This is a genomic window from Peribacillus sp. Aquil_B1 (genome assembly GCF_022603275.1).
GTDB lineage: Bacteria > Bacillota > Bacilli > Bacillales > DSM-1321 > Peribacillus.
Genome location: NZ_JAKXEE010000007.1, coordinates 57,672 through 115,342, shown reverse-complemented (window position 1 = coordinate 115,342; position 57,671 = coordinate 57,672). Strand labels below are relative to the sequence as shown.

Annotated in this window: 35 protein-coding genes (1 of these 35 only partly in view); 13 read left to right on the top strand and 22 right to left on the bottom strand. The window is 43.9% G+C overall.

Annotation, left to right across the window (positions count from 1 at the left end; translation table 11 throughout):
* Positions 1-3: 3 nt before the first annotated feature.
* Both MPH60_RS25960 and MPH60_RS25955 read right to left on the bottom strand, forming a co-directional pair.
* The gene (locus tag MPH60_RS25960; RefSeq protein ID WP_241594352.1) at positions 4-1,302 is read right to left on the bottom strand and encodes a hemolysin family protein; all 1,299 of its coding nucleotides are present in this window, start codon (positions 1,300-1,302) and stop codon (positions 4-6) included.
* Positions 1,303-1,490: 188 nt separating this feature from the next.
* Positions 1,491-1,922 (bottom strand): MerR family transcriptional regulator, encoded by a 432-nt coding sequence (locus MPH60_RS25955; protein WP_336275427.1) that lies wholly within the window; start codon positions 1,920-1,922, stop codon positions 1,491-1,493.
* Between the two features lie 478 nt (positions 1,923-2,400).
* On the opposite strand from MPH60_RS25955, the gene MPH60_RS25950 reads away from it, so the two are divergent.
* The gene (locus MPH60_RS25950) at positions 2,401-2,826 is read left to right on the top strand and encodes a DUF4395 domain-containing protein (protein WP_241594343.1); all 426 of its coding nucleotides are present in this window, start codon (positions 2,401-2,403) and stop codon (positions 2,824-2,826) included.
* Positions 2,827-2,868: 42 nt separating this feature from the next.
* Here the strand turns inward: MPH60_RS25950 and MPH60_RS25945 are convergent, their stop codons facing one another.
* The 4 genes from MPH60_RS25945 to MPH60_RS25930 all read right to left on the bottom strand — a co-directional run bounded on the left by MPH60_RS25945 (position 2,869) and on the right by MPH60_RS25930 (position 7,515).
* Positions 2,869-4,623: an FTR1 family iron permease gene (locus tag MPH60_RS25945; protein ID WP_241594342.1), complete on the bottom strand. Its 1,755-nt coding sequence runs from the start codon at positions 4,621-4,623 to the stop codon at positions 2,869-2,871.
* 86 nt (positions 4,624-4,709) lie between these two features.
* Positions 4,710-5,996 carry an iron uptake transporter deferrochelatase/peroxidase subunit gene (gene efeB, locus MPH60_RS25940; protein WP_241594341.1) on the bottom strand — a complete coding sequence of 429 codons (1,287 nt, stop codon included), beginning with the start codon at positions 5,994-5,996 and terminating at the stop codon, positions 4,710-4,712.
* A complete protein-coding gene (gene efeO, locus MPH60_RS25935) occupies positions 5,997-6,842 on the bottom strand; it encodes an iron uptake system protein EfeO (RefSeq protein ID WP_241594340.1) in 846 nt (281 codons plus the stop codon).
* 193 nt (positions 6,843-7,035) lie between these two features.
* Entirely contained in the window at positions 7,036-7,515 is a 480-nt protein-coding gene (locus tag MPH60_RS25930; RefSeq protein WP_241594339.1) for a MarR family transcriptional regulator, read from the bottom strand.
* Between the two features lie 129 nt (positions 7,516-7,644).
* On the opposite strand from MPH60_RS25930, the gene MPH60_RS25925 reads away from it, so the two are divergent.
* Complete coding sequence (locus MPH60_RS25925; RefSeq protein WP_241594338.1) at positions 7,645-9,159, top strand: MDR family MFS transporter; 1,515 nt, start codon at positions 7,645-7,647, stop codon at positions 9,157-9,159.
* 248 nt (positions 9,160-9,407) lie between these two features.
* Here MPH60_RS25925 and def read toward each other — a convergent pair whose 3' ends face one another.
* Positions 9,408-9,986, bottom strand: a complete 579-nt coding sequence (gene def, locus MPH60_RS25920) for a peptide deformylase (protein ID WP_101225705.1) — start codon at positions 9,984-9,986, stop codon at positions 9,408-9,410.
* A gap of 249 nt (positions 9,987-10,235) precedes the next feature.
* Here def and MPH60_RS25915 point away from each other — a divergent pair, with 249 nt between their 5' ends.
* Positions 10,236-11,969 (top strand): AAA family ATPase, encoded by a 1,734-nt coding sequence (locus tag MPH60_RS25915; protein WP_241594337.1) that lies wholly within the window; start codon positions 10,236-10,238, stop codon positions 11,967-11,969.
* Positions 11,970-11,995: 26 nt separating this feature from the next.
* Here the strand turns inward: MPH60_RS25915 and MPH60_RS25910 are convergent, their stop codons facing one another.
* From MPH60_RS25910 to MPH60_RS25860, 11 genes are all read right to left on the bottom strand, one after another.
* Positions 11,996-12,205 (bottom strand): hypothetical protein, encoded by a 210-nt coding sequence (locus tag MPH60_RS25910; protein ID WP_241594336.1) that lies wholly within the window; start codon positions 12,203-12,205, stop codon positions 11,996-11,998.
* Positions 12,206-12,349: 144 nt separating this feature from the next.
* Positions 12,350-13,702, bottom strand: coding sequence for an MFS transporter (locus MPH60_RS25905; RefSeq protein ID WP_241594335.1), 1,353 nt, complete (start codon positions 13,700-13,702; stop codon positions 12,350-12,352).
* Positions 13,703-13,811: 109 nt separating this feature from the next.
* Positions 13,812-14,579: a 4'-phosphopantetheinyl transferase family protein gene (locus MPH60_RS25900; RefSeq protein WP_241594334.1), complete on the bottom strand. Its 768-nt coding sequence runs from the start codon at positions 14,577-14,579 to the stop codon at positions 13,812-13,814.
* 35 nt (positions 14,580-14,614) lie between these two features.
* Positions 14,615-16,069, bottom strand: a complete 1,455-nt coding sequence (locus tag MPH60_RS25895; protein WP_336275425.1) for a DHA2 family efflux MFS transporter permease subunit — start codon at positions 16,067-16,069, stop codon at positions 14,615-14,617.
* The gene (locus MPH60_RS25890) at positions 16,066-16,287 is read right to left on the bottom strand and encodes an MbtH family protein (protein WP_241594333.1); all 222 of its coding nucleotides are present in this window, start codon (positions 16,285-16,287) and stop codon (positions 16,066-16,068) included. The genes MPH60_RS25895 and MPH60_RS25890 overlap by 4 nt, the downstream gene beginning before the upstream one ends.
* Positions 16,284-23,486, bottom strand: a complete 7,203-nt coding sequence (locus MPH60_RS25885; RefSeq protein WP_405390392.1) for an amino acid adenylation domain-containing protein — start codon at positions 23,484-23,486, stop codon at positions 16,284-16,286. The genes MPH60_RS25890 and MPH60_RS25885 overlap by 4 nt, the downstream gene beginning before the upstream one ends.
* A 30-nt stretch (positions 23,487-23,516) precedes the next feature.
* Positions 23,517-24,431 carry an isochorismatase gene (locus MPH60_RS25880; RefSeq protein WP_241594332.1) on the bottom strand — a complete coding sequence of 305 codons (915 nt, stop codon included), beginning with the start codon at positions 24,429-24,431 and terminating at the stop codon, positions 23,517-23,519.
* 27 nt (positions 24,432-24,458) lie between these two features.
* Positions 24,459-26,084, bottom strand: coding sequence for a (2,3-dihydroxybenzoyl)adenylate synthase (locus tag MPH60_RS25875; protein WP_241594331.1), 1,626 nt, complete (start codon positions 26,082-26,084; stop codon positions 24,459-24,461).
* A 20-nt stretch (positions 26,085-26,104) separates the two neighbouring features.
* Positions 26,105-27,328, bottom strand: coding sequence for an isochorismate synthase DhbC (gene dhbC / locus MPH60_RS25870; protein ID WP_241594330.1), 1,224 nt, complete (start codon positions 27,326-27,328; stop codon positions 26,105-26,107).
* Between the two features lie 52 nt (positions 27,329-27,380).
* Complete coding sequence (locus MPH60_RS25865) at positions 27,381-28,166, bottom strand: 2,3-dihydro-2,3-dihydroxybenzoate dehydrogenase (protein ID WP_241594329.1); 786 nt, start codon at positions 28,164-28,166, stop codon at positions 27,381-27,383.
* A 211-nt stretch (positions 28,167-28,377) separates the two neighbouring features.
* Positions 28,378-29,232 (bottom strand): alpha/beta hydrolase, encoded by an 855-nt coding sequence (locus tag MPH60_RS25860; RefSeq protein ID WP_241594349.1) that lies wholly within the window; start codon positions 29,230-29,232, stop codon positions 28,378-28,380.
* Positions 29,233-29,720: 488 nt separating this feature from the next.
* Here MPH60_RS25860 and MPH60_RS25855 point away from each other — a divergent pair, with 488 nt between their 5' ends.
* Genes MPH60_RS25855 through MPH60_RS25840 form a run of 4 tightly spaced genes read left to right on the top strand, consistent with a single transcriptional unit; the run spans position 29,721 to position 33,577 of the window.
* Entirely contained in the window at positions 29,721-30,695 is a 975-nt protein-coding gene (locus MPH60_RS25855) for an iron-hydroxamate ABC transporter substrate-binding protein (protein WP_241594328.1), read from the top strand.
* Between the two features lie 22 nt (positions 30,696-30,717).
* A complete protein-coding gene (locus MPH60_RS25850; protein ID WP_241594327.1) occupies positions 30,718-31,725 on the top strand; it encodes a FecCD family ABC transporter permease in 1,008 nt (335 codons plus the stop codon).
* Positions 31,718-32,740, top strand: coding sequence for a FecCD family ABC transporter permease (locus MPH60_RS25845; protein WP_241594326.1), 1,023 nt, complete (start codon positions 31,718-31,720; stop codon positions 32,738-32,740). The genes MPH60_RS25850 and MPH60_RS25845 overlap by 8 nt, the downstream gene beginning before the upstream one ends.
* A gap of 15 nt (positions 32,741-32,755) precedes the next feature.
* Positions 32,756-33,577, top strand: coding sequence for an ABC transporter ATP-binding protein (locus MPH60_RS25840; protein WP_241594325.1), 822 nt, complete (start codon positions 32,756-32,758; stop codon positions 33,575-33,577).
* A 289-nt stretch (positions 33,578-33,866) separates the two neighbouring features.
* Here MPH60_RS25840 and nagE read toward each other — a convergent pair whose 3' ends face one another.
* Positions 33,867-35,777 carry an N-acetylglucosamine-specific PTS transporter subunit IIBC gene (nagE, locus tag MPH60_RS25835; RefSeq protein ID WP_241594324.1) on the bottom strand — a complete coding sequence of 637 codons (1,911 nt, stop codon included), beginning with the start codon at positions 35,775-35,777 and terminating at the stop codon, positions 33,867-33,869.
* A 312-nt stretch (positions 35,778-36,089) separates the two neighbouring features.
* On the opposite strand from nagE, the gene nagA reads away from it, so the two are divergent.
* From nagA to MPH60_RS25815, 4 genes are read left to right on the top strand one after another with little or no spacing between them, the layout of a single operon-like run.
* Positions 36,090-37,268 (top strand): N-acetylglucosamine-6-phosphate deacetylase, encoded by a 1,179-nt coding sequence (gene nagA / locus MPH60_RS25830; RefSeq protein WP_241594323.1) that lies wholly within the window; start codon positions 36,090-36,092, stop codon positions 37,266-37,268.
* A complete protein-coding gene (gene nagB, locus MPH60_RS25825; RefSeq protein ID WP_241615880.1) occupies positions 37,268-38,002 on the top strand; it encodes a glucosamine-6-phosphate deaminase in 735 nt (244 codons plus the stop codon). Before nagA ends, nagB begins: the two co-directional genes overlap by 1 nt.
* Positions 38,003-38,017: 15 nt before the next feature.
* Positions 38,018-38,740 carry a GntR family transcriptional regulator gene (locus MPH60_RS25820; RefSeq protein ID WP_241594731.1) on the top strand — a complete coding sequence of 241 codons (723 nt, stop codon included), beginning with the start codon at positions 38,018-38,020 and terminating at the stop codon, positions 38,738-38,740.
* 34 nt (positions 38,741-38,774) lie between these two features.
* Positions 38,775-39,497 (top strand): SIS domain-containing protein, encoded by a 723-nt coding sequence (locus MPH60_RS25815; protein WP_241594730.1) that lies wholly within the window; start codon positions 38,775-38,777, stop codon positions 39,495-39,497.
* Between the two features lie 440 nt (positions 39,498-39,937).
* Here the strand turns inward: MPH60_RS25815 and MPH60_RS25810 are convergent, their stop codons facing one another.
* Both MPH60_RS25810 and MPH60_RS25805 read right to left on the bottom strand, forming a co-directional pair.
* Positions 39,938-43,054: an MMPL family transporter gene (locus MPH60_RS25810; RefSeq protein ID WP_241594729.1), complete on the bottom strand. Its 3,117-nt coding sequence runs from the start codon at positions 43,052-43,054 to the stop codon at positions 39,938-39,940.
* Positions 43,054-43,518: a MarR family winged helix-turn-helix transcriptional regulator gene (locus MPH60_RS25805; protein ID WP_241594728.1), complete on the bottom strand. Its 465-nt coding sequence runs from the start codon at positions 43,516-43,518 to the stop codon at positions 43,054-43,056. Before MPH60_RS25805 ends, MPH60_RS25810 begins: the two co-directional genes overlap by 1 nt.
* A 169-nt stretch (positions 43,519-43,687) precedes the next feature.
* Here MPH60_RS25805 and MPH60_RS25800 point away from each other — a divergent pair, with 169 nt between their 5' ends.
* Entirely contained in the window at positions 43,688-44,230 is a 543-nt protein-coding gene (locus MPH60_RS25800; RefSeq protein ID WP_241594727.1) for a YtxH domain-containing protein, read from the top strand.
* Between the two features lie 326 nt (positions 44,231-44,556).
* On the opposite strand, the gene MPH60_RS25795 is transcribed toward MPH60_RS25800, so the two are convergent.
* Positions 44,557-45,447, bottom strand: coding sequence for a peptidylprolyl isomerase (locus tag MPH60_RS25795; RefSeq protein ID WP_241594726.1), 891 nt, complete (start codon positions 45,445-45,447; stop codon positions 44,557-44,559).
* 398 nt (positions 45,448-45,845) lie between these two features.
* Between MPH60_RS25795 and MPH60_RS25790 the strand changes: the two genes are divergently transcribed.
* Positions 45,846-57,671, top strand: the 5' portion of a protein-coding gene (locus tag MPH60_RS25790; RefSeq protein ID WP_241615879.1) for a carboxypeptidase regulatory-like domain-containing protein. 9,510 nt of this gene lie beyond the right edge of the window; the window shows 11,826 of its 21,336 coding nt (coding positions 1-11,826); the start codon lies at positions 45,846-45,848; the stop codon falls past the right edge of the window.

The following is a 57,671-nucleotide window of genomic DNA, read 5'->3' as shown; positions in this document are numbered from 1 at the left end:
GTTTTATTTAATCTTCTTCACTTCAACATATAAAACATGGTGGCCGTCCATTTCCTTTACAGTAAATTCATATCCGGCGTATTCGATTTTGTCCCCGACCGCAATCTCGAATCTGCCTGTCAGGAACCAACCTCCCAAAGTATCGATATCTTCTTCCGGCAAATCGATCGCAAGGGTATCATTGACATCTTCAACCAATGTTTTTGCGTCGAATACATAATGCCCTTCATCGATCTTTTGAATGAGCGGACGTTCATCCTGGTCAAATTCATCACGGATTTCCCCGACGATTTCTTCAAGTATGTCTTCAACCGTAACAAGGCCGGCAGTTCCGCCATATTCATCAGTCAAAACAGCCATATGGATCCGTTCCTTCTGCATTTTCAGCAGCAAATCATGAATGGCGATCGTTTCAAGTACACGGATGATGGGTGTTACAAAGGAATCCACCGTCAAAGCTGTTACATTATCTTCGGTAATCGTCGCTGTATAAAGTCGCTTGATATTGACCATTCCCACGACATTATCTTTATCACCGTCTATGACCGGATACCTTGTGTATTGTTCTTCTTGAATCAGTTCAACAACTTCCAATAATGGCATGCCCTTTTCGATAACGGTCATTTCCGTACGCGGAACCATGATTTCATTGGCAATACGCTCATCAAATTCAAATATCTGATTGACATATTTGTATTCCGATTGGTTAATTTCACCGCTTTTATAGCTTTCCGATAAAATGATGCGCAGCTCTTCTTCCGAATGGGCCATTTCGGACTCGGATGCAGGCTTTAATCCGAACATGCCCGTCAGGAGACGTGCAGAACCATTCAGTAACCAAATGAATGGGTACAAAATTCGGTAAAAGAGAATTAACGGCTTTGCAAATAGCAAGGTTACCTCTTCTGCCTTTTGAATCGCAACCGTTTTCGGTGCCAGTTCGCCGACAACAACGTGAAGGAATGTTACAGAACCGAACGCGATCAGGAACGAGATGATGTGACTTACGGACTCCTCTAATCCCCATTTAGTGAACACTGGTTTTAAGATCGCCTCGACCGTCGGTTCACCCAACACCCCTAGACCTAAGGCGGTCACTGTAATCCCCAATTGACAGGCAGATAAGTACTCATCGATATGTGATGTCACTTTCTTGGCTGCGAGGGCATTTCTATGCCCTTCTTCAATTAATTGATTGATTCGGGAACTTCGGACTTTCACGATTGCAAATTCCGATGCAACGAAAAATGCGGTTAATGCTATTAATACAGCTACTGCTAATAATTTTATAAATATCTCCAATATGTGCGGGTTCGCCATATTGTGCCCATCCTTCTGACCTTTGGATTAGACAGTACGGCTAAATCCCAAGCACCTCCTGTATAAATGGTTATTTTCGTTTCAAAAAGCGAATTTTGCCTTATCAAAACCCTTTAGCCTATCTCGTTAATATGCACCTTTGAGCATAAAACTATAGGGATAAATTTTAATCATACCAGCAACACTAACAATGATTGGATCAAGGCCATACTTTCGCGGGATATCTGTTTTTTTAGAAGAAACTCACTTTTTCCGTCCTTTTCGATCAAGCTGATGAATTCCTGAAGTTCCTCGTTCAGGCCATCCATTTTATTCTTGAGTTGAAGACCTTTTTCCTCAATCGCTGATGCGGTTTCTTTATCCTTCTTAAGTAAGTCTTTAATATCTTCCAATGAAAGGTTTTCTCTTTTGTATCCCTCGATACGGCGAAGCCTTTCAAGTTCACCGACTGAATAATAACGGTAATTGGAGGCAGAACGTTCTGCTTTAAGCAAGCCAAGGTTCGTATAATAATCTACAGTTCGTTTCGTAACATTCGCCATTTCCGCCAACTCGCCAATTTTTAAAGTCTCGTTCCCAACATAACCCCTCCTAACCGTCACGTGATGGTTTGACAAACCGAAAGTATGCCTTTTCCTCCATGACGTTTTATTCTGTTCCCTAATCGTACATTATTTTAATTGAAATGAAAAATATTTATTACCCCTCTTTACCCTTCAAATGGAAAAACAAAAACCGATTAATTGAATAATCGGCTTAATTTATAATTTAATCCACGAATTTATTTTTTTGTTTTAACTGAGAATTGATTGCTCAATATCTTAGGACCGCATTGGCAAAGGGCAGAATGCTTTAGCTTTTTTATTGGTGTTCCGCATGTTCCACAAACTTTTGCTACCATTTATACTGTCCTCCTCACTTTATTTGCTTGTTATATATATTATACTACTTTCGTAATGATAATCAATACTAAATTAAAATTATTATAAATAAGGTTGTGGCATAATTTTGTCAGACTTCACAAGTGATTAAAATAAAGATAAACTATAAATAAAACACATCAGGAAGGTTGGTATTGGTATGACGAGTGAAATTCGTTCCATTCCCCGCCCTTTAGTACGAACGAATCAATGGGTCATTTTGTTAAGCGTAGCCACCGCCTTATTATCGGGACAAATGTGGATATTAGTGATTCCTTTAACTGCCGGACTTTTAGGTCTTCTCTTTAACTTCAATCCAGTGATGCGTCTCGCCAAGCTTTTTCTTAAAAAGAAACCCTCCGAATATATTCCTGAAGATCATTCACAGCAACAATTCAACCAGGCCATAGCTGTCGTTTGCTTAGGACTTGGATTCATATCTTCTTTACTAGGTTGGAATGTTACCGGTTATATATTCACCTTGATGGTCGGATTGGCTTCTCTCATAGCCATCCTTGGATTCTGCATCGGCTGCTTCATCCTTTATCAATGGAAGCAATATTCCTATCGCCGATCTATTCGCTAATACCACACATAAATGGGACTGACATTCGTCAGTCCCATTTTATTATTCGGTTGTACGTAGGGAATTACTTTTTTTGACCCAAATGGTCGCCAATACAATCAGCAAAATTAATACAGCTTGCGGCACCAGCGTCTCCATTGTTGGATAAAGACCTATCGTTTCTACAAACGGAAAGGAACTGATCGTATTTGTCTGTATCACCTGTGAAACCTGAAGTGAATGAATGGAAACTCCAAGAATCTTGAAGGCCAAGGCATAAATGAGTACAGTTGCCACTTTAAAAAATAGGGTCATCGGTAATTTCACACTGTAGCGCAGCATGATGAAACCAATTACCACTAAAATGAGGAAGGCAAGGAAAATCCCGCTCAGCAGCTGCTTTAATTCCATATAAGGAGCCATACCGGCATAAAAGATAATCGTCTCGGCACCTTCACGGAATATGGATAGAAAACTGATTAAAGCGAACGAGAAGATGCTCCCCGTCGCAATGGCTTGGTTCATTTGCTTGCCGATATACCGGTTCCATGCATGGACATTCGATTTACCATGAAGCCAAAGACCAATTGTCAACATCATCAATACGGCTATTATCCCAGTGATTCCCTCAATATATTCCCGGCTTGACGCAGCTGTTATTTGAGAGAAAACGATATTGATTATGACCGCCAATATGGAACTGGCAACTAGACCAGCCCCCACTCCTGTCCAAATCCATTTTTGTTTGTCCGCTTGCCCGATTTTCTTTAGGAAAGACAGCAATGTAGCTACTATCAAGAGTGCTTCCAGCCCTTCCCGCAAAAGGATCAAAGCGGCATCCCATGTTGTATAACCTGTATCCTCAATTAAAGGGAGTAACCTTGTGTTTAAATCGGAAACGATTCCCTTCGCTTCCTCCGCCTTTACCTTTTTCGATTGCAATAGGCTGATTGCGGTCGGGACTTTCGTTTCCATATCGCTGTAAAGCTTGCTGTCCCTTGTGGAGACCTCCCCTTCAACATTAGGCCAAATTGTCAAGATCTCATTTAGCTGATCAACGGCAGAATCGATGTCACCCTTTTCGATATCCGTTGCACTTCCTTGTAAAAGTTGCGTTACATCCCCAAGGGAATAGGTATTCTCCTGGCTTCCTTCTTCAACTTTACCTGCAAGGAAATCCTCGATTAGGCCCTTCAATTCAGTTAGATTTTTTTGGGCTTTTTCCGAATCAGGAGGGTCTTGGGTAATCGCTATCCGCACAAAGGCCATTTTCGTTTCAAATTCACCATATGCAGCAACGCTTTTCTCCCGGACAATGACCTCTGCGTCGGTCCATTGGCTCAGAAGCTTGGTATATTGAACTTTAGCTTGATCAAAGTCACCTTCAATTATCAAAGCCTCCAGCTTATCTATCAATGGAAGTATCGCTTGTAACCGTTCTTTATAGTCCGTCTTGTCAACAGGGTTTTCATTGGTATCATAAATAACAAGTGTACTGGATAAAGCCGATAATCGCTTTTTGATTTCATTTGTGGAGGCTTGGTCTTTCACAGCACTTTTTACAGCGGATAGCTTCTCGTCGACTTTCCTCGCACTCTCGCTGTCCGTTTTTATCGTTTGCCAATCTTGCTCGAATAGATCGATATTTTTCGATACTCCCTCAAGGTCGCCAGATTTTACCTTCATTAAACTATCGCCAATATAAACAAAAAGCTGATCATGGTTTTCACCCGCCGAAACCATCTTTATATCAGTCGAAAGAAATAAAAGACTGACGACTAAAACCAATATCCCACTCTTCCATCTAGAAACGGTCATAGTGGTCCCTCCTTATTCATGAACCAAAATCGCCAACTGGATAATATCCATGCTGGCGATTTTCACGTCCACATTTGAAATTATATTTATCCAAAAAGGGAATCCCCAATATAGCCACCCTTTTTCACACCTGGTAAACAAGCGAACATGGCACTGCCCCTGTGAACGATATATTCGTTGAGCTTATCATTTTTCGCCAGTCGCTCTTGTATGGGTATGAATTGTTTACTTGGGTTTCGCTGAAAACAAATGAATAGCAAGCCTGCATTGAAGCTCCCTGTTTTAGGATCCATCCCATCTGCATATGAATATGGACGCCGCAATATCTTTGCTTTTCCGTCCCCCCTGGAGAGACTCATATGGGAATCTTCCGGAATGATTCGATTTCCATTTGGATCTTTAGCTTCGAGGTCCACGTTATCGAACTCATTCTTCATTCCTAATGGAGCTCCGCTGTCACGATGACGGCCAAACGTATTTTCTTGTTCTTTCAATATTGTCCGGTCCCAAACTTCAATGTACATCTGGATCCGGCGCACCACCATATAACTTCCTCCAACTAGCCAGTCAGGACCGTCTTCACCCTTCACCCAAACATGCTCATTCATTTCATTATTATCATTCGTATCCGGATTGACAGTCCCATCCTTAAACCCGAACAGGTTCCGAGGTGTCGTTTTTTGTGAATCGGCTTGCTTAGTCCGTTGAAAGCCTGTTTGTGCCCAATGGATGATCGTTTTCCCTCGGCCGATCCTCACTAAGTTCCGGACGGCATGGAAAGCCACTTGAAGGTCATCTGCACATGCTTGAATACAAATATCGCCACCGCTCCATTCTTCTTCTAAAGCATCTAAAGGGAATTGGGGCAGGTCCTTTAATTCAGCAGGCCTTTTTGATTTCAAACCAAATCGATCTTTGCCATCCTTCGAAAACAGGGTCGGACCCACTCCAAAAGTGATCGTTAAATTGGAAGGCGATAATTCTTTCGCTTCCCCCGTATCCTTTGGAGGCATATTCGTATTAGGTGATGCTTCACCAATCAATTTCCCCTCAGTCATCTGAGCCGCAGCCTCTGTCCAATCCTTAAATAACTGGATTAGGTCGGCCCTTTTATCTGTGGTTACTGCCAACGATGCGAAATAAAGGTTATCTTGCGCCTTAGTGATGATCCCGGCTTGATGCGCTCCATAAAAAGGAACGATATCCTTAGTTTGTCCCTTTGCCTTTTGTTCAGAAAGTGTCAGAAGCCCGCCAAATCCAGATGCCCCTATCACGACTCCAATTCCACCGACTCCTGCTGTTTTCAACATGTTTCGACGACTTACTTTTTTTGTAAAAAGTCCAGTTTCGTCTTTCGGCGTATGTTCTTTCAATTAAGATTCCTCCGTTACAATCCCTATTTGCGAAAGTGGTTCAGCCAGTGCATCAATTGCTTGGCTTAACTCTTTGACTTCAGATTCCTTTAAATCTGTATATGAGATGTAGCCATCCCCTTCTTTATGCTTTTCAAGCAAGCCGTATACATCGTCAAAACGTTGTTGGATTTCAGCAGCAAGCTTCGCATCCTTTTCTTTTAGCGCTGGAGTAAGCAGTTCATAGATCTTCTCTGCACCTTCAACATTTGCAACAAAATCATACAGGTCGGTATGGGAGTAGCGGTCTTCTTCACCTGTCACTTTACTCGTGGAAACTTCATTCAATAAATCCACCGCACCCGTGATCAACAAATCAGGTGTTACCTCAACCGTTTCAACCTTTGCTCGCAGCAAATTGACATCACTCATTAATTGATCTGCATACTTTTCGTAGCCTTTCGTTGTATTTTCTTGCCATAGCCCCATTTCAATCCTATGGTAACCGCCCCAGTCTTCATCTTTGACATCCCCTTCACGCGCATCGATTTTGGGATCAAGATCGCCAAAAACTTCAGCGATGGGTTCTGCTCTTTCATAATGCATGCGGGCTGGTGCGTATAATTCCTTCGCTTTTTCAATATCACCGGCAGATACGGCCGTAGTGAATTCTTCCGTTGCGTTTACGAACTCTTCTATTTCACCAATTGCATATTCCCGGTACTCGCTGGATACATCATCAAGCTTACTTGCACTTGCTTCTTTGGCCTTATCATCTGCCGGCTTGGCTTCTTCCTTTTCCTGCGCACAGCCAAATAATAGACTGGTTGATAGTAAGACCGCTAATGACGCCTTTGCTTTTTTCATAGTGTGTATTCTCCCTTTGAAATGATTTGTAGATTCATATTAGCAGATAATGAAAATCATTATCAATATATATTTTAATGGAAATGTGACATTGTTCATTCTCTATATAAAAATTCAACTATATACCCTTTGCCTTCGTTGGATAAGTAGCTCAAAGCTGGCTAAAAATAAAAAAAGGCAGCCTGCATTTCAGCTACCTTTCACGCTCGCTCATTAACTTGTCATTTTCTTTGTCCATGATTTTTGTGATATCCTCAACAAATTGATTGATCAATATTAGCTCTTGCTCATTATAAGTGGAACATAACTCCTTGGTGGCCACAGAGAGCGATTGATAGTGCGATTTAATCTGTTCCTGCCTTTCGGGTATCGGTGCAATCATTACCCGTCTTCCGTCCAATCGGTCTCGTTCTCTTTTAACATAACCGGATTTCTCAAGGCGATTGATCAGTGCCGTAACCGATCCCGTGCTCAATCCTGTAATTTTGGATAATTCACCGGCAGTAATCGGTCCTGTTTCATTCAAGATTTCAGCACTCTTTAGGTCCGTATGGGACACCCCTATTTTCTGGGCCATGTTTTGTTGAAATAAAACGGATCTCATTCCATACCGTTGCAATCTGTGTGTTAAACTCTCTAACAAAGCTGTATTCAGCCTATTATCGCTTGACATAAAATGCCACCCCTTTTACACTTAAATTTATCTTGATTTTCAAGATAAATGTTTTGTTTCATCTTAACGTTTACCCTTCAACCATGTAAAGGAAATTCATGAGCTGGTTGATACGAAGGAGGAAAATAAATGAACGTTCAAAAAAAACAAAAATTCATTGTTGCCGGTTTACTATTGGGTATCTTGATGTCAGCAATGGATAATACGATTGTTGCGACTGCAATGGGAACGATCGTTTCTGATTTAGGCGGATTCGATAAGTTTGTATGGGTGACATCTGCCTATATGGTCGCCACGATGGCAAGTATGCCGATATTCGGAAAGCTTTCCGATATGTATGGAAGAAAGAGGTTTTTTATTTTTGGACTTATAGTCTTTTTAATCGGTTCCGCCTTATGCGGCATGGCCCAGAGCATAGTGCAATTAAGTATTTTCCGTGCAATCCAAGGGATAGGCGGAGGCGCTTTGATGCCTATAGCATTTACGATCATTTTTGATATTTTCCCACCTGAAAAAAGGGGAAAATTAACTGGCCTTTTCGGAGCTGTATTCGGGGCATCAAGCGTATTGGGACCACTTTTAGGTGCTTATATTACTGAATACTCCAGCTGGCACTGGATTTTCTACGTCAATGTTCCGATTGGGATCATTTCTTTATTTTTCATCTGGAATTATTACAAGGAGTCACCCAACACCCAAGAGCAAAAAATTGATTGGGGTGGCGCAGCAACACTCGTCATTGCCGTTATCAGCTTAATGTTCGCTCTCGAACTGGGCGGGGAGTATGGCTGGAGTTCCCCTCCCATCATAGGCCTGTTTGCCAGTTTTGTGGTTTTCTTCGTTTCATTTTTCTTTTTCGAAAAAAGGGCAAAAGATCCCATCATTTCATTATGGCTGTTTAAAAGGCGATTATTTGCTACTTCTCAGATCTTAGCCATTCTTTATGGCGGTACATTCATTATATTAACCGTCTATATCCCGATTTTCGTTCAGGCAGTTTACGGTGGTTCCGCAACAAATGCCGGATTGATCCTAACTCCGATGATGCTTGGTTCTGTATTCGGCAGTGCAGTTGGCGGGATATTCAATACAAAGACAAGTTTTCGCAACTTAATGACGGTTTCCGTCATCTGTTATTTTGCAGGAATGCTTCTATTAGGAACCATCACCCCTGATACCAGCAGGACTTTATTAACTTTGTACATGATTTTGACTGGATTTGGCATGGGCTTTTCCTTCTCCCTTTTGCCTATAGCATCCATTCACAACTTGGAACCTAGATTCCGGGGGTCGGCCAACTCAACAAACTCATTCCTCCGTTCTTTTGGGATGACACTCGGTGTAACGATTTATGGAGCGATTCAGAACAATGTATTCACAAGTAAAATGAATGATGCGTTTAAAGGAATGCAAGGAAGTCCGGATACAGCGGGGTTGATGGAGGACCCACGACAGCTCTTCCAATCGGACGCACGTGCCGAGATTCCGGACTTTATTCTGGATAAAATTGTTCATGCGATGTCCGATTCGATTTCATTAATATTCACCTTGGCCCTCATTCCAATCGGTCTTGCAGCAATCACTGTTTTCTTCATGGGAAAAACAAGAGTGGAAACACCTTCAAAAAAGGAATCATTGCAATAAAAAAAAGTGCTGCATTTGCAGCGCTTTTTTTTATTTTCATTTCCCTTCTATATAGGAAGTGTGAAGATTACCGAAAGATCATACCGAGGTTACAAGGTTGTAGGACGTATGTTTTAGAGTAAGTTAAACCAGAGGCATTTCTTATATTAGGGCTCTTAGTTAAGCTAACAGACCCTTCAGTGATCTGGATATGCTTCCTCAGCCATAAAACGGTAAAAAGGCAAAGCATGGCGCTTTGCCTTTTTGCCTTACAGACTTTTCACTTCCACGTTTTCCGGAAGCTTGAAAGGATTTTCGGTATTGATCCGGTCATAAAACATCATTCCGTTTAAATGATCTAACTCATGTTGAAACACGATTGCAGCAAAACCCTTCAGCCGCATCTCAATTTCCTCACCATTACCGTCCAAAGCTTTGATTTTAACCCGTTCATAACGTGGTACATACCCTTTAATATCACGATCTACGGAAAGGCAGCCTTCACTTTGCGGTAAATAGATCATTGTGGCAGAATGGCTGATGATTTTCGGATTCACAAGGGCATATTCAAACAGCTTCCCTTTTTCGTCGGGGAAATACATGACGAACATGCGTTTATTCAAGCCTATCTGATTTGCAGACAAACCTACTCCTTCACGTAGGTTGTACTTCTTTTGGAGTTTTGGGTCCTGGCTGTTTTTCAGGTATTGCATCATGCATTCCAACGTTTCACGATCTTCATCCGAAATCGGCAGGCTAACTTCATCCGTTACCTGACGCAGAATGGGATCACCTTCTCTAACGATATCCTTCATCGTAATCATATAGTCTTTTATAAATTTACTCATAGAACTTCACACTCTTCTACCATTTTATTTTTTCATGACTTAGACCATTTCACTTTAGCATTTCGCTTTTAAAAAGTCTAATATGCCGGTTAGATTAAATATTTCTAAATTCCGGACCCTTTAAACTTTCGTAATAAATATTATTTCTTGACTTTAACATTATTTACCTTTAATTTAAGGCATAAAGACCTATAGATTACATGTTTAAAAATTTTATACTGAATATATATTCTTAAAGGAGATGAAAAATTGAACTCGAACTCTAAATTAGTTTCGAAATTGCTGCCGTTCCTGACGGCTCTCATTGTGATAATTGCTGGAATCAGTTGGTATGTTGTTACTCAGTCAAAGGATATGGTCATTCCCTTTTCTTCGGTGGAAAAGACGATTAAAGCCCAAAATGGAGCCCTTGTCACCATTGAAGAAAAAAGAAATGGCACTCTTCACATCTCCACGCCAGATGGAGAATATGTTTCCAATATTCCTCCCAACAGTCAAATGATCAATAAACTTGTCGAAACTTATAACGTTCAATATTCTTTTTCATCAACTAATAAATCAGCATTATGGATTTTAAGCGGTTTAATGGCGGCTCTCGTCACAACCGGTGTCATTATACAGAAAAGATCAAAGAACGGATTGCGGATAGGCAGTAAAAAACAAAGCCTTTCCACCCCAAAGCCCCTGCCAGAGATAACTTTGGATGATGTAGGCGGTTTACAATCCGAAATCAAGCAGGAAATCCTACAGACACTCACTACATTAAAGGAACCTGAACGTTCAGCTAAAATTGGAATTAAGCCGCCTCAAGGCATTTTATTATATGGCCCCCCTGGAACAGGGAAAACGCTGCTTGCACAGGCAATTGCAAAAGAGCTTGGTGCAAACTTCTTCTCAACGAGCGGTTCAGCCTTCAACGAAATGTTTGTTGGAGTCGGTGCAGCCCGTGTCCGCAGCCTTTTCCAAAATGCACGTAAGCAATCGCCAGCTGTCATTTTCATTGATGAAGTGGACGCGTTGGCTGGTAAAAGGAAAGCCCATGGCGGGGAAGAAGGCGAAAAAACGTTAACTGAACTGCTTGTGCAATTGGATGGAGGCCATCCAAATGAAGGCATCCTATTCATTGCAGCAACAAACCGGAAAGATATGCTCGATGAGGCATTTCTACGTCCGGGCAGAATCGATTTTTCTTTCCAAGTTCCACTTCCAGATACACAAGGAAGAAAGGAAATCATCGATATCCATACGAAGGGAAAGCGTCTAGCGACAGATGTCCTGGCTTCCCTGGATGAGTTGGCTGAAAGTACTTCCGGTTTCTCCGGCGCTGACTTAAGCTCCCTGTTCGATACTGCCTCACGACATGCCCTGAGGAATGAACAGGATATGATTCGTAAGCAGGATCTTGATTACGCCATTGACCGTACGATACTTGGAGCGACATCACGTACCTTGAATGATGCGGATACGAAGCGGCGTGTGGCCATTCATGAAAGTGGACATGCCCTTATTGCTGCTTTGACAAAGCCCGGTTCCGTTAGAAAGGCGACCATCATTCCGCGTGGGGAAGCCCTTGGATATGTAGCGCCAATACCAAAAGAACTCCATCTGGCAACAGCCAGTGAATTGCTTGATCAAGTCAAAATGATCTTAGCAGGTGGCGTGGCGGAAAGAATGTATTTAGGAGAACATAGCATCGGTGTAGGCGGAGATGTGCAACAGGCGAAGCACCTGCTTGAACAAATGGTCGATACCGGAATGCTTCAAGATGGATTTACCCTCACCTTTAATAAAGGCGAGAAGGAGCAAAAGATGCAGGAATTATTCACGAAAGCGATTTCTGAAACGGAAATGTTGATTGACTCGAATCGCATACAGTATGAAGAGCTTGTTGAAGAGTTATTGAAAAAAGAGACACTTGAGGGATCTGAAGTTCAGCGTATCGTTGATGCAGCAGAAATAACCAGGATATGCTCGAATGCATAATACTCTTTTTCGCTGAGTCTTAAGACCTAATATTTAGAGCCTGTTTGCGATAAAACTGGCTCTTTTTTTTGACCATATATGGAAGCAATCCGCAAAGCAGAAATGAATGCTGGGAATTTAACCAGATCCTTTACGGTTTTTCCTGCCCTTGCTGCTGCAATCCAAAGAACAATATTTGCTATTTGCCTTTCTTGGTTTGTACTTCTTCCCGCATTGACTGCATTTCTTTGATTCATATTTTATGTAGGCTGTCCCTTTACAGGTCTGGGAACAGTATTTAGCATTTTCGTTATAACTTTTAAAGCCACGACCACATATCTGGCAAACGAAATTGGCCATTATATATCCTCCAAATCATGCTAACGAACATTAGCCTTCTATCAATCTATCTTTTCGCATCGTTGCTGGAACTCCCCATTAAACGAGCTCTTGGAACTGTTGTATTTATCCTGAATGAAACTTATTGCCGCTGCTGCAATTAGGGCTGGAAGTGCAAAACTGATGAAATTCATATACATGGGCAACTTTAACTCTATTAATACTCCGCCAATCGAAGGTCCAAGAATGGCACCGAACCTGCCGATTCCAAGTGCCCAGCCAAGTGCGGTGGATTTAATATAAGTTGGATAGAAAGTTGAAATATATGCATTGTTTAAATTTTGCGATCCTATGGATGACGCCCCTGCTACCGCAACCAAGAAATACAAAACGATTGTTCCCGGTTTAAAACCAAGTAAAATTAAACAAATGGCGCCAAACGTAAATAAACTGATGAGAACTCTTTTCGACCCAATCCGATCCGCTAACCATCCTCCACATATCGATCCAATTATCGCCCCGATATTCAAGGAAAAAAGGAATATCAAACTGGACTTTAGTGGATAACCTGCTTCAACCATCAATTGTGGCAACCAGGTTCCCAATCCATAGACCATTAATAATCCCATGAAACAGGCAATCCAGAACATGATGGTAGTTCTTCCTCGCCGGTTTTCAAATAGCTTGACTACAGGGACGCCCGTCACTGATTTTAAATCATTTTTGAATCTATCATGTTCATGAGGGACATAGGAAGGGTCCAAGCGCTTCACTATCGCTTTGGCTTTTTTATATTCTCCATTTTCAACATAGTAATAAAGGGAATCCGGTAAGTATTTAATTAAAAAAGGTATCGATACTAGCGGAATGGCACCTATGAAAAACATCCACTGCCAACCTAGATCCGGAATCACTTTCATTCCTAATAGCGACACCAAAATGCCTCCGATCGAATAACCGCTAAACATGACGCCCACCATTATATTTTTAATCGACTTAGGTGAATATTCCGAAGTAAGAACGACCAACAATGGAGGAATCCCCCCAAGGCCCAACCCAGCTGTAAACCGGTAAAGGGCAAAATCAACCGGCCCTCGAGCAAAACCTGTCAATAACGTAAATGTGCCAAAAAGTGCGACACAAGAAATGATCATTTTCTTCCTGCCCACTTTATCTGCCAAAACCCCGCAAAATAGTGAACCTATCAGGCCACCTACCAAAGTTAAACTTCCAATCAGGCCCAAAACGCTTGGCGCTGTGCCCCATTCTTCAACTAAACTCGGTATGACCGCTCCATAAACTACTAGATCAAAGCCATCAAAAAGAATAAGAAATATGCACCATAGTAAAACGGAAAGATGAAATGAGTTAAATTTACTACCTTCGATAACGTGCGCTATATTAATATTCCTCAAATTCCAAACCTCCGTATTCGATAGTTTCCACTGCCATACCAAGCCTCAGAAAGCCAGTGGAATACTACCGTATTTTCATTTGAAACACCTATAATCCTCGTTCACTCATTCAAGGGTGATATTTCAGACCCTCACATATTTGATGAAAAGTGACTGATCTGTGGTGATCCTTAAAACTTTCGGCACTCACCTTATATGCACAAACGGCAAGCCGATATTCGCAGTCTACCTCGTACTGCCTACAGGTGAAGTCCGTTATTGGCATATCGCTATGTACATCAGTTAACTGAATGTCTTCCATGCCATGCCTTCTCACATTGAAGCTGTGCAAAGGTATGGATAAGCCCTTACCTTTTGCTTTGATATAGCTTTCCTTCAAAGTCCATATATCATAAAAGGAAGAAAGTCCGTCCTCTGCTTTCAATACTTGCTTATACTCTTCTTCCGTAAAGAAACCCTTGGCCAGCTGTAACTCAAACGTCCCTATTTTCTCTATATCCACCCCCACTTCTTCATCATGCACGGCACAAACCACAAACTCACCAGAATGGGAAATATTATAATGGAACGATGGATAATTGGATAAAAAAGGCTTCCCAAATGAATTTGTCATCCAACCCAGTTCTTCCTTAACCGAACCGTACCGTTCTTTAAGAACAAACCGTACCAACAAATCCCCTATAAGGGAGCGATACGCATCATCCAGCTTGACGAACCTTTTAACCCGATTTTGCCTTTCGGTTGAAACATGGACAAGCAGTTTATTTAAGTCGGACTCCTCTTTCCTTATAGGCAATTTACATATATATAATTCAACCATTTCTCCTGCCCCTTCCCTTACTGCAGCAAATGAAGGGAGGCCACTGGTAAAAACCACAGTGACCTCCCTCAAAAATTAACCGAATAAGTAACTTACCCGCTTTTGACCGGTTTTACATCAAGGGAATTAGCCCTGTCCTGTTTAGGTATGATGGCCTTAAAATCATCGTTCCTCAAGCGCATCGCAAATAGTAGGGCTATGACGAGCAAAACGGCAGAACCAAGAAGAGCGAATTGATAGGCTGATAAATTAACAAGCTGATTTCCATCCGTTCCCATCTTACCAGTGCCCACTGCCCCTAGGATGCTGGCAAGGATGGCTACGCCCATCGCAGAGCCAATCCGGTTTTGAACATTGAACAATGTGGCAGCCATCCCCATCGAAGCCGAGTTGATATTAGTGAAAGTGGAGTACTGTATGGCCACAACTGTATGTCCCAAGCACACACCGACGCTAAATAATAGGGCCCGAAGGAACCACGGGTTGGCTGTCGGCCCTACGAGGCTAATCAAGGTATAAATGATGATTGTGCTAAGCAGCCCCATTCGGATCACCTGATGTATGCCCAGTTTTTTTGTAGTCAAGGGCATCATCCGGGATGCCACCATCAAACCTATGGCTTCCGGGAATGTGGTCAGACCGCTTTCAAAAGCTGAAGCATGAAGCGCACTTTGATACATTAACGGAAACACAAAGAGCATCCCCAATAAGCCAGCCATTGAAAATAATGAAATGATGCCCAATGTCCGAAACAATCGATCGGATAATAAACGCAAATCAAGCATCGGCTGGCCCACTCGCAGTTCCAGTAGTATAAATGAGAGAACAAGAACTGTACCGATAATTCCTGTATACATGATAACGGGGGAGTCCCATCCTTTGGATGGACCTATGTTCATTGCATACATCATCATGGAAAAGCCTGAAGCTGACAGCAGGAATCCTGGAAGGTCCAACCTGCCAGCCGTAGGCTCTTTATGTTCTTTTAAAAACAGTACACCGATTAACAGGACCATAATCCCAAAAGGAACAATTATATAAAATGCCCAACGCCAAGACAGCTGCTCCGTGAAGAACCCGCCAACGATCGGAACAACGGCTGGTGCGAATGCAATGGGCAGCACAAGGGAACGGGAAACCTTTGGCCGTTCTTCCGGAGAGAACGTTCTAAATAAAATCGCCATTCCCACCGGTGTCAGGATCCCGCCTCCAGCCCCCTGCAAAACCCTGAACAAGTTCAAGGTTTGCAGATTATTGGCAAATCCGCATAAAAAGGAGGCAGCCGTAAAGACACCCAATGCAATCAAGAAGATTTTCTTGGTCCCAAAACGATCCCCAAGCCAACCCGCTACCGGAAGGAAGACAGCCAGGCTAACTAAATATCCAATATTAATGCCACTGGTCGACGAAGGATCAAGATTAAATTCATTACTGATTGTCGGGAGGATCACATTGACAATCGTCCCGTCCATCGAAACCATGAACATCGCTATGACATAAACGATGCAAACCACTATTTTAGGGTCTAGCTGTATCCTGGATTTCACTTTGTTCCATCACTGCTGGCAACTAGTTTTAAACTATTGGGCAGCAAATCCGTCCAGTTTTTGTTGATGTATTCCAGGCAATCCTGCCGGCTTTCCTCCCGATATATGACGGACCAGCCTTCTGGAATAACCAAAAAGGCGGGCCAAAGGGAATGTTGACCTTCTTTATTTATCAATACATGGTAGATGCCATTTTCATTTTCGAAAGGGTTGGTCATCGGATATTTCCTCCTTCACTATTTTTCGCCAACTTCTTCATGGTGGATAGTTTGTCAGCGATCACCTGGCCAATTTCAGCGAGCGGTCCCGGCTGGCACATATCCTTATGGCGGCATTCAATATTATGCTGTTCAATCATTCCATGGATATATGGATTCCATGAATCTGGATAAATGGGATCAAACCAATCCGGAATGATCGTCGATCTGAAGAACAGCACATTCCCCTTAAAGGTTTCAGGTTGATACTCACCCATGATTCGGACTGAATTTACATATGTCTCTTTAAGGTTCAGGATCGTTTCTTCTTCTAAGCTAGCCAATGCACTGCCATCTCGACGGAGAATTTCTATGGCACTGGCATTATCCAATGGCTGGTCTCCTAAACTATCAGGATCATAACCTCCCAATGCCAGCAAGGCGATCAAAGCCTCCTCATCATCCGGAGCCTCTTTCATTGGCAAGAAATGACTTGGATATGAATCGAGGATTGCCACCAGGCGTACATCTTCTCCCTCATTTTGCAATTGAGTGGCCATTGCATGAACGACATTGCCTCCGAGAGACCATCCCAATAGATGATAAGGTCCTTCTGGCTGGATTGTCCGTAACTGATCGATATAGTCCTCCGCCATTTCAGTCAGCGTTTGCGGAAGTTGCTCCCGCTGTGATATTCCTCGTGCTTGTAACCCATAGATTGGATAGTCAGGGCCCAGTGCATTCATCAACCCAGCATAGCACCAGCTCAGCCCTCCAGCCGGATGTACACAAAACAGCGGAAGTTCCGGCCCATTTTTCCTAAGCGGCAACAGGACGTCCAAAGCACTTTTGCTCGTGCCCATTTCAAGCCGTTCAGCGAGCCCCGCAACAGACGGAGCCTCGAATAAGTTACCAATACTCAACTCAACGCCAAGTGCTTCACGTATTTTGCTCATCAAATGGACGGCAAGCAGCGAGTGGCCACCTAGATCAAAAAAACCGTCATCTATTCCGACATGGGGCAAATCGAGAACCTCCATAAAAAGGTCGCACAGAATCTCTTCCTGCGGCGTTCTCGGTCCGCGCCCTGACTGATCAGTACCGAATTCCGGCGCCGGCAATGCCTTGCGATCCAGCTTACCATTCGGTGTCAAAGGCAATTCGCCCATTTCAACGAAAGCTGATGGCACCATGTAATCCGGAAGGCTGCTTGCAACAAATTGACGTACATTCGCCGGATCGAAGGTGACATTTGACGCAGATACGACATATGCGACCAGACGCTTATCACCCGGATTGTCTTCACGAACGACTACCGCAACTTGTTCAATATGGGAATGCTGAGCAACCAATGCCTCGATTTCCCCCAATTCAATACGGAATCCACGAATTTTAATCTGATGATCGGCCCGGCCTATATAATCCAAAGATCCATCTACAAGCCAGCGGGCCAAGTCGCCAGTGCGGTACATCCTGCTGCCTGTTGAACTGAATGGATTGGCGACAAAACGGTCAGCCGTCAAACCTGGCCGCCCTAAATAACCACGGGCCAGACCAGGTCCGGAAACATAAAGTTCCCCAACTACCCCTGGCGGAACTGGCTGTAAGCTTGCATCTAACACATACACCCCCAGATCGGGTATGGCACAGCCAATCAGGCTATTAGCTTTTATGGATGTTATATCCCGATTAAGCTCAAGATAGCTGACATGTACGGTAGTTTCCGTTATTCCATACATGTTGATGAGATATGGCGCATTTTCCGGATGGCGGCTGTACCAATCCTCCAAACGGCTCAGTTCAAGTGCCTCCCCGCCATAAATCACGAAGCGTAATTTAATATCCTGCCCTAGTGCCGGCATTTTCCGATCAGCCTGCATCAATTGATAAAATGCTGATGGGGTCTGGTTCAGTACCGTTACTCCTTCTTTAACAAGCAGTTGTAAAAATTCTTCCGGTGACCGGCTGATGGAATGAGGAACGACCACAAGCTTGCCTCCATGAAGTAAAGCTCCCCAAATCTCCCAAACCGAAAAGTCAAAGGCATAAGAGTGGAACATCGTCCACACATCTTCGGAATTGAAATGGTACCAATGTTCCGTCGATCCAAACAGCCTGATTACATTCTGGTGCGGAACCACGACTCCTTTTGGTAAACCGGTGGACCCTGAAGTATATATGATATATGCCGAATTTAAAGGTGATAACGGATGAATGCGATCACGATCGGTTGGATTGAAGATTGAGTGATCTGCCAGTTCTTCTATGGTACTGGCTTCATCCAATATGATTTGCCTGATATCATGCATTTCAGGAAGCTTGGAAGCTACACCTGAACTCGTTAGAACACAAGCAGGCTGAGCATCAGACAGCATGAACGTTAACCGATCATTTGGATATTCAGGATCTAAAGGCAAATATGCCGCTCCTGCCTTGAGTACAGCCAGCAATCCTACAACCATTTCCAATGATCTAGGCATGGCCAAGGCAACGAATTGCTCTGGCCCTACACCTTTAGCAATCAAGAGATGGGCTAGCTGATTCGCTTTTTTGTTTAACTCCTCATAAGTCAATGAGGTGTCCTCATATACCAATGCAATATTGTGGGGATACTGGCTTACCCGTTCTTCCAGTAATGCTGGTAAGCACTTATGCGGTATTTCTTCGGAACTTCCATTCCAATCCACAAGGATTTCCTGGCGCTCTTCAGGTGACATTATTTCCAAAAGTCCAATTTGCCGGTCCGGTTCCGAAATGGCACCTTCCAACAATCTTATTAATCGATTTATTAGCATCTTGGCGGTCTCACGCTTAAATAGATCTGTACTATATTCAAGGAAGCCATTTATCCCATCTGGACTGCCATTTTCAGCATGCTCTTCACGTAATTCGATCGTCATATCGAACTTTGATGCGCCTACGCCATATAACTTCAGGTTGGATTGAATCCCCGGAAGCTCCAATTTCGGATCAGGCATATTCTGCAGCGCCAGCATGATCTGGAATAATGGATGCCTAGATCGAGAACGGACTGGGTTCATCACTTCCACTAAACGCTCAAAAGGCAAGTCTTGATGCTCATAGGCATTTAAATTAACCCTTCGCACCCTGTCAAGAAGTTCACGGAAAGTAGGGTCGCCGGAAGTATCCGTCCGTAACACCAATGTGTTGATGAACATCCCTACAAGATCGCTTAAGGCATCGTCACTTCGACCTGCTATCGGACTTCCGATAGGGATATCGTTACCTGCCCCAAGGCGAGTTAGGAGCGCCGACAGTCCAGATTGCAAGACCATGAATAAGCTGACGCCGTTATCACGGGCCAAATCCAGTAAACGACGATGCGTTTCAGGATTGATAGAAAAGTCTACGGTTTCACCTCTATAACTAGCTTCAAGGGGACGCGGATAATCAGTGGGCAATTCCAATTGATCTGGCAGATTAGCCAATGTTTCTTTCCAGTATTCCATTTGTTCAATGGCTAAACTGGATTCATCACCCTCACTCCCTAAAAGGCTTTCCTGCCAAAGCGCATAATCGGCATACTGTACTGGCAACGGGGGCAGGTTAGGTTCTTCACCTTTACTTCGCGCAACATAAGCTGCCGTTAAATCGCGGGTAAGCGGTGTCAGGGACCATCCATCTCCTGAAATATGATGCAATAATAAAACCAATACATGCTTGTCCGGGGCCATTGTGAAAAGCTGGGCACATATGGCCGGCTCTTTTGCAAGATTGAAGCTATATCGCGCAGCTGTAGCGATTTCAGCTTCAAGTTCGGACTCTTTGATGTGCGATACCAACAATTCCACTTGTGCTTCGGATGAATCCAACACATATTGATGAGCTGTACCCGAGGTAACTGGGAAAAGCGTACGCAAGGTTTCATGACGCTCGGCTACATCATTGATCGCAGCCTCTAGTGACCTAGTATCTATTTCACCGGACAATTCAACAACCAGTGGAATATTGTACGTTGGACTTGGCCCTTCAAGACGGTGAAGGAACCATAATCGCCTTTGTGCGAAAGAAAGGGGCACTGTTTCCGGCCTATCGGCTTTCTTTACAGGTAACCTTGCACTTTTTCCATTGGAAAGCTGTTTTACAAGTCCCGAAACTGTTGGTGTCTCAAAGAGTTTACCAATGCCTATTTCCACTCCGAAAGTATCTCTGATTCGGGCCATCAGTGTTGAAGCAAGAAGGGAGTGCCCGCCTAAATTAAAGAAGCTATCATCGATACCGACCCGGGAAAGACCAAGAACCTCGGCAAAAAGATCGCACAATATTTCCTCCTGCGGTGTTCCAGGAGCCTGATCTGATACAAGTGCAGTGAGATCAGGCACAGGCAATTCTTTCCGGTTAAGCTTCCCATTCGGGGTCAATGGCAACTCATCCATGTTTATGATTGCGGACGGCACCATGTATTCCGGCAGGCCGCTTCCTACAAATTCCCGAAGTTCAACCGATTCCGGTGCCGCTTCCAAAGAAGGGACGATATAGGCCACGATACGTTTATCTCCAGGCTGATCTTCACGAACAATGACTGAAGCCTGGTTAACGGCAGGATGCTGGGTAAGTTTCGCTTCAATTTCCCCCAATTCAATACGATAACCCCGAATTTTGATTTGATGATCGGCCCGGCTGATATAATCCAATGAGCCATCCTCTCGCCAACGAACTAGATCGCCCGTTCGATACATACGGCTACCCTTTGATCCATAAGGATTGGCGACAAACCGCTCAGCCGTTAAATTCGGGCGGCCTAAATACCCACGTGCAAGCCCTAAGCCTGCAATGTATAACTCCCCTACAGTCCCTTTAGGAACGGGCTTCAAAGCTGCATCCAGCACATATACCTGTGTATTCCAAAGGGGCTTGCCGATCGAGGGCATACCGCTCTCGTCCGGATCAAGGGTAATGGATGAAGACCATATTGTCGTCTCCGTCGGCCCGTACAGATTCGTCACTTCACATCCTAATTCATGTAAAGCGTTTGTCAGGCTGATCGAAAGTGCTTCTCCTCCTACTAGCACTTTGAAATTCTTTATCACATCAGGATAATTCGCCACGAGTGAATGCCAAAGCGTTGGTGTGGCCTGCATGATGCTTATCTCATGTTGAACGATCATCTCGGACAAAGTTCTAGGGTCCTGAATCGTTTCCTTAGCAGCTATGACACAGCTTGCCCCGTTCAAAAGCGGCAGGAAAATTTCCAAACCGGATATATCAAAGGCAATGGTTGTAACCGCAAGGAGCCGATCGCGATGATCCAATGAAAATTCGTTTTGCATCGAATAAAGGAAATTGATAAGGCTTGCCGATTGAATGACGACACCTTTTGGCTTCCCTGTAGAACCCGAAGTGTAAATCATATAAGCCGGGTTAAGCGGGGACATCGTTCCATTCCTTTGTTCATCCTCCACATTTATATCCGGCTGATTCCCCAGCGCAATAATGGTCTCTTCCTCATCCAACACGATGCGCTCCGTTCCTTTGGCATCAGTTAGTTTGGATGCAATCCCTTTACTAGTTATGATTGCTTCTGGCCTGGCATCCTCAAGCATGAATTCGATTCGATCTGATGGATAATCAGGATCGATAGGTAAATAGGCCGCTCCGGTTTTTAACACAGCCAACATGGAAATGACGATATCCACCGAACGGTTCAAAGCTATAGCCGCAAATTTCTCAGGTCCCATCCCCTTCTCCAAAAGGAAATGTGACAGTTGATTGACCCTCCTGTTTAAATCCTTATATGTAAGAACCTTGTTTTCATCGATTACGGCTGTCCAATCCGGGGTTTTTAACACTTGGTCCTCGAACAATCCAGGTAAAAGTCCAGTTGGAAGCTCTGTTTCCGTTCGATTCCATTCAAGCAGGACTTGCTGCTGTTCCTCAGGTAAAAGCAGTTCAATTTCCCCAATTGATTGGACATTCTCTGCAGCAGCAACCTTTTCAAGAAAACTCAGGAAACGCTTATGATGAGTACTTAAATCTTCAATAGTATATACCTCTGGGTTTGCATCTAAATCAATCCTTAGCCCGTTTCCATCAGACTTGTCATAAATGTTAATCGACAAATCATCGACAGGACCTGTTGCCAGCTTATGTGTGATCGCTTTACTTCCTGAAAAGTCCAGACCATAATCAAACGGCATAACATTAATTTGAGGTCCGAATAATCGCTGGTTATCACCCAGCAGTTTAAGGTCCCGACGCAATTCTTCATGTCTGTAATTTTGATGGCGGCGGATGGTACGGACTTCCTTCGACACTTGCTTCACTAACTCTTGAAAACTCATATCAGGCTGTACAGACAACCGGAGTGGCAGCAGATTCATGACCATACTGGGGATGTTCAATGAGGAAGACCCCAACCGGCCCATCATCGGTAAGCTCAGGATGACATCTTTTGAGCCTGTCAATCGATTTACGTAAACGGCCGTTACTGCAATCACCACTTCATGCCAGCTTCCTGAATATGTATGTGCATTCGCTTTTAAAGATATTGTCGCTGCAGATGATAGATAACCCGTTTGACTAATGAACCCTTTAGAAGTCCGAGGGGCTCGATCAGCCAGGCTCATGACCTCTGGCTGATCAGCAAAACGATCTTGCCAAAACTGGCGATCCAGTTCGAACTTCTCGGACTTTCTGTACGCCTTATCTTCCTCAAGAAGTAAATGTAAAGGAGCGAAGGAACCTTCCGCCAAATTCTGACCCTTCTGAAAAGCCGTATATAGTTTGGCTACCCGTTGCGAAATAAGTGAAAATCCAAAAGCATCCATTACAATATGGTGAATGCGCTGATACCAGAAAAAATGAGCTGAATCCACTTTGAACAAGGCTTGATTGAAGAGTGGATCATTTTTCAGGTCGATCGGTTGAGCCAGGTCTTTTTTCATCCATTGCATAGCTTTTTCCCGTGGGTTTTCCTCTCTACTGACATCGATGAATTCAAAAGGAACTTCGCTCGATTTCCCGCTGACCTGAAAAGGTCCACTATGATCCTCACCAAAGCGGACGTGTAAAAACTCCGCCTCCATGACCGCCTGTTTCAGCGCCTTTTCAAAATGATCTATATCAATCTGTCCATTGATTTCTATGTATTCCCCTGTGTTATAAATCGGATTATCCGGCTCCAGTTGCTGAGCAAACCAGATACCGGATTGCGCGCCGGACAATTGCCAGCGCACATCTTGGTCCTGAATATTAATCACTCCGTTTTACCTCCTTCTATTTGGATTCAGTCACGCTAACGCCTTTTGTGAAGACAGTAGTTCCCACCAGGCAGCGATTGTCGGTTTTTCAGCCATCTGCATGAAATTAATCTCTGCCCCTTTTCCCCTAAGGATCTCAACAAGGCTCATCATTCTAATTGAATCCATTCCTAGATCCACTAGATCCTCGTCATCATCAATATCTGATGGAGATTCCCCCAGAAAATCAGCGATTTGGTGCCTTAGGCCTTGCAATGTCAAACCGTGCCCATCACTTTCTTCAACGGGATCAGCGAATGATTGCTCTTCGCCTTTCAATTGTTCTAGCAAACGGGACGTTGATGTTGTAACAGCACACCGTTCAGCTGCATATTTAATCGCCATTTTATGTTCTTCCAATGAAAAGTCCGCCACTGCATCAGATACCAAAAATGGTTCTATATCCTGCATGAAGGCTTCACTTGCCGTCAACAAACACCCAATATGGGCATATACCCCGCAAATGATCAGTTGATCACGCCCTTGTTCTTTCATCATTTCTAAAAGGTTTGTCCTTTTAAATGCACTATAGCGCCATTTAGTCAGTACAATGTCATCTTCGCTTGGAGCGACCTCATCTACCACTTTCGTTTGATTGATATCATCATCAAGTCCTGGACCCCAAAAATCTGTAAGCAGTGCACGATCCTCCGGGTTTTGATTACCAGGTTGTGCTGTATAAACGACAGGGATCCCCAGTTCCACACATCGACTTTTTATGGACTGAATATGTGCTACCAATTCAGTAATCGGTGATTCGCTTGCTGTATAGTAATTAAGGAAATATTGTTGCATATCATGAATGAGAAGCACTGAACGCTTTGGATCCGCTTTCCAAGCAACTTTATTTTTTGGTAACTCCGATTCAACAGGCATTGTATATGGTGTGATAGCAGGAATAGCCATCAAATCACTCCTTCTATATTTTTTTATTCACATCATCGTAATTCGACTGTTCAGTTTATCTGATATCATTTGTCGCAATGCTTTTTTACTCACTTTACCTAGCGGCGTTTTTGGGAAGGAATCAATGAACTCAACCCGGTCAGGAATTTTAAAGACGGCAAGCCCCCGCTCCTTCAAGAATTGTTTAAGTTCCTTTGCCGTCGGTGCATGATTGCGCGGGATCACAAATGCACATGATCTCTCCCCTAGATAATCGTCCGTCATGGAAACGATGGCTGCATCATGTACTGCATCATGAGCCAGGAGATGATTTTCAACTTCCTCAGCGGCAATTTTTTCACCGCCACGATTGATTTGGTCCTTATCACGGCCTTCCACAACTATATAGCCCGACTCGTTCATGCTGACCAAATCACCGGTTCGATAGAATCCATCTATGGTGAATGCCTTCGCATTATGCTCTTCGGCTTTATAATAACCGCAAATGGTATAGGGTCCTCTCGTTAATAAATGTCCCACTTGCCCCTGTTGGACATCCCGGTCTTCCTCATCGACAATTCGGATTTCATCAAATTCCGACATCGGCCTGCCTTGTGTGTTGATGATGATTTCGTCAGGGTCGTTTAATCTTGTATAGTTAACTAGACCTTCAGCCATGCCAAAAACTTGCTGTAACTTGCAGCCGAAGGCGGGAGTTACCCGACGGGCAGCTTCTGCACTGAACTTAGCTCCTCCAACCTGAATCACTTGGAGGCTGGATAAATCATGGTCACGGGTAGATATTGCATCAAGCCATCTCAAAGCAAGAGGCGGTACAAGAGCGGTGATCGTTACACCTTGTTTTTCAATAAGCGGGAATGCCTCATCAGGACTGGGGCCTGGTGAAAGGACCACTCTGCCGCCAGCATAAAGCGTACCCAGAATTCCTGGCGAGCTAAGTGGATAGTTATGGGCAATAGGAAGAACTGCGAGATAAACACTATTCATATCCACCTGGCAAATTTCAGCGCTAAGCCTCAAACTGTATATATAATCATCATGTGTTCTTGGGATCAATTTTGATAATCCCGTACTTCCCCCTGATAATTGAAGAAAGGCAATTTCACATGAATCCACTTTTGTTTCATTCTTATTTGGGTTGATATATAAATCCGCCAAATTCACGAATTCTTCTTCTTCACCCATGACAATCACGTTTAACAAGGTAGCATTCTTGCTTTTTGCACCTCTTGCAAGATCACGATAATCAAACCCGGCGTGCTTATCCGGGATGATGTAAGCAACTGCCTCAGCAAACTCGCAAAAATAGTTAATTTCACTGCTTCGGTGCGTGGGTAGAGCAAATACAGGCAATGCTCCTAATCTAAATAGTGCAAAACAAACCTCAAAGAATTCGATTACATTGGGCAGTTGGACCACCACTCGATCACTTTTCTTTATTCCCAATTCCTGAAATCCAGATGCCAGCCGATCTGCACTATTGTCCAATTCCGCATAGCTCATGTTTCTTTCCCCGCTTGTAATGGCGATGCGCTCACCATGCTCCTTGGCACGATCACGTAACATTCCCCCGAAGGTTTCCCCTTTCCAGCACCCCTCCTTTCGATATAAATCCGCAAATTCCTTAGGCCATGAAGTACACCCTTTTAACATCCTTTATCCCTCCAAACACTTTAATTTAGCGACTTTGCATCTATTCCCATTGCACGCAGCATCGTTTGAAATTTAGCTGATGTTTCCGCAAGCTCTTCTTCTGGTTTGGATTCTGCAACCACCCCAGCCCCAGCGAATAATCGAAGAACCTGTCTCTCTACCTCCGCGCACCGGATGGTAACGACCCATTCCCCATCTCCTTCTGCATCGCACCAACCAACCATTCCTGTAAAAAATCCACGATCAAATGGTTCGATTTCCTGGATGGCTTCTCGTGCAAGGTCAGTCGGTGATCCACATACAGCAGGTGTCGGGTGAAGTGCAATCGCTAACTCCAATGACGAAGTTGCGGGATCATTGAGCTCACCTTTTACTTCCGTCGACAGATGCCACATGGTTTCGGTATGTATCACTGTTGGTTTTTCCGGCACATCCATCGTTTTGAAAAATGGTCTCAGTGCATCAGCAACGGCATGGACAACAACTGCATGTTCATGTAGATCCTTAGAGGATGAAAGTAACTCGTCCGCTCGCCGCTTATCCTCGACAGGGTCATCACTCCTTGGCCTGGACCCTGCCAGAGGATTTGCTAAAACCTGTAATCCCGATCTTGAAACAAGCAATTCTGGGCTAGCCCCAATCAGCGTTTTCGAGCAGGGGGCATCACCTTTTCTCTTTACGCTTTGAGGTAAATCCACGGCAAAGGTATAACCATTCTTGTTATGCTGAGCTAGATTATGTAGTAACGGATTGATATTCACTGTTTCTGATGAAGTAAGATGCAACGTTCTTGATAGGACGATTTTGTCAAGATGGCCGCTTTTTATATACGTAAGGCCCCGTTCCACTCCCTCCTTATACAGGGAAGGTTCGGGTACCGATTCCATTTGATAAGTTGGCTTCTTGGTTTCCATTGAAAGGCTGGTGTGATTATCTTGCAAAGGGACTGAGGAACTTATGTTTTCAGGTACAATAAGTTGAGCGTCCTTTTGATGATCGAATGGTACGGCACCGGTTACCACTGGATTGGCATGCCCTTGCTCTTTTGCCTTTTTTAATGCAGCAGCCACCCTTGCGGCGAGACTTTCCATTTGATTGGCATTCTCTTCATCTCTTGGAACTGTTATGAAAGAACCTTTCCCCAATAGTGTCCGGTATGGCGATGCAAGGAAAAAGTCACCAACCTCATACTCGTCCAACAGCTGTTTTTCCAATACGGCAGTAACGCCTTTATACTTCATCATATTAAAACCCCTCCAAATCCACTTAATATTCAGACTCCTGGGCGTGGTCGTGTTATGCACCTAAAGTGGCGCCACCATCCACACATAAATTACTCATTGTAATGTGATTCGATTGATTGGATATGAAAAATAAGATAGCGTCCACTATATCAGTAGGCAAGGCTATTTTTTTCAGTGGGATTCCCACCTTGAATGCTTCAGGCATACCATTTATGACAGCTTCGGCACCATTCTCGTCGTTCCACAGGGACCATTGCATCTCCGTGTCCGTAGATCCGGGGGAAACGATATTGCAGCGGATATTATATTGGGCCAGCTCCAACCCTAAACACTTCGTAAACATGACGGCAGCTGCCTTCGATGCCGCATAGGCAGCCAATGAGATTCGGGGGACACTTGCGGCGTTCGATCCAACCGTGACAATCGCCCCTCTTTTTCTTGTCACCATGTATTTGCTCACTGAACGAGATACATTAAACACACCAGTGGCGTTGACTGCGAAAGTCTTAGCCCAATCTTGGTCACTGAATGACTCGATCATTCCAGTGCGCAACACTCCGGCAACATTGACCAATGTCTCTATTGGACCAATATCATTCTCAATTCCATCAACAATGCCATCGATTGCATGACTGTCGCTCACATCCGCTGGAAAGGCATATACCTCCAAGCCTTGAGACTTCAATTCACTTACGTATTTATTAAGCTTTTCGGCATTATAATCAATGGCCGCCACAATGAGTCCAAGCTTGGCTAAAGCCTGAACCACGGCACCTCCAATACCTTGAGCACCTCCCGTTACAAGCGCAACCTTCCCTTTACATTCCAAAAAGTCCACCTTGACACTCCCTTTCCAAATCAAAGAATCCAATGTATAGCAGCCAAATGCAATCCCCTTGGCAAACAGAGGCGGTACATGGCTTTAGCAAATGCTTAAAAAGTAAAATACCAATCAATAATGATAATCATTATCAATTGGAATCTACAGGTAATGATATATATTTATAACTTAATGGTCAAGTGCCCTTCTCGGATTTACTAAGAAAGACCTATTTCTTACCAGGCACATTTCTCTTCAAAGCAAAACGCAGGGCCCTGTTAATCAAAGGCGGTAAAACTGAAAGATGCCCTTCCTCTTCAAACTCCTTGAATTGAACATTAACTCCGCTTTCCTCTAAGGATAATCGTTTTGATAATTCCAATACATTTTCGTTCATGCGGCTTTTATGGGTGCCCTCCAGTTCACCCACGCCAAGCAATAAGGAAATATCTCCATTTCCTTGATTCAATCGGCAAATAAACCTATCCTCCTCCTCACGGAACCACTTTTTGTTCCAATGGAGAGATGGACTCCCAGCTATGTATGTTTGGAAGGCATACGGATTTTCAAAAAGAACATATAAAGCGAAAAGACCACCAAGGGAATGCCCGAAAAGCGTTTGGCTATTGTAATCGACTTTATATCTTTTACCGATTTCCGGTTTTAAATCGTCTTCTATGAATTTCAGAAAGTCTTCCGCCCCTCCATGTGAAGGCCATGGACTTCCGTCTGGTCTTTCAGGTAACTCGCTATCCGCAACGGGCATAGTGAAATCATAATAACGTTCAGAAGAAAATGGTGCATTGGTGGCATATCCAATACCCACAATGATGGCGGGAACCACGCCTGACTTTTCCGGCCGGCGCGATTGCAATCGTACAGCCTCAACCATCGTTCCAAATACAGAATTGGCATCAAGCAAATAAATGACCGGATATCCTGAAGCTGGCGGCTCTTCCAATGGCTTTGATACAAAGATTTGGTATTCACGTTTCCCGGTACTCGAATGCATGAGAAAGTGTTGACTTCCTTTGATCGTAACCTCTGTACTGGCAGTAGTTTTGTCCATTACGCTATTGTCCATTTTTTTATGCATCATCTAAATGAATTCCCCCAACCTCTAATACTCGTAATCTTATTCATTGTTTTACTTCTCAAATCATTTAAGGTCTTTTAATATCAGCCTGATTTAAAAGAATGTAATTGAGAAAGTTTACCACAACATCGATAATGATAATCTTTCTCAATTAATATATCAACCATACACCGATAATTTTTTCCTATCATTTTACAAAAAAGAGCTGTCCCTCCCCTTTCCCCTTGATCTTTAAAGCCTTTTTGACAGACCAAAAACCATTACAATGGAAAATTATTCTTGAAATAATTAAAAATTAATTATATATTTAATAGCATGCTAGATTGATAATGATAATCGTTATCACTAAAACTCTCGCATGCTATTGTTAATTTCAACCGGCAAAGGAAGTGAAAATAGATATTTAAGGATTTGTTTTCGATCCTATGAAGCAGTGATAAATGATATTTAATATATTCAAAAAGGGGAATCGACTAATGAAAAAGCAATTATTCGTACTTGGAATGGCAACAGTATTCAGTTTAGGACTTGGAGCTTGCGGTAATGCCGAAAAGACTTCCGAGGATGCTTCACAGAAGAGCAAAGTGACAGATGCCGAGAAAAAAGAAGCTAAGACCCAAACCGTCACATATCTGGATAAGGAGTATACAATCCCAGCCAAAGTTACCAGTATCGCCACTGCTAGTTTGGAATCAATGGAGGATGCAGCCATATTAGGGATTAAACCTTCTGGTGTCGTTACTGTAGGTGGAGAAATACCTGAATATTTGGCTAAAGACCTCGAAGGTGCTAAGTCGATCGGTGAAAAAATGCAGCCGAACTATGAAACACTTCTTGGGATGAAACCAGATGTGATCATGTGGTCTTCTAAATCTCCAGCTAATGTGACGGAACAATTGGAAAAGGTGGCGCCAACATTCCCCTATTCACATATTTCGACAAATTGGGAAGACAACCTGCGGTTAATGGCCAGCCTTGCCGGTAAAAAAGATCAAGCTGAAAAAATCATCACAACCTATAATGATGACGCCGCAAAAGCAAAACTGGAAATCAGTGAAAAGCTGAAGGATAAAAAGGCTTTAGTGGTGAGAATCCGGAATGGCAGCCTATTCCTATATCCTGAGGATGTATATTTCAACCCAGTAATTTATAAAGATCTAGGCTTGACTGTACCTGAAGAAATTAAGCCTATTAAAGCACAAGAAATGATTTCATTAGAGAAATTTGCAGAACTTGACCCAGATTATGTCTTCTTGCAATTCTCGGAAAGTGAAAATGCACAAAAACCGGAAGCGTTAAAAGATTTGGAAAACAACTCCATTTGGAAGAGCATCACGGCAGTAAAAGAAAATAAAGTGTTTGTAAACTCGGTTGATCCTCTTGCTCAAGGTGGAACGGCTTGGAGTAAAACAGCTTTCCTGAAGGCTGCAACGGAAGAATTAGCTAAATAAACAGTAAGGTGCGTTGATTGATATGGCAAAAACAAATTCATTACCAATAATAATTCTTTGTATGGCACCTCTATTGATTTGCTTCTCCATCGTATTATCGATTTTATATGGTGCCAAAAATATTGATTCCATGACGGTATGGAATGCCATTTTTCACTATGACTCTAGTAACGTTGACCATACGATAATTATGGCTTCTCGCTTGCCTAGAGTTTTGGGCGCCCTTCTCGTCGGGGCATTTTTAGCCATATCAGGAGCACTCATGCAGGGGATGACAAGAAATTATCTTGCATCCCCTTCAATTATGGGCGTGACGGATGGCTCTGCGTTCGTGATTACACTTTGTATGGTATTCGCTCCAGGTATGTCTTCATTCCAAATGATCCTCTTTTCCATGTTAGGTTCTGCATTGGGAGCCGGAATTGTCTTTGGTTTTGGGTCGCTGCTTCCTAATGGATTATCACCCGTTCGATTAGCCATAATCGGAACGGTGATCGGGACATTTTTAAGCAGTATTTCTGCTGCCATAGCATCCTATTTCCAAATTTCCCAGAATGTAAGTTTTTGGTACAACTCGAGATTGCACCAGATCGATCCCAATGTACTAAAATTGGCGATACCGTGTGGAATGGTGGGAATCATCCTCGCCCTATTCATCTCAAAATCTATTACGATATTATCTTTAGGCGAAGAAATTTCCATCAATTTAGGTCAGCGCACAAAAATAGTAAAAGCTGTTGCCCTTCTTTCCGTCATCTGCTTAACGGGAATCGCAGTGGCTCTTGTAGGGAAAATCGGTTTTGTTGGACTTATCATCCCCCACATCACCCGGTTTTTAATTGGGATCGATTATAAGTGGATCGTTCCATGTGCAGGGGTGATCGGAGCGGTTTTTCTAGCTCTGTGCGATGTCTTGAGCCGGTTTGTTAATTATCCATTCGAAACCCCCATAGGAGTCGTTACTTCACTGATCGGCATTCCTTTCTTCCTGTACTTAATAAGAACGAGAGGAGGAGAAAAGAATGGATAAGAATACTCGGTGGCGCTTCACCATCACGATGGCCATCATTTTATGTTTAATCATTGTCACAAGTTACTTTAGTTTGATATCCGGTACATTTGACATGACCGTCAAAGCTGTCCTTCAGACCTTATTCAGGGTGAATCCAGTGTCCGATTTTGATTTGGTCATCTTTGATTTCAGGCTCCCCCGCATTGTGATTGCCGGTTTGGTGGGAGTGAGCTTAGGAATTGCAGGGACTGTCATTCAAGGGGTTACGAAAAATGGCTTGGCCGATTCCGGTATTCTCGGTATTAATGCCGGTGCTGGGACAGCCATTGTCATTTTCATGTTTTTCTATCAAGGTCAAAACAGCGGTTCGGACTGGATCTCCATTATGAGTTTTCCGCTATTCGGTTTGGTGGGCGGGCTTTTGGCAGCCCTATTGATTTTCCTTTTCTCTTGGAAGAACGGCACCCTGGACATGGGCCGCCTTTTACTGACCGGAATCGCCATAGGCTCGGCATTTGGTGCCCTTTCCTTATATTTATCATTAAAAATGAAAGCAACCGATTTTGAAATGGCAACGGTTTGGCTCTCAGGAACGATATATGATGCGAACTGGAAATACATCGCATCGATGTTACCATGGATGATAATCCTGATTCCGATTATTAAGAAAAAGGCGTATTTACTAGATTTGTATCAGTTGGAGGAATCGAGTGTTAAAAGTTTGGGAATTTCAGTAGAAAAGGAAACGATCATCCTATTACTCTGCAGCATCGGATTGGTGGGCGCCTCCGTTTCCGTATCGGGAAATATCGGATTCGTAGGTTTAATGGCTCCCCACATAGCGAAGCATCTTGTAGGTATCCATCACAATCAGGTCATCCCAGTATCGGGAGCAATTGGCGCATTGCTGGTGATCGCATCCGACTTTATCGCGAAAACCGTTTTTGCACCGGCTGAATTGCCAGTTGGGATCGTCATCTCTATTATTGGTGTCCCTTATTTTCTTTATTTACTAATTAAAGCTAAAGCGTAGAAGGAGAGATGATCAGTGAGTATTCTCCGTATGGAAAATCTAGAAACGAATTATGAGAAATTCACGGTGTTCAAAGACTTGAATTTGGAAATAAAAGAAGGCCTGGTCACTACCATCATTGGTCCTAATGGCTGTGGTAAATCCACATTACTGAAAACGATAGGCCGCATTCTAAAACAAAAGAGCGGAAGCGTTTATTTACAAGGTCAGGATTTACATAAGATCCATACGAAACAGATTGCCAAGCACTTGGCACTACTTCCCCAAAACCCGGTTGCACCAGCCCAATTGAAGGTAGAGGAACTTATTTCATATGGAAGGTATCCGCACCGCAATAATGTAAATAAATTAACGAAAGAAGATAAAGAAACGATTGAATGGGCCATGGATATCACCAAAACTCTTTCATTTAGAAATCGGGAGATCACGAATCTTTCCGGTGGTCAAAGACAAAAAGTATGGCTAGCAATGGCTTTAGCACAGAAAACGGAGATTTTATTATTGGATGAGCCGACCACATACCTTGATATGGCTCACCAACTGGAGGTTTTGCAAATCGTTGAAAAACTTAATAAGGAACAAAAAATAACGACTGTCATGGTATTGCATGATATTAACCATGCGTCCCGGTTTTCACATGAGATCATAACGATGAAGGAAGGAGAAATCGTTAAAATCGGTACTCCCAGTGAAATCATTACACCTTCTGTTTTAGAAGAAGTCTTTCGTATTCATGCAAGGGTTATGATAGATCCTGCCAATGGGGCACCCGTTTGTTTTGGTTATGACAATCTATCACAGCAAGAAGTATATAAAGAAGCCGTTCCATCCAATTAAAAGGTTCGGAAAACGTATATTTCATCAATGATATTCCCGGAATCAACTGACCAAACCAACACCTCCAACTCCTCAGGTATGGTTTCCATCTATATTTTATAACATAGTTGATTGGAGCGGGTGTGGGCCCCGCAGCCGCAAGCCCAGGAGGCTCCGCGACCGACCGCGGAAATCAACATCCAAATTGTACAATCAAAAAAACTGCAGGTAAACTCGCTTTTCTTTGAGTTTGTCTACAGTCTAAAGTCTAAAGGGATGTCGACAAGTCGACACCCCTTTTTTTACAAATTTATAGTTTTTCCAACTGGATGATATCTGGTGTATTTTGTTTCTGGATCCCAGACTTTTGCAATTTCACTGCCGTTCCTTCTGGTAAGTTAGTGAATATAATAGGAGTGACCGTTGATGGGGCATTCCGTTTTATGAAATCTAAATCAATTTCCAAAAGAGGTGTTCCTTTTGTTATTCTTTGGCCTTCTTGCACAAGGGATGTAAACCCTTCTCCATTTAATTTAACTGTATCTAAACCAACATGGATCAGAATCTCCAGACCATTATCCATTTTCAATCCGAGTGCATGATTTGTCGGGAAGATACTTAGCACTTCCCCATCGATTGGGGATACTAGTTTTCCGTTGGCTGGCTCGATAGCAAAGCCATCCCCCATCATTTTCATAGCAAACACTTGATCGGGAACTTGTTCTATCGGTAAAACGGTTCCTTCAATTGGAAGGACAAAGTCATTTGCACCCAAAGCTTGGTTTTCCTCTACTATATCCTCTGCCACTTGTGCAGATGGACCTGCTTTCACTTGGCTTGGGTCGACGCCATTCTTGACAAGTTGTTTCATTGCATTTGCAACGAATTCAACATTTGTTCCAACAATGACCTGCACACTCGATTTATTCAACTTCATGACACCGCGCGCACCATGTCGTTTTAAGGCTGCTTCATTCACATTTCCTGAATCGGCCACTTGTAAACGCAAGCGTGTTGCACAGTTATCAATTAGCTTTATATTCTCTTTACCGCCAAGATCTTGAATGAAAAGCGATCCCATATCGGTATATTTATCCCCTGTTTTCACAATAGCTTCTTCTTCCACTTCTTCCTCATCGTCTTCACGGCCAGGTGTTTTTAAATCCATGATCTTGATGACGAAATAGAAAATCACGAAGTAAACTGCCGCGTATACCAAGCCAATCGGTATTAACCATAGCGGTTTTTGCGCAATACCAAAGTTCAAGAAATAATCAATGGCTCCTGCGGAGAATCCAAAACCATGATGGATATCCAATATAACAGCAAGTGCCAGAGAAACCCCGGTTAACAGGGCATGTATTACATATAACACCGGTGCGATGAACATGAACAGAAATTCAATCGGTTCAGTGATTCCTGTAAGGAAAGAAGTGAAAGCTAACCCAACAAGCATCCCCGTCACCAATTTACGTTTCTCTTTCTTAGCAGCTGCAATCATCGCTAATGCCGCAGCTGGAAGACCGAACATCATGATCGGGAAAAAGCCGGTCATGAAGGGCCCAGCAGTCGGGTCCCCTGCGAAGAAACGGTTTATATCACCTGTCGCTCCATTGTATTCACCAAAGACGAACCAAACCATACTATTCAAGACATGATGCAGTCCCACTGGAAGCAATAAGCGATTCAATACGCCGAATACGCCGGCACCCAATGCCCCTGCACCTGTAATCCAGTCTCCCACACTATTGATAACATCTTGAATCGGCGGCCAAACAAATCCGAATATTGCCGCTAGTATGATCATCGCAAGCGAAGTGATGATCGGGACGAATCGTTTCCCTGAAAAGAAGCCAAGCCATTCAGGGAGTCTTATCTCGGAGTATCTATTATATAGAAGAGCGGCAACTATACCGGATATAATACCGCCTAAAACAGCCATGTTGATATCTTTATTAATCGCTTGTGTACCATTCGTTAAAACAAAGTAACCAACAAGACCTGCCAATGCCGCAGCACCGCTTCCATCTTTGGATAATCCAATCGCTATACCTAAAGCGAACAATATGGCAAGATTATCAAAAATAGCTTGTCCAGAGGCAGCCATAAATGGAATATCAAGTAAATCAGGTTGACCTAAACGAAGCAATAAAGCCGCTGCTGGCAAAACAGCAATCGGTAACATTAATGCCTTCCCAATCTTTTGTAAAAAATTTAACATCGAACTCATCTCCCTTGTTCCTAACTTCTTTTGATTTTAGCAGAACGAAAAGACGTATAAAGCGTTTTCATTTTATCAATATAATAACTTTTCTTTGGCTTATACTAGCACATAAAATATATAGATGTCTATACCAATTTGCTTGAAAATATACTATATTGTTCGAAAGTGAAGCAAAAATAGCTTTTTTATTCCTGATACACCCTAACTGGTCTAGACAACTTTTGATAAAAGCGTTAAAATGAGGGCAAATTATATGAGACCAATTGATAACTCATTCATTAAGTTTTACTTTCATAAAGGAGATTATGTATGAAAACATTCATTATTAATAATCTAATAGTTCATAGCGAAAAGGAAACATACAAAAATGGGTATATTAAAATCGTGGATGGAAAAATTGCCGAGGTTGGTCCAGTCAGCCAATACAAACAGGACGATGATGCCAAGGTAATTACCCTTTCACCGGATTATCAGGTAATTCCCGGTGCGATTGATATCCACATTCACGGAGCATCCAATTCCGATGCAATGGATGCTACACATGAAGCATTATCTACAATGGCAGAGACTCTTCCCAAAGAAGGAACCACCAGCTTTTTGGCCACTACAATGACTCAATCTACCGAAGCCATTGAATCAGCACTTCTTAATGCTGGTAAATATATCGAAAATCAAACTCAAGAACACGCTGAAATAATTGGGATCCATTTAGAAGGTCCTTTCATTTCACCGGTCCGTAAAGGAGCACAGCCTGAAGAGCATATTGTTGACCCTGATGTCACTCTATTTAAAAGGTGGCAGGAAATGGCCGAAAATCAAATCAAGCTTGTAACGCTTGCTCCTGAACAACCAAACGGATTAGATCTTGCCGCTCACTTAAAGGCGACTGGCGTCGTCGCTTCCATTGGACATTCAGATGCAACATACGACCAAATCGATGAAGCAATCCAAGCAGGGACTACCCATGTTACACATCTTTATAATGGAATGCGGGGACTTCATCACCGTGAACCTGGTGTTTTGGGAGCTGCTTATCTTCGAGACGAGCTATATGTTGAACTTATTGCTGACGGCATTCACTGCAGGCCGGAAATGATCAAGCTGGCATATAACCAAATTACCAGCGAACGAATGATCTTGATAACGGATTCGCTTCGTGCCAAATGGCTTGAAAAGGGCACCTATGATTTAGGCGGTCAGCCTGTGTATGTGAACGAAACGAAAGCAACGCTTTCAGATGGTACACTGGCCGGCAGTATATTGAAAATGAACGATGCCATCAAGAACACAATGAAATATACCGATTGTTCCATGACTGACATTATAAAAATGACGGCGGAAAACCCTGCCAAACAGCTTCGGATTTTTGACAGGAAAGGAAGCATCCAGGTCGGCAAAGACGCGGACCTTGTCATATTGAATGACGGATTGGAAGTTGAAATGACGTTTTGCAGAGGAAATTTAGCTTTTAAAAAGGAGAATGTATAATGAATATCATACAAGTGCAGGACTATATGGAAATGAGCCGGACAGCTGCAGAAATAGTGATCGGAAAAGTCAAAGGAAATCCTAATATCAAATTGGGCCTTGCGACAGGCGGTACCCCTAAAGGAATGTACGATAATTTGATTGAAGATCACATGCGCAATCATACTTCTTATGAACATGTAACGTCTTTTAATCTTGACGAATATATCGGCTTAAAACCAAATGATCCAAACAGTTACCATTTTTATATGGATGATTCCTTATTCACTCACATCAATATAAATAAAGAGCGCACTCACCTGCCAAATGGCACAGCAGATGACACCAACGGAGAATGTAAACGGTATGATGAAATGATTGATTCCGTCGGAGGGATCGATCTTCAGATACTTGGCATTGGGCAAAATGGCCATATTGGTTTTAACGAACCTGGAACTTCCTTCACATCCGGTACACATGTCGTGACACTCGAAGATTCCACGCGTCAAGCGAATGCACGTTATTTCGATTCCATAGACGAAGTTCCTACACATGCCGTTACGATGGGCATTTCAACAATCATGAAAAGCAAAGAAATTCTGCTGCTGATATCTGGTGAAGAAAAAGCCGAAACACTGAAGAAATTGATACACGGTGACATTTCAGAGGAATTCCCTGCATCTATCCTAAAAAAACATAATAATGTTACAATTATCGCAGACCAAAAAGCGTTATCCGGAGTGATAATACCCTAAAAGGAGCGAAAGTCGATGATTGATAAAAACTCACCTCTTCCGATTTATTTTCAAATCGAAGAACAAATAAAAAGACAAATAGAAAACGGTGAGTTCCAAGCGCACGATGCCCTTCCATCTGAACGTGAATATGCCGAGCAATTCGGAATTAGCCGGATGACCGTCCGGCAAGCTATAAATAATTTGGTGAATGACGGATACTTATACCGTCAAAAAGGAAGGGGAACCTTTGTCGCCGATAAGAAGTTGGAGCAGCAGCTCAATGGGTTGACCAGTTTTACCGAGGACATGAAAGCCAGGGGATTGAATCCAAGCAGTAAGCTGCTGAGCTTTGAAATCATTCCGGCTGATAAGAAGATTGCAAGCGAATTGCACATTTCCCTTTATACTCCCGTTTATGAAATAAAACGCATTCGATTGGCTGATGATGTTCCAATGGCGCTCGAGACCGTGTACATGTCTGCCAATTTAATTAAAGGATTAACCGAAGAAATCATTAACCTTTCCCTTTATCAATATGTGGAGAATTACGTTAAACTTAAAATAGACTATGCTACACAAACGTTGGAATCATCGCTTGCTTCTGAATTAGAAGTCACCCATTTAGCGATTCCAAAGCACTCACCCATATTATTCATTCAAAGGCATACGTTCCTAATAGATGGAACTCCCCTTGAATATGTTAAATCGGCTTATCGTGCGGACAGGTACAAGTTCAGTATCAATATAAGCAGGTAAAATTGAATATTTTCATTCGGAGGGTGTCACATATATGAACTCATACTTTGAAGAAGTGCAGGCTTTACTCACAATTGTGGGAGAACAGGAAAAGCAATCAATTAAGGAATCTGTGGAACATATCGTAAAAGCAGTGATGTCAGATGGAATCATCCATCTATTCGGAAGCGGACACTCTCATATTCTGACCGAAGAGGTATTCTACCGGGCAGGTGGGTTAGCCGCAATTCGTCCTATTTTCGTTGAAGATTTGATGCTTTTTAAGGGTGCTTCAAGATCATCCCAACTTGAACGGCAAAATGGCCTATCAGAGAAATTCATGCATGATGAGGATATCCGTCCTGGTGATGTCTGTATCGTCATTTCATCATCCGGCGTTAATCCCGTTCCCATAGATGTCGCCACTATCGCAAAAGAAAAAGGGGCCTTCGTCATTGGACTAACATCACCGGAGTATGCAAAAAGTTGTCCTTCACGGCATAAACAGAAGCATTATCTCCACGATGTCGTAGATTTGGTCATAGACAATCATATTGCCAAAGGTGACACATTACTGAAATCAAATAATATACCTTTTGGTTCTGGATCGACCGTGGTCGGGGCCGTTCTCCTCAATATGATTTTCACGCAAGTCATCCAAACGATTATTGAATCAGGGGAGACCCCTCCCGTATTCCTAAGCAGTAATATTGAAGGGGCAGATGAACACAATCAAAAGATCATCGCGAAATATAAAACAAGAATCCCCCAATTATGAATCGATTTAGCCAAAAATGAATACATAATTAAAGAAGGCATCCATGCGGATGCCTTCTTACTGTAAACAAACTCGAGGAAAAGCAAGTCTGTCTGCAGTTTTTTGAATATGTTAGTAGATTTCAGCCGGTTCCCACTTATTCGTCATATGACTTTTTTCGACCGTTCACGATTTTATTCGACCTACCTCACACTTTATTCGACCGTTCACGATTCTATTCGACCTACCACACACTTTATTCGACCGTTCACGATTTTATTCGACCTACCTCACACTTTATTCGACCGTTCACGATTCTATTCGACCTACCACACACTTTATTCGACCTTCGCATTCCGAAGCATAAATTTATTCGATCTAGGGAGGTTCCATCCATTCAAGAATCCACATTCAGTCGAAAAAATGAAGGCATCCATATGGATGCCTTCTTTAATTTAAATTTATTCCTTATTTTTCAAAAACGGCCACCAATTCGCGTTTCCGAACGTCGCAACCATAACTGGGATAAACAATGGCAATATGACAAACGCATATAAAGCAAGCCCCACCAATATTAAAGTGGCTATCTCCAAGAGCGATAAAACTCCTGCTGGCATCATGGCAGCAAAGGTTCCGCCCAGAATGACTGCCGCCGAGATGATCACCGTTCCCATTTTTCTCATGGACAGTAACATCGCTTCCTTGACCGGTTTACCTTTCCATTCGTTAAAGCGATCCATCAAGAAAATACTATAGTCAATGCCAAGAGCAATCAAGATGACGAAAGCAAAGAAAGGAACTGCCCAGCCAATGCCGGCGTAACCGAGAATATTAACAAAAAGCAACTCGGTAATGGCTGCCGCTGTATAATATGTCAAAACGAGCGACACAATCAAATAGATCGGCATGACCAGGGATCGCAGCATGAAGAAAAGAATGATTGCGATACCCGACAGCATCAAAACGACCGTCCGTGAGAAATCCTCCTCAGACATCATGCCCAAGTCATGATGGGTACTTGTGATTCCCCCGATCGCCACTTGCGCATTTTCTAGCTTTGTATCTTTCGTTACTCTTTCGACGGTTGCCTCAATCGAATCGATTTGCTCGATTGCTTCATTGGAATATGGATTCGCTTTGAATACCACATCCATGGTCATGGTTTTACCGTCTTCAGATAAATACGCGTTCAATGCTTCCCCGAATTCTTCGCTTTCGACTACTTCTTTGGGAATGTACATGCCTGTTACCGTTTTATCCGTTTTAGCCAGCCCTGATAAATAACCCTGTGCGGACGATAGTCCATCATGGACTTCATTCAGACCATCCGCACTTTCATTTAAGCCATCCGTCAAATCAGTAAGTTGTCCGCCGAGGCTTGAAAAACCATTTAGGAGTTCTTGCTGCCCATTACTTAAGCTGGTAAGGCCTCCTTTAAATCCTGACAGATTATTTATGACTTCCCCCTGACCATTGGCCATCGTGTTTAGACCTTTTTGTAAAGTGTCAACACCTGAAATCAATTGGTTCAGGCCCTCCCCGAGAGAGGTTTGACCGTTTACGATTTGGGCCATATTTTCGTTCGCGGTATTCAAACCGCCGGACACTGAACCAAGATTCCTATTAAGCTCGGAAAGGCCTGCTGCCATGGGCTCCAAGCCACCCTGTGCCCCTTGCACGGTTTGCTTGATTGTTTGATAGGACTGATCCGCCTGTAATTCTGGATGAGTGGCTTCCATTTGCTCAAAGGATGGATTTAAACCAGCAAGGCTTTGTGATACGCCGGTAAGATTAGTTTGAATCTCTTTGTATCCACCTGCGAGCTCACTTAGCCCATTAGCTGATTGTTTATAGCCTTCGAGAAGCTGTCCGCTTCCGGTGGCGAGCTTCTCCAAGTTTGCCTTGGCCTCATTCAGTCCGTTTTTTATATCCCCAGTCCCTGAAGAGCCATCGCGAATTCCTGCTTCAATGCTTGTTAACGCCTTCTCCACCTGGCCTACGCCGCTCTTCAATTCATTGGTCCCGGATATGAGACCCCCTATTCCGTCCGTCGCTTGCTTCAGCCGCGGTCCTGAATCTGAAAGCTCACTGCCTGCGGTTTTTAATCCATCACTGATTTGTTTAATGCCTTCATTTCCTTCCCCGATTCCCTTTTCCAAGGTTTCGGCCTGGTTCGCTACAAATAAGTCCTTAATCGGTTCACCTGTCGGGCGGGTCATGGATCGAACTACATCGACTTCATCCACCTTGACTACTTCCTGGCTGATTTTTTCAGCAAGTGCGACGTATTCTTCCGAATCCATGCGTTCGTCATTCTTTATGACAATCTGTGTTGGCATGGATTGTCCCGGTCCGAATTCATCGGAAATGATATTAAATGCCATGATGGAAGGAACATCATCACCCGCTTCTTCAAGGGAGTTATATGAAATCTTCCCATCATACATAAACAAAAAAGGAACACAGACGATTGCAACGATCATCAGCGCCAACAATGGGCGGTTCATGGAGAAGTTACCGAGAATTCCCCATAGTTTACTTTCACTATGCTCAAGTTTCCCTTTTGCCGGCCAAAATAGCTTTTTGCCAAGAACCGCCATGAAAAATGGAACGATTGTATAAAGGGCGATCATTAAAATGAAAACCCCTATGGCAACGGCCGCTGCAGATTGATAGAGCTTAAAAGTAGAAAAACCTATTGCCGCAAAGCCGATCATTACGGTCAGCCCACTGAAGAAGACCGTCTTACCCGCAGTTCGGTATGTCTCAATGATCGCCTCAGGCAAGGACTCCTGTGACGATAGCTCTTCCTTGAAACGACTAAGCAGCAGGATGCAATAATCAGTCCCGATTCCAAATAAAATACCTACCAGGAATATTTGAGTGTAAGATGAAATCGGAAAGTCCCATTTATCCACCAGGAATGAGACGATGGATTGGGAACATAAATAAGTGAAACCTACCGTTACCAACGGAATGATCGGTGCCACCACTGAACGGAAGACGATCAGCAATACAGCCAGAATGAAGACAACCGTGATGCCTTCAGTTTTCTTCAGCCCTTCTTGGGAATTGGCATTAAGATCTTCATCAATCATCCAGCTGCTCGTGTAATAATGCTCGACATCCACTTGCTCCAGCTCTTTATAAAGGGCATCGATCACTTCCTTAGCTTCTCGGTCCCCCTTCACCATCGTGATGGATGTCAAAACCGTGTTTTCATTCTCCGAGACCAACTGACCTTTTAGCGAGGGCTCTTTAAAATGGGTCATGACCTCTTTGATGCCAAGCTCTGCTTTATTCTTTTCAAGGTTTTGGATCGCTATCTCAATCTCTTTCAGTTCAGAGGAAGACAGCTTCTTATCACCATGAAATACGAGGGCCACTTGTGACTCATCCTTATCCTGGATCTCTTTCATTAGCTTATTGGCCATCCCAGAGGAGTACTCTGCCGGTACATCCAGCTGTCCCTTATTCCGGACAAGGTCCGCCATATTCGGTGCTGCAAACAATAAACCTGCCGTAATTGCAACCCAAGCGATAATGACCAGCCATCTTCCCTTTATGATCCCCCTCATTAAATTTCCTCCCATTCCTCATTCTTCATTTGAATGAAAATTTGTGAAAGCTTCTCATATGTATCAAGGAATTTAACAATCTCTTCATATTCGAATTTCGTCATGATGCTCTCTACCAATTTGTGAATCTTATTTTCCGTTTCCTGTAACAACGCTTCCCCCACTTTGGAAAGCTTCAAGTGAAAGACCCTTCGGTCAACCAGGTCCTGTTCCCGTTCTATCAATCCTTTGCCTTCCAGCCTGTTGATGTTGGACGTGACGGCACTCTTATTAATATAAAAGGCATCGCTGATTTCTGTCGATGTACACAACCGCTGTTGTTGAATGAAGCGTAAAGTATAGTATTGTTCGTTCGTCAGCACATCACAAATCTGATCTTTTATTAAAAGCTCCCCCATCTTATTGACATAGAAGGAAACCTTCATATATCGATCGATCAATTCAGAAACTTTTTCATTAGTCATCGTTGCACCTCCCGAAAAGTAGTTCAGTCATTTAACTATATGTAGATTACTATTGTTTTATTTATTATGTCAATCCCATGACAGTTTATTATTTCCAGTTTAACTTATGGTAAATAAGGGAAAACCCAAAGTAAGCAAACAATCTACTATTCTAAAGGAGGAAATATAAATGACTCAATCGACTATTGAAAATCAATCAACTATCGAAACTCAACAGAATAGCAAACTTTTAAAAGGGATTCTAATCGGGGGGCTTGTTGGTGGTGCTTTGACCTTACTTGACTCCAACACAAGAAATAAAGTAAAGCGTTCAGCCGTCCTTTTAAAAGACAACTCCATGAATATGATTGAACAGGTCAAGGAAAATCCCGGCGAAATGAAGGAACAGATGGTATCAGGAGTCAAAGGGGCAACCGAGACGATTAAAGAGGCAATCAATGACGTGGAAACACTATATGAAACCGTCAATGAAGACGTGGTGGGTAAAGTATCAGAAGTAAAGGATATCTCCACTGATGCACTTGGTACAGCGAAGGAAGCAACAAGTGAATTAAAAGACATCAGTTCTAAGGTGGTCGTTGCCGGTAAACAACTGAAAGAGACACCATCACAATCATTGAAATCCGATCCTGATAAAGGTGAAAAAGAGAGTGATGAAATCGTTAAAAAATCTGGATTATCCAATCAAAAATCCATTTCATCCAATTTCTAATATATAAAAAAGCTGAGGTGTTATGCCTCAGCTTTTTTTATGCCTTGTACGATTTGGATGTTGATTTCCGCTCAAGAAACTCGCTTTCCGCGTGCGGTCGTGGAGGCTCCTCGGAAAGCAAGTGCGGGGTCTCCCCTAGACACGCTTGTCCCGCAGGAGTCTCGTACCTTCCTCTCCAATCAACTCTGTATAAATTTGGACAGAACCCATACTATGGAGTTGAAGATGTTGCTTTGGGTCAATTGGTTCGGGAACATCATTTGATGAAAGGTACATTTTCCGGAACCCTTTTGTTTTTTCATATAATATTCACTTGATTGATAACCTTAGTTAGAGCTCTCCAATTTATTCGTTATCTCATGGTCTTTTTTCACTTCTGCTAACCAAACGGGATATTCCTCTTGTAATCTTTCAGAAAGAAGCGTTTCTTTAATTATATCTTTACTTTCTTCTAAATTTGCTTTTTTTGCTTCCTTCTTACCGGTTACTTTTATGATATGGTATCCATATTCTGATTTGACTGGATCACTGACTTTATTTATATCAAGATCAAAGGCAACATTTTCAAACTCTTCCACCATATCACCTTTCCCAAAATACCCTAGGCTTCCACCGTTATCCGCCGTTTCGGTATCTGTGGAATATTCAGCTGCCAATTTAGCGAAATCACCGCCATCTGCGATTTCTTTCGCAACCTTTTTAGCCGTTTTTTCGTCTTCGACTAAAATATGACTGGCTTCCACTTGTTCCGCTTGAGCAAATGTATCTTTGTTATCTTCAAAATACGTACTGATTTCTTCGTCCGTCACGGTAATTCTCGGTTCTACCAGTTTTTTCGTTTGCAGATAAACCACGATGTCCTTTTTTAAGGCTTCCATTGATGAACCGCTTGCTTCCAATTGCTCTTTTAGCGACTTTTCATCACCATACGACTCTACCATAACATCGATTTCTTTCTGGATTTCTTCATCCTTAATTTTAATTCCTGCTTTTTCTGCTTCCAATTCAACCAATTTATTCGTAATCAACAGGTCTAAAGTATCTGCTCCGTATCCCGCAACAAGCGCGTCATACAGCTCATCCTTATTGATTTTCTCGCCATCGATACTCGCCATTGTCTTATCCGTTGATGAAATCATCGCAAATGCCATGATCCCGGCAATGATTAAAATGCTCCCTGCCCAAATATATGCCTTCGTGCTTCTTAATAGTTTCATGAATACTCTCCCTTAATTTTTCTATCATGATAGCTTGGAAATATTAATTAATCCTTAAGATTTTAATTCCGCCTTCAATATGCACCAGCTCAATCATTATACTAACATACTTATATACCAACAGATATTTTAGAGTATCTCATTGGTTGATCATTTCAAAAAACGAAATAATACGGTTATATCCACCTTCGAGAAACCATCCGCTATGCCCTATGTATCAAAAATGCCAATGAAGTCATAGGCTTTTAAGATTACATCATTCCAGAAGGCCCGTTAACCAGTAAAATCCATTACGGCATTACACTCCTCTTCCTTATTCGACTCAGATTTATTTATCATAAACATTTTGTCTACCCGATACTCTAGAGTGATGATGTTTTTTCAAGGAGGTAACATGAATGGCCTTTCCTGCTAATACACAATTTCAGCCGATATTATTGGGCAGTCAGCCCATTTTTGATGTGGTCGGGGATGAATCTCCAGTTTCGACCGATATAGTAGGGAATACACAGTTTCCAGCGGCTTATATGGCGTACGATGGAAACGCAATTTATTTTCGCATCCGTGTGAATGGCGATCCGAGGAATTCACAGAAAACGGGATTTGCAAATTTCGCATGGGGGTTTCTAATTAATACGTCTGGCACTTCCGGGGTTTATGATTGGCTTGCCGGCCTAAATGGTCTTGATAGCTCAATTAACTTGATCCAAAACACTCAACAACAATTCAACTCATGGAATGACCCGGCTGAAGGAACGAATGGCCGCGGTGAACCAAATTTAAGGATACCCATTGTCAATTTTGATGTTGCCAGAGTGACCCTGACGGATGACGGGTCTAATTTCGGCGGGAATCCGGATTATTTTATTGATTATCAGTTTCCGGCAGCTCAATTTTTTCAGACATTGGGCATTACAACACTGTCATCGCTTCGTTTCATTATTTTCTCGTCTGCGAATGCGAACAACTATAATAAAGATTCACTGCGGACATCAGAAGGGTTTCAGTTTGTTAATACGCTGACGAATCCTGTGAAACCTGATGAGGTGGATATCCGGGCCGAACTGGCTGCATCAAAGACGATTACTAGCGGACCGGTATCTGTCTTAACTGGCGGGCAGTCCTCATGGAATCAGACGGTCACCGTTACAAATACAGGACTCTCACTTGCCAGATCGGTCAGTTTAACAGATGTTTTCGGCATCGATCAGCTGTCTTCTGTAACAAACATCGCCGTTTCTTCAGGCAAAGCTGTTTTTAATGCAGCAGAACGGACGCTTTCTTGGAATATTGGAAATCTCCCCGCTGGTCAAGCGGTTACGTTAACCTATAGCGTAAACGGGGCATTTACGTCATCCGGAACGAGAAGACTCAATACTGTTTCAGCATCCGGCATCGATGACCAGACTGGGGGGCAGCTTGCTAATGCTACTGCATTCAATAATATCAACGTAACGGCAGCAGCAGCTATCACAGGGCAAGTAACTTCCGGCCAAACGGGGCTGCCGCTCGCTAGCGTCACTGTGCAATTGCGTGATTTAAACGGCGTCCTTGTCGGTACAACGACGACGAATGCACAAGGAAATTACAGTTTTACCCAGATCACTGCCGGTGCATACAACCTGACATTCACAGCAGGAAGTTTTGCATCATTAACACAAACCGTGACAGTTGCAGCCGGTCAGGCACAAACCGTGAATGCTATTTTGCAGCGGGTCCCAGGAGCCCTTTCTGGAACTGTAACCGCCCAAGGCGGTGTGCCTATTTCAGGAGCAGTGCTGAACTTAATGGATCAATTCAACTCCGTCATTGCAACCGTCACAAGTGATGCTCAAGGTCAATTCACCACTCCAAATGTCATTCCCGGTCAATATTCGTTAACAGCAAGTGCACCGAACTTTCAATCCCAGGCACATGGTGTAACGGTTGTATCAGGGCAGACCACATTGGAAAACTTCACCCTCGCTCCTTCTCCCGGTACGGTTACAGGCACCATTGCGACAAATGGGGGTACACCAGTCCAGGGCGCACTTGTGGAAGTCTTGGACCTTGGAAATAACTTGATTGCCACAACAACTGCTAATGCACAGGGGATATATACCGTCAATCAGCTTGCACCTGGAACGTATCAGCTCAGAGTGACCGCCCAGAATTTCCAATCGGGAATCCTTGGTTTTACTGTTGCAGCAGGTATGACATCTACTCAAAATGTCATCTTACAGCCTTCGCCCGGGACACTCAGCGGAACGGTCACTGATTCAGCAGGGGCTCCGCTGGCAGGAACATCTGTCAACTTGGTTAATCAAGGCGGAACAGCAGTTGCTTCTACCATCACCGACGGTCAAGGACAATATGTTGTAGCGAATTTATCCCCGGGAACTTACACCATTACATTTGGCCAGCAAGGTTACGCCAGTCAGACTGTCGGCTCATCCATTCAGCCAAATACAACGACAACATTGAACACGGCACTGAACCGCATTGTCGGAGCAAACAGCGGTACAGTTACGGATAATCAGGGCGCTCCTATTGCGGGAGCAGTTGTAAATGTCCTTCTAAATAACCATTTGGTTGCTTCTGTCAGCACAGATCAGTCCGGGAATTATACCATCTCTAACTTGGCACCCGGAAATTATACGATCACAGCTACTGCAGAAAACTTTCAATCCCAGGTTCAAGGAGCTCAGATCATTGAATTCCAAACGACGACAGCCATCTTCTCTCTTGCACCAGAACCGGGTATTTTAACGGGAACGGTCACTGATGCAAACACAGACCCTATACCCGGCGCCTTCATAAGTGTCCGGACTTCAAATGGCGGTGCTGTCATAGCAAGCTCTGTCACGGATCAAAATGGTGTCTATACTGTCTCGGGATTAGCTCCTGGAAGCTATTTTGTCACGGCTTCCAGCATGGATCGTCAAACACAGGGCCAGGGTGCTTTAATCCTTTCCAATCAAACTGCAACTTTGAATTTCCTCCTGGCGTTCAATCCAGTCACGATTACAGGAGCGATTATCAATCAGCAGACTGGCGGACCGATTTCCGGGGCACAGATTCAAGTGCGTATATTGGATGCAAATGGTGCTGTAGTTTCAACGTTATTCACTGATTTGCAAGGAAACTTCCAAGCCGATCAGCTCGCTCCCGGAACCTATACCATTGTAGCCTCCGCTTCAGGCTACCAGACAAATCTTGCTTCCGTTACTGTTCCGCCGGGCGGTCAGACGAATCTAAGCATATCGCTTGAACCTGATCCTGGATTTATTTCCGGCACAGTTGACGGCGGGACCGATCCGATTTCAGGTGCTTTGGTCAGCGTTGTTGACCAAAACAATATTCAGATTAGATCTGTTTTTACAGACAGTCAGGGCAATTACACCGTTGAGGGGCTGCCTCCAGGAAATTACAATGTCGTTGTCAGTGCAGCAAACTTTCAGTCCAATATTGCGGGAGCCATAGTTTCAGCTGATACCACAACGGTCGTTAATGTAAGCCTTGTTCCGAATCCAGGATCGATTTCAGGAACAATCTCCCCAATTCTACAAAATACAGTTGTCCAGCTTTATTCAAGTCAGGGTGTTTTCATCCAAAGCACACTGGCTGATAATTTTGGAAACTATCAATATTTGAACCTGGCTCCTGGAAGTTATATTGTGACTGCTTCAGCTCCAAATTATACGACAGAATCAGCAGGCGCCGTTATTGTTTCAAATGAAGCCACAACAATCGATCTGACGATTAATCCAAATCCTGCTGTGATCAGCGGTTCTATTCTCGACACAAATGGGGAACCGGTCTCTAATGCAGTCGTACGTGTTTTGGATGCCAATGAAACAGTATTTGGAACGGCTGGTACGGATTCATTTGGCGCTTTTTCAATCGGAAACCTTCCGCCTGGTTCCTTTACTTTGATTGCATCAGCTCCAAACTTCGGAACTGCCGTGACGGGCATCGCGCTTCAAGCAGGAGGAAATGTGCCTAATGTCAACCTCATTCTTACGCCAAATCCAGGAGCATTAAGCGGACTGGTTTCCAATGAAACTGATAATTCGCCGCTGGCAGGTGCTGCGGTTGTCATTCGTCAGGCAACTGGTTCAGGCATTAATGCCGCAACTGTCACATCCGGTCCGGATGGCAATTTCCTTGTTCTGGGTCTGGCACCTGGAAGTTATACCATCACAGCGTTTCTTGATGATTATGGAACAAGAACCGTCGGCGCTACCGTCGTCAGTGATACAACTACCACAGCGAATATTGCACTCGCGCAATTAAGAGGCTCGATTAGCGGCCTGCTGACTGACCAAAACGGGAATCCTATAACAGGAGAAAACCTGCAGGTCAGACTGTTCGATCTGAATGGTGTTCTGGTTCAAACCGTAGTTGCACAGCCTGATGGCACTTTTGCCTTCTTTGACTTACGACCCGGAAGCTATATTCTTAATGCAACGGCACCGGGTTTTCAATCTGCCGCAGTTGGTGTTCAAGTTCTGGCAGATCAAACAACTCAGTCGATTATTTCATTGCTGCCTTCTCCTGCAACATTGACAGGGCAAGTGCTAAACCAGCAATCTGGCGCTGGGATTTCTGGTGTTCAAGTATCCGTAATCAATCCGAACACTGGAATATTGGTAGGCAGGGGAACCTCAAATCTTGACGGCATATTCATCATTGAAAATCTTCCGGCTGGCTCCTTTATTGCAGCTGCCGATGCACAAAACTTCGGAACAGCTTCTGTAGCCGTTCAATTGACCGCAGGTGCAACGGTTAATACAGCCCTTTCCCTGACTCCAAACCCAGGCAATGTTTCCGGTTTAGTAGTGAACAGGGAAAATGGCGATGCAATCCCTGGGGCGAGTGTGCAGATTTTTGATCAGACAGGTGCCAATGTTGTAACAGTCGTAACGAATGCACAAGGCGAATTTACTGCGCCAAGCCTTGCACCCGGTCAATATACAGCAATAACAAATGCTCAAGGTTTCACCAGTCAAACGATCAGCTTCACTATATTAACTGATACACAATCAACAGCGAGCTTTGCCCTTCAGCCAAACCCGTCTCAAATACAGGGGCAAATAATAGATGCGGGTACGGGGGAATCGCTTGCAGGTGTAAGCGTAATTGTCCGCCAGTTCACATCGGCTGGCCCAATTATTGCGACAACCGCTTCAGATTCAAATGGTTTTTATGCTGTACCGAATCTGCCGCAGGGTACTTTTACCGTCATAGTGATTGATCCTGAATTCAGTTCACAAGCATCATCCGTGACCCTTGTTCCAAGTGAAACGGCCACATTGAATTTTGCACTGACTCAGCTCCCTTCAACAGTACAGGGAACGGTTACCGACACAGACACTGGTACCCCTCTGGCCAATATACTTATACAGCTCATCGATGAAACTGGAATTTTAGTGACTCAGACTCAAACGGATATTAACGGTTTTTATCAGATCAGCGGATTTACAGCGGGAAATTACACGATATTGTTTATAAATAATGAGTTTCAGGCACAATCGTATAGTTTTACTGCCGAGCCAAACCAGACAACGGTCATTAATGCATCCCTTATTGCGAATCCCGGGGAAATTACAGGGCTTGTATTGGATTCTGAAACATCTACTCCGCTCGCTGGTGCTTCCGTTCTTGTTTACCCAGCACTTGGCCTGAATCCAATTGCTTCACTTGTAACAGACGGGACCGGGCGCTATACATTAGACGGGCTTGCACCAGGGCCGTATATACTGGTCGCTGCCTATGAAAACTATTCTTCCGCTTCCACAGGTATAACGGTTCGTTCTAATGCATCTGCCGCTTCAAACATTGTACTCAACCCTAATCCTGCGACTATATCGGGCACTGTCACTTCAGAGCTGGGTCAAGCGATTATCAACGCAACGATCCGGATTCTGGATCAGAATGAAACGGTCCTCGGAACAACCGTGACAGATGAATTTGGTGTGTTTTCCATTACAAACATCCCGCAGGGCAATCAGCAGATTATTGTGACTGCACCTGGTTTCGCTACCCAGCTTGGCGGCGTTATTTTATCACCGGGGCAGCTTGTGGAAAATGTTAACTTTGTGCTTGCAGCCAATCCAGGCAGCATCGCGGGAAGAATAACAGCATCCGACACCGGTCAGCCTATAACAGGAGCCATCGCAGTAGTTCGTACAATAGCGGGTGTTCCCGTTATTGTATCTTCAACGTCAACGGATGTGCTGGGCAACTATTTCGTCAGTGGCCTCCAGCCTGGTTCTTACACAATCACAGGATCAGCCGAAGGATTTGGCCTGACCCCCATTGGAGCCATTGTTTTAAGCGATCAGACAACACAGGCGGATATCAGCCTGCCTCGTCTTGTTGGTTCCATTTTTGGCATGGTAACGGATATACAGGGAAATACTTTACTAAATATCCCGATCCAGGTCCGCGTTTTTGACCAAAGCGGCAGCTTACTGGAGACGTTTAATGCCCAGTCGGACGGAACCTTTGTTATTAACAACCTGCAACCCGGATCCTATCAATTAACCATTCTTGCAGAAGGCTATGCAGCACTGTTGGTAGGAGCAACCGTAAGTGCAAATGAAACAACTACACTCTCCGTTCCGCTTACACCGAATCCAGGTACCGCATTAGGCAAGGTTATCAATGCTGAAACAGGGCCGCCAATTGCCGGTGCGATTGTTACGGTTACGGATTTAAACGGACTCCCAATCGGAAATACCATTACCGATGCTGACGGCAGCTTCATCATTCCTGGTTTGCCGCCTACGTCACTTGTAGTTTCAGCAGTCGCACCTGCTTTCGGAGCAGATTCGCGATCGGTCATTTTAACACCTGGAGGGAAATTTTCCACTATATTAAGCTTAACACCAAATCCTGGCATACTAAGTGGATTTGTTACAGATCAGTTAACAGGGAATCCGATTGCAGGGGCAGTTCTTCAGGTATTCGATAGTACGCGTGCCCTTGTTGGCACCCTTACCACAGACAGTTCTGGTTTCTATCAATTTAATAATGTCTCCCCCGGCATGTACCGAATCACTGCTACCGCAGCAAATTTCGGTTCTGAAGTTCAGGATGCAGTAGTGTTCTCAGCTCAAACAATAAATGCAAGTTTCGAGTTAACACCTAATCCCGGTTCTATTTTCGGGACTGTCGTCAATCAGCAGAATGGAGCATTCATCGTTGGTGCGGCAATCGTTGTCCGCCTCTTCTCTCCAACCGGCCCAGTCGTTCAAACAACAGCAACGGACAGCAGCGGACAGTTTACCGTTTTGAACCTGCAGCCGGGAACCTATGCGATCACTGCAGCAAATCCGAATTTTGGCGCTCAAACTGCAACGGTGAGCATTCAGTCCAGCTCAGTGACTAATGCAGCTCTTGCTCTTTCGCCAAATCCCGGTGCAGTCACAGGAACGGTTACTTCTGCCCAAACTGGGGATCAGCTTGTCAATACGGAGGTTCGCGTAATTGATGACAATGGAATTTTAACCGCAGTTGTTCAAACTGATATAAGCGGAGTTTATCTTGCTCCAGGTTTAACACCAGGAGCATATACGATTGTCTTCATAAATGACAATTTCCAAAGCCGTACCATAGGTACCGTTGTAGGGGCTGGTGAAACGGCTACAGTAAACGGCGTGCTCGAACCAAATCCGGGGAGCGTTTCAGGAACCATTGCAGATGCCCTCGGCGGTACGCCGCTTCAAGGGGCGGTTGTTCAGCTCTTTCCCGCTCAAAGCCTGATTCCGATTACAAACGCCGTGACGAATGAGAATGGCCAATATTCTTTCGGCGGTATCGGACCAGGGGAATATATTGTCGCAGCAAATGCAGAAAACTATGCGAGAGGAAATGCCGGTTCAACAGTGTTCCCGAATACCGGGACAGTCACGAACCTGCAACTGACACCGAATCCTGCGACCATATCAGGAACGATTACACAAAATGGCGGCGATCCTGTTGGGGGAGCGACTATTAGAATTGTCGATCAAAACGAGACGGTCCTTGGCACAGGAGTTTCTGATCAGAACGGTAATTATACGATCGGGAATTTGCCCCAAGGCTCTCAAACAGCCATCCTTACAGCATCGGGATTTGGAACGCAAATCATCGGCATTACCCTGACTCCAGGACAAACGGCTGTCCTGAATGCCCTGCTCACGCCAGATCCAGGTTCTGTCAGCGGAAGCGTAACAGATCAGCAGACAGACCTGCCAATAGCTGGTGCGAATATTGTCGTCCGGAAAACAGGTGCTATTTCGATCGTTGTTGCTAATGCAACAACTGACGCGGCTGGAACCTATTTAATCAATAATCTTTCTCCTGGATCTTATACCGTGACAGCCGTTCGAGATGGGTATGGAACGGCAGCAGTGGGAGTGACCATTGTCAGTGATGCCACAGCTTCAGCTCCAATTAACTTGACGCCTCTTTCAGGTACAATTGCGGGTACAATCACAGATCCCCAAGAAAATACGATTACCGGCAATAACCTCCAGCTTCAAGTACTAAATCAAAACGGGCAATTAATCAAAACAGTTCTTGCCAATTCAGATGGCACATTTATTATTAACGGGCTTGCTCCCGGAAACTATCAGATTACGGTAACAGCACCAAACTTTGCGACAGGTTCGTTCAACAGCACGGTCATTGCTGAACAGACCACTGTACTGAATTCTGTTCTTCAGCCTAATCCGGCAACAGTGAATGTGACTGTAACAAATCAGGATACTGGTTTGCCGATTGCAGGTGCTGTTGTGACAGCGGCACTCCCTAATGGTTCAGTTACAGGGGTAGGGGTAACGGACGTAAACGGCTTTGTTTCTATAGAAAACCTGCCGGCTCAATCATTGAATCTTTCCGTTTCAGCGGACAATTTTTCAAGCGTCTCCCAAGCTATTAATCTTGCGCCTGGCCAAACATTAAACACATCAGTCTCTCTGGCCTCTCAAATAGGCACATTGTCTGGAACTATCTTTGATGCCAATACACAAAGTCCGATTGCAGGAGCGACGGTTGAAGTGTTTGATTTTACTAGGGGATTGATTGCAACAGCAGCAACGGATGTTTTTGGAAACTACCAGGTTCAAAATCTGTCAGCGGGTATGTACCGTGTCATTGCTTCTGGTCAAAATTACGGCTCTACCGTACAGGAATCAACCGTTGCAGCCAATCAGCAGACGGTTCTCGATATCTTCCTTCCGCCTAATCCCGGAACCATTCAAGGGACGATTTTCAATCGGCAAACCGGAGAGCCCGTTTCTGGAGCATCAGTTGCAATCCGTCAGTTCTCTCCGACAGGCCCGGTCATTGCTTCTGCCTCTACCGATCAAAACGGGCAATTCACTGTCGATCACCTCGCCCCGGGGGCTTACACTGTTATTGCATCAGATCCGAACTTCGGCACTCAAGCAGGCTCGGTTTTTGTTTCATCCAATACCGGATCAAGCATTACGCTTTCACTGACTCCAAATCCAGGGGCCGTTCAGGGTACATTGACAAATGCCCAAACAGGCGAGCCACTCGCAGGAGCGTTAATAAGAATACTGGACAACAATGAAACCGTCATTCGTGAGGTTCAGACAAACGAAAATGGAATCTACTTTGCAGACGGTCTGGCACCGGGAAATTACTCGCTGATCGGAATTACGGCAAGCTTCCAGCGGGATATTATCGGGTTCAATGTTGCATCCAATACAACAACAACAGTCAATCTGGCTCTGTCGCCCAACCCTGGTGCGATAGCAGGAAGGATAACAGACCAGCAGACTGGCGAAGCTTTAGCAGGTGCTTCTGTTCAGCTATTCCCATCACAAGGTCTATTTCCGATTGCAAATGCTCTTACCGATCAAAATGGAAACTTTTCAATTATAGGGCTGGCTCCAGGTGAATACATTGTTGCAGCAAATGCAAGGAACTATGCACGGGGGGCTGTCGGGGCCATCGTCTTCGCTGACCAGTCAACAGTTGCCAATATTGGTCTGATGGCTAATCCTGCGACAATCAGCGGAACGGTCACAAGCACAGGCGAAAACCCAATTCCTAATGCAAGCGTCAGGGTCATTGATTTAAATGAAGTCGTTCTTGGCAGTGCCCTTACCGATCAAAACGGCAGCTATGTGATTGGAAACCTCCCTCCGGGTTCACATACGATCATCATTTCGGCGGATACGTTTGCAGGCCAGCTAAGCGGGATCACATTAATACCTGGAGATTTCCTTGAAAATATCAATTTTGTTCTGACTCCGAATCCCGGAATTCTTACAGGGCGTGTGACAAATGCTCAAACAGGGGATCCGGTTACTGGGGCCATTTCCGTAGTCCGGCTGAATGGCGGCACAGGGGTGATTGCGGCAAATGATGTAACGGATGCAAATGGATTTTACTTCATTACAGGCCTTGCACCCGGTACCTATACAGTCACCGTTTCAAAAACCGGCTTTGGAACAGTTTCTGTAGGCGGAATCGTGTTTAGCGGCACGACAACAACTGCGAATCTGCAGCTGCGGGCAAATACCGGTTCCATTTCTGGCGTTTTGACAGATCTTCAGGGAAGTCCGATTCTTGGAATGAACACGCAGGTGCAGGTTTATGACCAAAACGGATCGCTTGTCAAAACCCTTCTTGCTCAATCGGATGGTACTTATTCTGTATTAGATCTGCTGCCTGGCAGCTACACCCTTGTCATCACAGCACCAAACTTTGCTGCAGCAATGGCAAGCGCCGTCGTTGTTTCGGATCAGACCACACAAACGAACATTTCACTGTCACCTAATCCCGCAGCTGTTACAGGACAGGTGCTGAATGCGGGAACTGGAGATGTCATCAGCGGAGCATTGGTAACGGTGACAGATTTAAATGGCAGTATAATAGCATCTGCTACAAGCGGAATCGATGGAAGCTTTTCCATTCCGAATCTTCCGCCGGCTACTCTGTTGATTTCAGCTTCTGCACAGAATTTCGGAGCGGATTCAAAAGCGATTTTGCTTTCTCCTGGAGAAGCAGAAGCAACGACACTGTCTCTTACTCCAAACCCGGGCACTTTGTCCGGAACGGCAACAAACGCTTTAACAGGCGATCTGATTGCTGGTGCTGTTCTGCAAGTATTTGATTTTACAAGAGCTCTCGTTGCAACGGTGCTGACAGATCAGAATGGGGAGTATCAAGTTCAGAATCTATCGCCTGGCTTATACCGTGTAATCGCTGCAGCGGAAAGTTTCGGCTCCGTTACCCAAGATGCGATTGTCAGCTCGAATGCCGTTACAACTCTAGAATTTACCCTGCTGCCAAATCCCGGTGTCATTACAGGAACGATTTATAACCAGCAGACGGGTGCACCTATACAAGGTGCAAGCATCGTCATCAGGCAATTTTCACCTTCAGGACCGGTCATTGCTACAACGGCAACAAATGCACAAGGCGAATTTACCGTTTTTAATCTTGCTCCCGGAACGTATTCAGTCATCGCATCACAGAATGACTTTGGAACTCAGGCAGCTTCTGCTTTTGTGCAAGCAAACCAAACAACTTCCGTGCTGTTGAATCTCCCGCCTGATCCCGGAATTGTTCAAGGGACGATTACGAGCGCACAAACAGGCACAGCCCTTCCTGACACCATTATCAGGGTCATTGATTCGTTTGGCAGCATTTTGGCAGTCTCCCAAACAGATGTAAGCGGGGTTTATCGTATAGAAGGGCTGGATACTGGAACATATTCACTTGTGGTCATAAATGAAAGGTTTCAGCGCCAAACACTTGGATTTACTGTTGAATCTAATCAGACGGTGACATTAAATGCATCGCTGAGCCCTAATCCTGGATTTATTGTAGGTACTGTTTCCAGCGTTCAGCAAGGACTGCCAATCTTGGGTGCAGCCGTTCAGGTTTTCCTGTCAGAAAGCATTATCCCTGTCGCAGAAGCTGTTACAGGCCAAAACGGAACTTTTACAATTGTTGGTCTTGAACCGGGTGACTACAGCGTGGTGGCCACCGCATCCAATTTTGGGTCTGTCACAGTCGGGGCAGTAGTAATCGCTGACGGTACGACATCCGTGGCCATACAGCTGACGCCTCTTCCGGCAGTCATTTCCGGGCAAGTCACGGATATATCCGGAAATAAAATCCCGAATGCCACTGTACGTGTTTTGGATCAAAATCAAAATGTGGTCGGCACCGGTGCCACAGATTTAAATGGAAATTATTCGATTGGTAATCTTGCT

Coding starts and splice junctions, on each gene's coding strand:
- MPH60_RS25950 (WP_241594343.1), top strand. CDS start 2,401: ATGACGAGTGAAATTCGTTCCATTCCCCGCCCTTTAGTACGAACGAAT.
- MPH60_RS25945 (WP_241594342.1), bottom strand. CDS start 4,623: ATGACCGTTTCTAGATGGAAGAGTGGGATATTGGTTTTAGTCGTCAGT.
- efeO (WP_241594340.1), bottom strand. CDS start 6,842: ATGAAAAAAGCAAAGGCGTCATTAGCGGTCTTACTATCAACCAGTCTA.
- MPH60_RS25930 (WP_241594339.1), bottom strand. CDS start 7,515: ATGTCAAGCGATAATAGGCTGAATACAGCTTTGTTAGAGAGTTTAACA.
- MPH60_RS25925 (WP_241594338.1), top strand. CDS start 7,645: ATGAACGTTCAAAAAAAACAAAAATTCATTGTTGCCGGTTTACTATTG.
- def (WP_101225705.1), bottom strand. CDS start 9,986: ATGAGTAAATTTATAAAAGACTATATGATTACGATGAAGGATATCGTT.
- MPH60_RS25910 (WP_241594336.1), bottom strand. CDS start 12,205: ATGAATCAAAGAAATGCAGTCAATGCGGGAAGAAGTACAAACCAAGAA.
- MPH60_RS25890 (WP_241594333.1), bottom strand. CDS start 16,287: ATGACCAACCCTTTCGAAAATGAAAATGGCATCTACCATGTATTGATA.
- MPH60_RS25880 (WP_241594332.1), bottom strand. CDS start 24,431: ATGGCTATTCCTGCTATCACACCATATACAATGCCTGTTGAATCGGAG.
- MPH60_RS25875 (WP_241594331.1), bottom strand. CDS start 26,084: ATGTTAAAAGGGTGTACTTCATGGCCTAAGGAATTTGCGGATTTATAT.
- dhbC (WP_241594330.1), bottom strand. CDS start 27,328: ATGATGAAGTATAAAGGCGTTACTGCCGTATTGGAAAAACAGCTGTTG.
- MPH60_RS25860 (WP_241594349.1), bottom strand. CDS start 29,232: ATGGACAATAGCGTAATGGACAAAACTACTGCCAGTACAGAGGTTACG.
- MPH60_RS25855 (WP_241594328.1), top strand. CDS start 29,721: ATGAAAAAGCAATTATTCGTACTTGGAATGGCAACAGTATTCAGTTTA.
- MPH60_RS25850 (WP_241594327.1), top strand. CDS start 30,718: ATGGCAAAAACAAATTCATTACCAATAATAATTCTTTGTATGGCACCT.
- MPH60_RS25845 (WP_241594326.1), top strand. CDS start 31,718: ATGGATAAGAATACTCGGTGGCGCTTCACCATCACGATGGCCATCATT.
- nagE (WP_241594324.1), bottom strand. CDS start 35,777: ATGTTAAATTTTTTACAAAAGATTGGGAAGGCATTAATGTTACCGATT.
- nagA (WP_241594323.1), top strand. CDS start 36,090: ATGAAAACATTCATTATTAATAATCTAATAGTTCATAGCGAAAAGGAA.
- nagB (WP_241615880.1), top strand. CDS start 37,268: ATGAATATCATACAAGTGCAGGACTATATGGAAATGAGCCGGACAGCT.
- MPH60_RS25820 (WP_241594731.1), top strand. CDS start 38,018: ATGATTGATAAAAACTCACCTCTTCCGATTTATTTTCAAATCGAAGAA.
- MPH60_RS25815 (WP_241594730.1), top strand. CDS start 38,775: ATGAACTCATACTTTGAAGAAGTGCAGGCTTTACTCACAATTGTGGGA.
- MPH60_RS25810 (WP_241594729.1), bottom strand. CDS start 43,054: ATGAGGGGGATCATAAAGGGAAGATGGCTGGTCATTATCGCTTGGGTT.
- MPH60_RS25805 (WP_241594728.1), bottom strand. CDS start 43,518: ATGACTAATGAAAAAGTTTCTGAATTGATCGATCGATATATGAAGGTT.
- MPH60_RS25800 (WP_241594727.1), top strand. CDS start 43,688: ATGACTCAATCGACTATTGAAAATCAATCAACTATCGAAACTCAACAG.
- MPH60_RS25795 (WP_241594726.1), bottom strand. CDS start 45,447: ATGAAACTATTAAGAAGCACGAAGGCATATATTTGGGCAGGGAGCATT.